At 64.7% G+C, this 57,671-nt stretch carries 48 protein-coding genes, 1 tRNA gene and 3 pseudogenes (1 of these 52 running past the window's edge); 22 read left to right on the top strand and 30 right to left on the bottom strand.

All coding sequences use genetic code 11. The annotated features are described in order from the left end of the window. Window positions 1-40, bottom strand: partial view of a putative toxin-antitoxin system toxin component, PIN family gene (locus AAV94_RS08185; protein WP_046741867.1) — the beginning only. Its footprint begins 311 nt before the window's first position; only the first 40 of its 351 coding nucleotides appear in the window; it begins with the start codon at window positions 38-40; the stop codon falls past the left edge of the window. On the opposite strand from AAV94_RS08185, the pseudogene AAV94_RS08180 reads away from it, so the two are divergent. Further along, a pseudogene (locus tag AAV94_RS08180) lies at window positions 32-1,171 on the top strand (helicase/relaxase domain-containing protein); the annotation flags it as partial. The gene AAV94_RS08185 and the pseudogene AAV94_RS08180 overlap by 9 nt on opposite strands. A 65-nt stretch (window positions 1,172-1,236) precedes the next feature. Here AAV94_RS08180 and AAV94_RS15360 read toward each other — a convergent pair. From AAV94_RS15360 to AAV94_RS08160, 5 genes and pseudogenes are all read right to left on the bottom strand, one after another. Continuing rightward, window positions 1,237-1,395: a hypothetical protein gene (locus tag AAV94_RS15360; RefSeq protein ID WP_407927309.1), complete on the bottom strand. Its 159-nt coding sequence runs from the start codon at window positions 1,393-1,395 to the stop codon at window positions 1,237-1,239. Window positions 1,396-1,538: 143 nt separating this feature from the next. Then, window positions 1,539-1,823: pseudogene (locus tag AAV94_RS15355) on the bottom strand (class I SAM-dependent methyltransferase); the annotation flags it as partial. Between the two features lie 83 nt (window positions 1,824-1,906). Continuing rightward, window positions 1,907-2,830, bottom strand: a complete 924-nt coding sequence (locus tag AAV94_RS08170; RefSeq protein WP_046741837.1) for an NAD(P)/FAD-dependent oxidoreductase — start codon at window positions 2,828-2,830, stop codon at window positions 1,907-1,909. Next, on the bottom strand, window positions 2,827-3,276 hold the full coding sequence (locus AAV94_RS08165) for an Rrf2 family transcriptional regulator (RefSeq protein ID WP_032972743.1): 450 nt from the start codon (window positions 3,274-3,276) through the stop codon (window positions 2,827-2,829). The genes AAV94_RS08170 and AAV94_RS08165 overlap by 4 nt, the downstream gene beginning before the upstream one ends. Window positions 3,277-3,396: 120 nt before the next feature. Beyond that, window positions 3,397-3,696, bottom strand: coding sequence for a helix-turn-helix domain-containing protein (locus AAV94_RS08160; protein ID WP_046741836.1), 300 nt, complete (start codon window positions 3,694-3,696; stop codon window positions 3,397-3,399). Window positions 3,697-3,800: 104 nt separating this feature from the next. Between AAV94_RS08160 and AAV94_RS08155 the strand changes: the two genes are divergently transcribed. Further along, window positions 3,801-4,424 carry a LysR family substrate-binding domain-containing protein gene (locus AAV94_RS08155; protein WP_046741835.1) on the top strand — a complete coding sequence of 208 codons (624 nt, stop codon included), beginning with the start codon at window positions 3,801-3,803 and terminating at the stop codon, window positions 4,422-4,424. Window positions 4,425-4,451: 27 nt separating this feature from the next. Here the strand turns inward: AAV94_RS08155 and AAV94_RS08150 are convergent, their stop codons facing one another. Further along, a complete protein-coding gene (locus tag AAV94_RS08150) occupies window positions 4,452-6,377 on the bottom strand; it encodes a tyrosine-type recombinase/integrase (protein ID WP_046741834.1) in 1,926 nt (641 codons plus the stop codon). A gap of 238 nt (window positions 6,378-6,615) precedes the next feature. Continuing rightward, window positions 6,616-6,689 (bottom strand) — tRNA-Gly (locus AAV94_RS08145). Window positions 6,690-6,916: 227 nt separating this feature from the next. On the opposite strand from AAV94_RS08145, the gene alaS reads away from it, so the two are divergent. Further along, on the top strand, window positions 6,917-9,541 hold the full coding sequence (gene alaS / locus AAV94_RS08140; protein WP_046741833.1) for an alanine--tRNA ligase: 2,625 nt from the start codon (window positions 6,917-6,919) through the stop codon (window positions 9,539-9,541). 123 nt (window positions 9,542-9,664) lie between these two features. Here the strand turns inward: alaS and AAV94_RS08135 are convergent, their stop codons facing one another. From AAV94_RS08135 to AAV94_RS08125, 3 genes are all read right to left on the bottom strand, one after another. Continuing rightward, the gene (locus AAV94_RS08135) at window positions 9,665-9,958 is read right to left on the bottom strand and encodes a DUF5666 domain-containing protein (RefSeq protein WP_046741832.1); all 294 of its coding nucleotides are present in this window, start codon (window positions 9,956-9,958) and stop codon (window positions 9,665-9,667) included. A 66-nt stretch (window positions 9,959-10,024) separates the two neighbouring features. Further along, complete coding sequence (locus AAV94_RS08130) at window positions 10,025-10,300, bottom strand: DUF5666 domain-containing protein (protein WP_046741831.1); 276 nt, start codon at window positions 10,298-10,300, stop codon at window positions 10,025-10,027. 162 nt (window positions 10,301-10,462) lie between these two features. Beyond that, window positions 10,463-11,131: an ABC transporter ATP-binding protein gene (locus tag AAV94_RS08125; protein WP_231731306.1), complete on the bottom strand. Its 669-nt coding sequence runs from the start codon at window positions 11,129-11,131 to the stop codon at window positions 10,463-10,465. 27 nt (window positions 11,132-11,158) lie between these two features. On the opposite strand from AAV94_RS08125, the gene AAV94_RS08120 reads away from it, so the two are divergent. From AAV94_RS08120 to infA, 3 genes are all read left to right on the top strand, one after another. After that, window positions 11,159-11,842: an arylesterase gene (locus AAV94_RS08120; protein WP_084824824.1), complete on the top strand. Its 684-nt coding sequence runs from the start codon at window positions 11,159-11,161 to the stop codon at window positions 11,840-11,842. Then, entirely contained in the window at window positions 11,839-13,779 is a 1,941-nt protein-coding gene (locus AAV94_RS08115) for a chorismate-binding protein (protein ID WP_046741829.1), read from the top strand. The genes AAV94_RS08120 and AAV94_RS08115 overlap by 4 nt, the downstream gene beginning before the upstream one ends. A 530-nt stretch (window positions 13,780-14,309) precedes the next feature. Next, a complete protein-coding gene (gene infA / locus AAV94_RS08110) occupies window positions 14,310-14,579 on the top strand; it encodes a translation initiation factor IF-1 (protein WP_046741865.1) in 270 nt (89 codons plus the stop codon). A gap of 20 nt (window positions 14,580-14,599) precedes the next feature. Here the strand turns inward: infA and AAV94_RS08105 are convergent, their stop codons facing one another. From AAV94_RS08105 to rutA, 7 genes are all read right to left on the bottom strand, one after another. Next, the gene (locus AAV94_RS08105; RefSeq protein WP_052754974.1) at window positions 14,600-17,203 is read right to left on the bottom strand and encodes a phosphatidylglycerol lysyltransferase domain-containing protein; all 2,604 of its coding nucleotides are present in this window, start codon (window positions 17,201-17,203) and stop codon (window positions 14,600-14,602) included. A 105-nt stretch (window positions 17,204-17,308) separates the two neighbouring features. Continuing rightward, on the bottom strand, window positions 17,309-18,331 hold the full coding sequence (locus AAV94_RS08100; RefSeq protein WP_046741828.1) for an LLM class flavin-dependent oxidoreductase: 1,023 nt from the start codon (window positions 18,329-18,331) through the stop codon (window positions 17,309-17,311). Between the two features lie 251 nt (window positions 18,332-18,582). Further along, on the bottom strand, window positions 18,583-19,146 hold the full coding sequence (rutF, locus tag AAV94_RS08095; RefSeq protein ID WP_046741863.1) for an NADH-dependent FMN reductase RutF: 564 nt from the start codon (window positions 19,144-19,146) through the stop codon (window positions 18,583-18,585). A gap of 67 nt (window positions 19,147-19,213) precedes the next feature. Next, complete coding sequence (rutD, locus tag AAV94_RS08090; RefSeq protein ID WP_046741827.1) at window positions 19,214-20,005, bottom strand: pyrimidine utilization protein D; 792 nt, start codon at window positions 20,003-20,005, stop codon at window positions 19,214-19,216. Continuing rightward, a complete protein-coding gene (gene rutC, locus AAV94_RS08085; protein ID WP_046741826.1) occupies window positions 20,005-20,397 on the bottom strand; it encodes a pyrimidine utilization protein C in 393 nt (130 codons plus the stop codon). The genes rutD and rutC overlap by 1 nt, the downstream gene beginning before the upstream one ends. After that, a complete protein-coding gene (rutB, locus tag AAV94_RS08080) occupies window positions 20,390-21,178 on the bottom strand; it encodes a pyrimidine utilization protein B (RefSeq protein ID WP_269430771.1) in 789 nt (262 codons plus the stop codon). Before rutB ends, rutC begins: the two co-directional genes overlap by 8 nt. Window positions 21,179-21,190: 12 nt before the next feature. After that, window positions 21,191-22,309, bottom strand: coding sequence for a pyrimidine utilization protein A (rutA, locus tag AAV94_RS08075; RefSeq protein ID WP_046741825.1), 1,119 nt, complete (start codon window positions 22,307-22,309; stop codon window positions 21,191-21,193). A 274-nt stretch (window positions 22,310-22,583) separates the two neighbouring features. Between rutA and rutR the strand changes: the two genes are divergently transcribed. The 5 genes from rutR to AAV94_RS08050 all read left to right on the top strand — a co-directional run bounded on the left by rutR (window position 22,584) and on the right by AAV94_RS08050 (window position 27,639). Next, window positions 22,584-23,336: an HTH-type transcriptional regulator RutR gene (rutR, locus tag AAV94_RS08070; RefSeq protein WP_084824830.1), complete on the top strand. Its 753-nt coding sequence runs from the start codon at window positions 22,584-22,586 to the stop codon at window positions 23,334-23,336. 356 nt (window positions 23,337-23,692) lie between these two features. Continuing rightward, window positions 23,693-24,535 (top strand): ABC transporter ATP-binding protein, encoded by an 843-nt coding sequence (locus AAV94_RS08065; protein ID WP_084824823.1) that lies wholly within the window; start codon window positions 23,693-23,695, stop codon window positions 24,533-24,535. Between the two features lie 11 nt (window positions 24,536-24,546). Then, on the top strand, window positions 24,547-25,551 hold the full coding sequence (locus AAV94_RS08060) for an ABC transporter permease (protein ID WP_084824829.1): 1,005 nt from the start codon (window positions 24,547-24,549) through the stop codon (window positions 25,549-25,551). After that, entirely contained in the window at window positions 25,548-26,570 is a 1,023-nt protein-coding gene (locus AAV94_RS08055; RefSeq protein ID WP_084824822.1) for an ABC transporter permease, read from the top strand. Before AAV94_RS08060 ends, AAV94_RS08055 begins: the two co-directional genes overlap by 4 nt. 43 nt (window positions 26,571-26,613) lie before the next feature. Further along, window positions 26,614-27,639 carry an ABC transporter substrate-binding protein gene (locus AAV94_RS08050; RefSeq protein ID WP_084824821.1) on the top strand — a complete coding sequence of 342 codons (1,026 nt, stop codon included), beginning with the start codon at window positions 26,614-26,616 and terminating at the stop codon, window positions 27,637-27,639. Between the two features lie 45 nt (window positions 27,640-27,684). On the opposite strand, the gene tldD is transcribed toward AAV94_RS08050, so the two are convergent. Next, window positions 27,685-29,211: a metalloprotease TldD gene (gene tldD, locus AAV94_RS08045; RefSeq protein ID WP_084824820.1), complete on the bottom strand. Its 1,527-nt coding sequence runs from the start codon at window positions 29,209-29,211 to the stop codon at window positions 27,685-27,687. A 295-nt stretch (window positions 29,212-29,506) separates the two neighbouring features. On the opposite strand from tldD, the gene argB reads away from it, so the two are divergent. Both argB and rpoH read left to right on the top strand, forming a co-directional pair. Beyond that, entirely contained in the window at window positions 29,507-30,397 is an 891-nt protein-coding gene (gene argB, locus AAV94_RS08040; protein WP_046741823.1) for an acetylglutamate kinase, read from the top strand. A 168-nt stretch (window positions 30,398-30,565) separates the two neighbouring features. Beyond that, entirely contained in the window at window positions 30,566-31,516 is a 951-nt protein-coding gene (gene rpoH / locus AAV94_RS08035) for an RNA polymerase sigma factor RpoH (RefSeq protein WP_046741822.1), read from the top strand. A 71-nt stretch (window positions 31,517-31,587) separates the two neighbouring features. Here the strand turns inward: rpoH and AAV94_RS08030 are convergent, their stop codons facing one another. The 4 genes from AAV94_RS08030 to AAV94_RS08015 form a co-directional block, all read right to left on the bottom strand. Continuing rightward, the gene (locus tag AAV94_RS08030) at window positions 31,588-32,232 is read right to left on the bottom strand and encodes an SCO family protein (protein WP_046741821.1); all 645 of its coding nucleotides are present in this window, start codon (window positions 32,230-32,232) and stop codon (window positions 31,588-31,590) included. Next, window positions 32,229-33,143, bottom strand: coding sequence for a heme o synthase (gene cyoE, locus AAV94_RS08025; RefSeq protein WP_046741820.1), 915 nt, complete (start codon window positions 33,141-33,143; stop codon window positions 32,229-32,231). The genes AAV94_RS08030 and cyoE overlap by 4 nt, the downstream gene beginning before the upstream one ends. Then, on the bottom strand, window positions 33,140-34,387 hold the full coding sequence (locus AAV94_RS08020; RefSeq protein ID WP_084824819.1) for a COX15/CtaA family protein: 1,248 nt from the start codon (window positions 34,385-34,387) through the stop codon (window positions 33,140-33,142). Before AAV94_RS08020 ends, cyoE begins: the two co-directional genes overlap by 4 nt. A 315-nt stretch (window positions 34,388-34,702) precedes the next feature. Further along, the gene (locus AAV94_RS08015) at window positions 34,703-35,626 is read right to left on the bottom strand and encodes a methyltransferase domain-containing protein (protein ID WP_046741819.1); all 924 of its coding nucleotides are present in this window, start codon (window positions 35,624-35,626) and stop codon (window positions 34,703-34,705) included. Between the two features lie 418 nt (window positions 35,627-36,044). On the opposite strand from AAV94_RS08015, the gene AAV94_RS08010 reads away from it, so the two are divergent. After that, complete coding sequence (locus AAV94_RS08010; RefSeq protein WP_231731311.1) at window positions 36,045-36,572, top strand: ComF family protein; 528 nt, start codon at window positions 36,045-36,047, stop codon at window positions 36,570-36,572. A 49-nt stretch (window positions 36,573-36,621) separates the two neighbouring features. Here the strand turns inward: AAV94_RS08010 and minE are convergent, their stop codons facing one another. The 7 genes from minE to AAV94_RS07975 form a co-directional block, all read right to left on the bottom strand. Next, window positions 36,622-36,897, bottom strand: a complete 276-nt coding sequence (gene minE, locus AAV94_RS08005) for a cell division topological specificity factor MinE (RefSeq protein ID WP_046741817.1) — start codon at window positions 36,895-36,897, stop codon at window positions 36,622-36,624. Between the two features lie 5 nt (window positions 36,898-36,902). Next, window positions 36,903-37,718 carry a septum site-determining protein MinD gene (gene minD, locus AAV94_RS08000; protein WP_046741816.1) on the bottom strand — a complete coding sequence of 272 codons (816 nt, stop codon included), beginning with the start codon at window positions 37,716-37,718 and terminating at the stop codon, window positions 36,903-36,905. Window positions 37,719-37,861: 143 nt separating this feature from the next. Next, window positions 37,862-38,632 carry a septum site-determining protein MinC gene (minC, locus tag AAV94_RS07995; protein WP_046741815.1) on the bottom strand — a complete coding sequence of 257 codons (771 nt, stop codon included), beginning with the start codon at window positions 38,630-38,632 and terminating at the stop codon, window positions 37,862-37,864. A gap of 120 nt (window positions 38,633-38,752) precedes the next feature. Further along, the gene (gene pyrF, locus AAV94_RS07990; RefSeq protein ID WP_046741814.1) at window positions 38,753-39,586 is read right to left on the bottom strand and encodes an orotidine-5'-phosphate decarboxylase; all 834 of its coding nucleotides are present in this window, start codon (window positions 39,584-39,586) and stop codon (window positions 38,753-38,755) included. A gap of 56 nt (window positions 39,587-39,642) precedes the next feature. Continuing rightward, entirely contained in the window at window positions 39,643-41,847 is a 2,205-nt protein-coding gene (recD, locus tag AAV94_RS07985; RefSeq protein ID WP_197408038.1) for an exodeoxyribonuclease V subunit alpha, read from the bottom strand. Between the two features lie 19 nt (window positions 41,848-41,866). After that, window positions 41,867-45,661 carry an exodeoxyribonuclease V subunit beta gene (recB, locus tag AAV94_RS07980; protein WP_052754972.1) on the bottom strand — a complete coding sequence of 1,265 codons (3,795 nt, stop codon included), beginning with the start codon at window positions 45,659-45,661 and terminating at the stop codon, window positions 41,867-41,869. Between the two features lie 30 nt (window positions 45,662-45,691). After that, complete coding sequence (locus AAV94_RS07975) at window positions 45,692-46,246, bottom strand: hypothetical protein (RefSeq protein WP_052754971.1); 555 nt, start codon at window positions 46,244-46,246, stop codon at window positions 45,692-45,694. Between the two features lie 146 nt (window positions 46,247-46,392). Here AAV94_RS07975 and guaB point away from each other — a divergent pair, with 146 nt between their 5' ends. The 8 genes and pseudogenes from guaB to AAV94_RS07930 form a co-directional block, all read left to right on the top strand. Further along, on the top strand, window positions 46,393-47,862 hold the full coding sequence (gene guaB, locus AAV94_RS07970; protein ID WP_046741812.1) for an IMP dehydrogenase: 1,470 nt from the start codon (window positions 46,393-46,395) through the stop codon (window positions 47,860-47,862). After that, window positions 47,862-48,155, top strand: a complete 294-nt coding sequence (locus AAV94_RS07965; protein WP_156454377.1) for a hypothetical protein — start codon at window positions 47,862-47,864, stop codon at window positions 48,153-48,155. The genes guaB and AAV94_RS07965 overlap by 1 nt, the downstream gene beginning before the upstream one ends. Before the next feature lie 60 nt (window positions 48,156-48,215). Next, window positions 48,216-49,832 (top strand): glutamine-hydrolyzing GMP synthase, encoded by a 1,617-nt coding sequence (gene guaA / locus AAV94_RS07960; protein ID WP_046741810.1) that lies wholly within the window; start codon window positions 48,216-48,218, stop codon window positions 49,830-49,832. Between the two features lie 788 nt (window positions 49,833-50,620). After that, entirely contained in the window at window positions 50,621-51,496 is an 876-nt protein-coding gene (gene repC, locus AAV94_RS07950; protein ID WP_046741809.1) for a replication protein C, IncQ-type, read from the top strand. Between the two features lie 937 nt (window positions 51,497-52,433). Continuing rightward, entirely contained in the window at window positions 52,434-52,754 is a 321-nt protein-coding gene (locus tag AAV94_RS07945) for a HigA family addiction module antitoxin (protein WP_046741808.1), read from the top strand. Next, a complete protein-coding gene (locus AAV94_RS07940; protein ID WP_046741807.1) occupies window positions 52,751-54,553 on the top strand; it encodes a site-specific DNA-methyltransferase in 1,803 nt (600 codons plus the stop codon). The genes AAV94_RS07945 and AAV94_RS07940 overlap by 4 nt, the downstream gene beginning before the upstream one ends. A gap of 4 nt (window positions 54,554-54,557) precedes the next feature. After that, entirely contained in the window at window positions 54,558-57,149 is a 2,592-nt protein-coding gene (locus AAV94_RS07935) for a DEAD/DEAH box helicase (RefSeq protein WP_046741806.1), read from the top strand. Between the two features lie 98 nt (window positions 57,150-57,247). Then, window positions 57,248-57,671, top strand: a pseudogene (locus AAV94_RS07930) (IS5 family transposase); the annotation flags it as partial.

Here is a 57,671-nt window from a genome sequence, read left to right as displayed (position 1 = left end):
GCAGATGCTGTTGCTGCCAGGCATGGCGTAGTACGAGCATGCCGGCACGCTGGGCGAGCTGGTCGTCAAGGCCGACCAGGCATCGGTGGCCCTGGCGCTCGGCGGTGATCCGGCCAGGGCCATGGCGGCGCCGAAGCATGCGCTGCAGCGCAAGCTGCTGGATGGCCTGCGCTACCTGCTGCGCGAGGAGTTCAAGCTGAACCAGCCCGGCGGCCCATCGGATGGATGGCTGACCCAGGACGCACTCTGGCTCGTCAGCAAGACGGTCAGCGACAAGTTGCGCGCGCATCTCCTGTCGCAGGGCATCGAAGGCAATCCATCGAACAACACCGCCGTCTTCACGGTGCTCCAGGACCATGGCATCGTGCAGCCCGCCCCGGATGGGAAGGCGATCTGGCGGGCGACCGTCACGAGCGGCACCGGCTGGTCGCACAGCTTTACCTTCCTGCGCCTGTCGCCGGCCTTGATCTGGGAGTCGGGCGAGCGTCCCGCACCGTTCGCCGGCACGGTCACGACGGAAGAGCCCCTCCCTGGCGATGAGGCAGCGCCGGGCTCCGACGGCATCCCGGCCACCTCACCGCCCCCTGGGGTGGCGGATTGCCCGGCCGGGCCCGCGGACCCGGTCTCCGATCTGCTGTCGATGCTCGATGCGTCCGACGCAGCCACCGCCGGTGCATCGTCCGCCAGCGCGGAACCGCCGTCGCTATCCACCACAGCAACTGCGTCTTTGCCCCATTTGACGCCAACCAGTCCTGCCACCATGCCGGATCCCGCGAAGGCCATGCCGTCCGGGGAAGCCTTCATCGCCTGGCTCAAGCAAGGCATCGAGTCGCGCAAGCTCATCATCAACGACGCGAAGGCACTGGTGCATACCGTCGATGGCACGGCGTATCTGGTCAGCCCCGGCGTCTTCCAGCGCTACGTGCAGGAACATCCGGAGATCCAGGCGCTGGCCCGACAGGACGATCTGCACGACTGGCAATGGGTGCAGAAGCGCTTCGAGAAGCTGGGGCTGCACCGCAAACAGGGCAGCGGCCTGAACATCTGGACCTGCGAGGTCACCGGACCGCGCAAATCGCGGCGGTTGCACGGCTATCTGTTGGCGGCGCCTTCGGCATTGTTCGCGGAAGTCCCGCCGGACAACCCCTACCTGTCCCTGGCGCACGGCTAGGAGCCTCCTCGCTACACACGGACAGCGCACCTGCCGACCCTATGTCTTGCATCGTCGATACCCCCTCATGCTCGATGGGCGACCCAACCCTTGAAGGTGAACGCGCAATAGAAAAGGTCGATGTCCGTGAATCCAGCCTCGCGGAGCAAATCGACATCCTGCACGGGCGAAAGCACGGGCAGCCGTTCCTTGATCGCCGCGATGCTGCCTTCGGCTTGACGCACGGGTACGCCGGAAGTAGCCGCGAACACCGCATTGCGCGAGAGCCATCTGTCCCGACCGGGATCTTCGCCGGGAAAGTGTGATGCGCGACGACAAGGGGCGCACCGGGTTTGAGTCGCAGGTGCATCTGCTGCAGCGTCTTCAGGCGCTCGGTTGGCGGCAGGAAATGCAATGTCAGTAGGCAGGCCGCGCCATCGAAGGGCCCCTTGGGGGCGCTGTCGATATAGCCCTCATGCAAGCGCACGTGAGGCGCCATCGGGCCCAGGATCGTGCGGGCGAGTTCGAGCATCTCTGCGGAGGGATCAACGCCGTCGAACTGCCAGCCGGGCTGCATCTCGGCGAGGGCCTTCAGTTCCAGCCCGCCGCCGGCGCCGAGCACCAGAATGCGCGCGTCTGAAGGCGCGCATTCGGCCAGTAGCACGCACGCCATCCGGTGCACGTCGCGAAGGCCCGGTACGATCCTTGCGGTTCTCTCCGCATAGCCCGATACAGCCGCCGGGTCGGAGAACGACGTCATAGAGCGCGGCTTTCCGCTTGCGCTGGCTCGATCGTCTCGGGCCAAAGCAGTGATCGGTGAATCTGGGCGCCGGTCATGGCACCGTTGCCCACGGCCAGCGACACCGAATGCAGTGCCCGCGCGACATCGCCGCAGGCAAATACGCCAGGCACCGATGTCTTGCTCTCGGCATCGGTGCGGATCTGGATGCCCATGGGCGTTTCTTCCAGTGCACAGCCGATTGTCTCGGCCAAAGGGCTGGAGGGGGTGGTTCGCGTTGCAACAAACAGGCCCGCAAAGCTCAGTCGCCTTCCATCCACCATCGTCACGTCGGCATGTCCCTCGATCCTGTCGATGCGGGCCTCGTCGATGACCACGCCTCGGCGTTCCAAAGTGGACCTGATTTCCTCGTTGAGTTCCAATGCACCGTTGACGAGCAAGGTGACATCCCCCCAATCCGTCAGCAGCTCAGCCTGATGGATGGACATCGGGCTGGCACCGACGATGCCGATGCGTCCCTGTCCAAGTTCATGGCCATGGCAGTACGGGCAGTGAAAAACCGTCTTCCCCCAGCGTTGCGCGAGTCCGTCGATGGCTGGAAGCTGGTCGGTCACCCCCGTCGCCAATAGAATGCGTCGCCCCAGGTGCGACTCGCCATCGGCCGTCGTGACGGTGAATTCGTCCGCCTGCCCGGCGACCGCTTCCACCCGACCTTCAAGCCAGGTCAGCGTTGGATAGGCCTCGAGCTGGCGGCGTGCGTTTGCAGCGATTTCACCTGGCGGCACACCATCCTGGCCGAGAAATCCGTGTGAATGGCTGGCGAAGCGGTTGCGCCGCTGGCCCGCATCGATCACCAGCACTGACCTGCGTGCGCGCACCAGTTGCAGGGTCGCGGCCATGCCTGAGTAGCTTCCGCCGACGACGATCACGTCGTGATTCATGATTTATTCCTTGAGTGTCGTAAGGCCGCATGCCGGCGTGCGAAGTCAGAGGCCAGATCGGCAAGGGTGATTTCCGAAAACCGCGTGAGCAGCAGCGCCTCGGCTTCGGCAAACGTGCCTTCGAGTGCCGCATTGACCGTCTGCTCGACCAGACACTCCGGTGTCTCGTTGCGGTTGCCGATGGCAAACGTCGCCGGCTCTCCCAGGGCTTCGTGCAACTGACGCAGGGTGACGCTGCCAAGGTCGGCGTGGATACGCCATCCTCCTGCGTGGCCTCGTTCGGAGGTGACGATTCCCGCTTGCCGCAGGTATCCCATCGTGCGTCGAACGACGACCGGGTTGGTTCCCAGGCACAGCGCCAAGGTTTCCGAGGTAACGGGTCCATCCTGCTCGGCCATGTGCAGCAGCGCATGCAGGACAGACGAGAGGCGGCTGTCTCTTTTCATGAAACAAATGATGTTACGAAAAAGGCCGCGTGTCAAATGCGAGGTGGCAATGAACACCTGGCAAGTCACAGCCTTGACGTACAAGAACGTTGTTGACACCTCACCGCCACGACGGCATGGCTATTCGGTGCCGCTCTCTTCCTCGGACAGTTGCGCCTCGGTCGCGGCCATCAGCGTCGCGGCCGAGCACCCCAGCCCCTTCGCGATCCGCAGGATCAACACCAGCGTGGGCATGTGCTCGCCGCGCTCGATCTTGCCCATGTGCGACCGGGCGATGCCCGCCTGTTCCGCGAGCACCTCCTGGGCAAGCCCCTGCGCAGTCCGTGCCTCGCGCACGGCAACGCCGAAAGCGCGCGCTGGCTCGCTTTCATAGGTTCTTGTCCCTGCGGGTCTCCCGCGTTGCACCGATCGCTTCTGCATCAACAGAAGCGTCACGCGCAAAGCGAATCTAAACCACGTTAAACTTATCTCATCGACCGGTCGCGCCCGGTTTTTTCCAGTGTCGGCGTTGTGCAGGTGACACGATGATCGCTCCCGATCCCTTGAACATTGCCCTGTCGGACTGCCTGGCCTATCCCCGGTTGTCGGTGCCGATGGCGGAACATCGCCGGCGCCATCCGGACAACCCGATTCGTCTTCACGAACAGCGCCTGGAGGATCAGCATCGAGGACTGCTCGCGGGGGCTTTCGAGGCAGGCCTCTGCCAGTCGCCCGCAGCACCGGAAGGCATCGATGTCCGCCCCGTCTGGCAAGACGCGCTGGCATTGGCCGTGTCGGCCCACCACCCCTTGCTGGCGTTCGCGTCAGTGTCCCTGGAGCAGGCCGCCGACAACCCGTGGATCGCCCTGGATGCCCGCGACTTTGTGGGCTACTGCGGGCAGATCGACACGCTGCTGACGGCGGCCGGCGTCTTCCCCTTGGACGTCACGACGGCCACCTCGTTCGGGTTGATGATGACCTTGGTGGCCGCCGGCTACGGTGTCTGCCTGGCACCCGCCGCCCGCATCGAGGGCCATCGTGCCCTTGGCGTTGTCCAGCGTCCCTTGCAAGAGGGCGCGCTGACGCTCACCACATACTTCCTGAGCCGTCGAAATACGGACAGCACCCGCCTGGAGCAGTTCTTCCAAGCGCTCCAGGCAAGCGCCTGACCGAACCTCGGCGCGACCCTGGCTTGATCAATCTCCGGCCGTCGCTTCGGCGGCATCGGCAGCGACGGCTTCGCGCACCAGCCGCTGCACGCCTTGCCGGACCTGCTCAGGGAACTCGGTCGTCACGACTGGCTCGCTCGCCTGCATGCACTGTGCGGCCACCAACCGCGCGGCAAGGTGCAGGTTCGTTGGGTTGACGGCTTCGATGGCCGGCCGTGTCCCGAGAGCCTCGTACGAGCGCAGGAGTGCGTGGTAGATGTCCCAGGTGTCGACGCCCCGTGGCAGTTGCTTCAGGACAGACTGGACCAGCCTGCGCTTGAGCGGATCGAGCTGCCAGTCTGGCACGCGCTGCCCGCGGTGCCCCATGTGGATCGACAGCAGGTTGCCGGCCTGGATCTCGTAGGTGATCCAGCGGCGCGACTTGCCCGCGAGCTTGGCGTAGTCCGCCACCGAGAGGTTGTGCGGCGCCTCGAAGGTCTCCAGCACTTGCTGGCGTTCGCGCTGCACCTCCGACAGGCGCGGCCGCGCGTACTCGGGCATGCGCACGGCCGACAGCCGCTGTACCGATGCCGGCGCTTCGGATTGGTTGGACGTCGGCGCGGTCACGATCAGCTGCGGCGCGGTGAGGTCGACCACCGGCGGCTGCACGGCCGCCTGGCCGGCGATGGTCGGCAGACCCTGGAGCGTGATGGTCAGATGCCGGCTGGCAACCTCGGCCTGATTCTGCTCGAACAGGTCCAGGCGATCGGCCCAGTCCTGCATCATGACGCGACGCTGCTCGACGTATTCGGCATGGTTGTAGGTCGCGCTGATCCTGTCCGGGTCGGCATGCGAGAGCTGGGCGTCCACCCATTTCTTCGGGTACCCGAGTTCGTTCAGCGCCGTCGAGATCGTTGCCCGGATGCCATGCCCCGTGAGTTGGTCCTCGTAGCCCATGCGCTTGAGCGCGGCGTTGAGCGTGTTCTCGCTGATCGGGTTCTTCAGGCACCAGTCGCCGGGGATGAGATAAACCTGGGCCGGCTTGAAGTTGTCGAGCAGGTGGCGAACGATCTCCTGCGCCTGCACCGACAGCGGCACGATGTAGGGCGGGATGTCGATCAGGCGCTTGCGCTTCTTCCTGGTGAGCAGCTTGCGCTGCTTGAGCCTGGCCACCGGGATGATCCACAGGCCCCGGTCGAGGTCGAACTGATCGGGCGTGGCGAAGCGAAGCTCGCCGGTACGCACACCGGTGAGCATCAGCAGCCGCAAACCCAACTGCGTGTTCAGGCGTCCGCGGTACTTGCGCAGCGTCTGCAACATGGCCGGCAGTTCGTGCATGCGCAGGAACGGGTTGTGTTCGACCGGCGGCAACGGCAGTGCGACCACTTCCAGGTCCCTGGACGGGTTCTCGCCCATGTTGGGAATCGCCACCGTGGCGTACGTGAACAACTGGGTGAACCAGGTCCGCAGCTTCTCGGCCACCGACAGCGAGCCGCGCTTTTCCACCTTGCCGATGATGTCCAGCAGGTGCGCGCGGGTAATCTCGTAGATGGTCAGGTGCCGCAGCGACGAGAACACGTCTTTCTTGAAGACGCGCCCGATCTGTTCCAGGCTGGTCTGCCGTCCTTCCTCCAGCGAGAGCCGGCGATGGGCCAGCCATTGCTCGTAGACGGCCATGAAGGTGTGCTCGCCGGCCAGGACGATCGCATGCCGCTTGCGCTTGCGTTCGCTGTGGGGATTGACGCCCTTGGCGAGCAGCGAGCGGGCTTCATCGCGAAGCGCACGGGCGTCCTTCAGGGAGAGCGCCGGGTAGTTGCCGAGGGTGATGCGCTCGCGCTTGCCAAACCACGAATAGCGGAAGTGCCAGGCCTTGGTGCCGATGGCGGAAACGTAGAGATAGAGGCCGTCGAAGTCGGCCAGTGCGTATGGCTTGCCGGTGGACTTGGCCTGCCGGGCCATGAGGTCTGAAAGCATGATCCCAACTCCATGAAAGCGAGTTGAGTGCCATGTTCCCCATCGAGCCCCGGCTCCCCCAGCAACAATGCGGCAAGGGAAGCTCGCGCATTGTTTGGGCCACTTTTTGTACCAGTTTGGACCGGCTGTCAGTGGATTTCGCTGGACGTCACTGGATCGAAGATTTTGAAAAAATCGAATCGTGACAATGACTTGCAACCCTCCATGGACATCCTTGGAACACCCTGGAAAGTTGAAGTGGAGCGGGTGAAGGGAATCGAACCCTCGTCGTAAGCTTGGGAAGCTTCTGCTCTACCATTGAGCTACACCCGCAGATTGACGCGCTTGCTGTTGACAGCTGGCGCAAGGGGCGCCGCAGCAAGGCAGGAGCGCATTATATAGGCGCGCTTGCAGTCCCGTGGGCTGGCGACGGCACGCCAGCTGCGGCGCAAAACTATAATGGCCTGTTGCATGCAAGCATGCTTGGCCCGCAGCGGCGCTTTGCGTCATGGCTTGCCTGCGCGACCTTGTTGCCTAGATGGGCCCGCGAACCTCACACCATGACCACTCCCCGCTTTACCGTTGCTGAAATCCGCCAGAGCTTTCTGGACTTCTTTGCCGCACGCGGCCACACCGTGGTGCCGTCCAGTTCGCTGGTGCCGGCCAACGATCCGACCTTGATGTTCACCAATTCGGGTATGGTGCAATTCAAGGACGTGTTTCTCGGCACGGACAAGCGCCCCTACGTGCGCGCCACATCGGTGCAGACCTGCCTGCGCGCAGGCGGCAAGCACAATGACCTGGAGAACGTAGGCTACACCGCGCGCCACCACACGTTCTTCGAGATGCTGGGCAACTGGTCGTTTGGCGACTACTTCAAGCGTGAGTCCATCCACTGGGGCTGGGAGCTGCTGACACAAGTTTTCTTGCTGCCGCCGGAAAAGCTGCTGGCGACCGTCTACCACGAGGATGACGAGGCCTACGACATCTGGACCAAAGAAATCGGCCTGCCGCCCGAGCGTGTCATCCGCATCGGCGACAACAAGGGCGGCAAGTACAAGAGCGACAACTTCTGGATGATGGCCGACACGGGCCCATGCGGGCCTTGCTCGGAGGTGTTCTACGACCACGGGCCGCACATCCCTGGCGGGCCTCCCGGCAGCCCCGACGAGGATGGCGACCGCTTCATCGAGATCTGGAACCACGTGTTCATGCAGTTCGACATGCAGCCCGATGGCTCGGTCAAGCCATTGCCGGCACCCTGCGTCGATACCGGCATGGGGCTGGAGCGCGTGGCTGCCATTTTGCAGGGCGTGCACAGCAACTACGAGATTGACCTGTTTGCCGCGCTGATTCAGGCTGCCGCGCGCGAGACCAATTCCACCGAGCTGGACAGCCCCTCGCTCAAGGTGATTGCCGATCACATCCGCGCCACCGCCTTTCTGGTGGCTGACGGCGTGCTGCCCTCCAATGAGGGGCGCGGCTACGTGCAGCGGCGCATCATCCGCCGCGCCATTCGCCATGGCTACAAACTGGGCCAGAAAACGCCGTTCTTTCACAAGCTTGTGGACGATCTGGTGGTGCAGATGGGCGCGGCCTACCCCAAGCTCAAGGAGCAGCAGGCGCACATCACCGAGGTGCTCAGGCTGGAGGAAGAGCGGTTCTTCGAGACGCTGGCCAACGGCATGCACATCCTCGACAGCGCACTGGCCGATGGCAGCCAGGTGCTACCGGGGGACGTGGCCTTCAAGCTGCACGACACCTACGGCTTCCCCCTCGACCTGACGCAGGACGTCTGCCGCGAGCGCGGCGTCAGTGTTGACGAGGCGGGCTTTGATGCAGCCATGCAGCATCAGAAATCCACCGCCCGTGCCGCCGGCAAGTTCAAGATGGAACGTGGCCTGCAGTACGACGGCCTGCCCACCACCTTCACCGGCTACGACAGCTTGCAGGAGGACGCGAAGGTGCTCGCCCTGTATGCCGATGGCGAGCCCGTGCAGACACTCACGGCCGGCCAGAGCGGCGTGGTGGTACTGGACGTCACGCCGTTCTACGCCGAGTCCGGCGGACAGGTTGGCGACCGCGGCACAATCCGCAGCGAAGTGGCCGTCTTCGATGTGCAGGACACGCAGAAAATCAAGGCCGACGTATTCGGCCACCATGGCGTGCTGCAAACCGGCACGCTGCGCGTAGGCGAGCGCATACGCGCGCAGGTCAATGCCGAGCTGCGCACCGCCACAACGCGCAACCACAGCGTCACCCACCTGCTGCACAAGGCCCTGCGCGAGACACTGGGCGAGCATGTCCAGCAAAAGGGCTCGCTGGTCGATGAGGACAAGACGCGCTTTGACTTCGTGCAGCCCAGCCCCATCTCGCAGGAGCAGTTGCACCGCATCGAGCAGCTGGTCAACGCGGAGATCATCGCCGATGCGCCCACGCAGATTCGCGTGATGGACATCGAAGCCGCCAAGCAGACTGGCGCCATGATGCTGTTTGGCGAAAAGTATGGGGAAACCGTGCGCGTGGTCGACATCGGCAGCTCGCGCGAACTGTGCGGCGGCACGCACGTCAATCGGACGGGGGAAATCGGCCTGTTCAAGCTGGTGGCCGAAAGCGGGGTGGCCGCGGGAATTCGCCGCGTCGAAGCCATCACCGGTCCCAAGGCGGTGCGCTATATACAGCAACTTGAGGCCACTGTGACCCAGGCCGCGCGCACGCTCAAGAGCACCCCTTCCGAACTGCAGACCCGGCTGGAAGCCCAGCTGGAACATGCCAGGGCGCTGGAAAAGGAAATTGCCGCGCTCAAAGGCAAGCTTGCCTCCAGCCAGGGCGATGATCTCGCCGCACAGGCTTCCGACATTAACGGCATCAAGGTGCTGGCTGCCAAGCTCGAAGGTGCCGATGCGAAGACCTTGCGCGAGACGGTGGACAAGCTCAAGGACAAGCTCGGCAGCGCCGCCATCGTGCTGGCCGCTGTTGATGGCGACAAAGTCCAGCTGGCAGCTGGCGTGACCCGAGATCGCACCAGCACGCTGAAGGCCGGCGAGCTCGTCAACTTCGTCGCCACGCAACTGGGCGGCAAGGGCGGCGGCAAGCCCGATATGGCCATGGCCGGCGGCAACAACCCTGCCGCACTGCCGCAGGCACTGGCATCGGTGCAGGCGTGGGTGGCTGAACGCAGCTAAGAATCTGTTTACGGCCCGCATGCACTGCGGGCAAAACAAAGACCACTGAAGCAGTGGTCTTTTTCACGATGAGGCGGTGCACCGCACACGCCGTCTGGCGCGCACAAGGAAACGGCAGCTGCGTCAATTCTCCAGGCTGATCTTCGTTGCCGTATAGACGTTGGAGCCAGAGCGGTCGAACTCCACACTGACCTTCTGGCCCTGCCGGATGTCTTCGAAAGACTTCAGCGGCTCGATGTACACCGTCCCGGCGCCGGTCTGGAAGGTGATGCCCGCCACGACCAGTGTCTTGTTGCTGTGGTTGGCCACGTCCACGCGGCCTTTGAGGGTCTCGGCAAACGAACTGGTCGTCGCGCACGCAGCCAGCGCCACCGTGGCCAATGCAGCCAGCGAGCCCTTGCGCATCAATGTCATCATGGAATGCCTGCCTTGGTAAAAACCATAGTCACGAATAAGCGCGCACAGTGCCAAGCAGCAGCGCCATCAGTCTTCCTGCGCAACCGCCGTCGCCACGTAGCGCGCACCATCGCGCGAAAACTCAATGGTAACGCGCTCACCGGGCTGAATGGCCCGAAGGTCGGAATAGCCGCTGAAGCGCGTCTGCGCCGTGGTCTGGAAAGTGATGCCATTGAGGCGGATCGTGCCGCTGCCCGCATCCACCGCCTCCACACGGCCCTTGAGCGACTCGGCCCAGGTACTGCCGGCCACGGCCACCAAGGCGGCCAGGGCAGCAACAACAAGCGTGTGCACAATACGCATGGTGGGTATCCTCTAGTGAGTGAATGAATGCGAAGCGCCGCTGCTATCGCAATCTGACGCATTGTAGGGTTTGGAGTCCAGCGATGCGTGGCTGGTTCCCAACTCGGACGTGAAGCTGTGCAAAGTTGCCTGCCACTGCCAAGCCGACTGCCCCCACGCGCACTACGGAGTCACTTCAGCCACTCGGCCCGCTTCAATGCGCACCTGCATGGCGCAACGTGCGGCCAACGCCCGGTCATGGGTGACCATGATGAGGGTAGTACCCAGCTCGGCATTGAGTTGCAGCATCAGCTCCATCACTGCCTGACCAGTAGCAAAGTCGAGGCTGCCCGTGGGTTCGTCGGCGAACAGCACCTGTGGCTGCACAACAAACGCCCGCGCCAGTGCCACGCGCTGCTGCTCGCCCCCGGAGAGCACTTTGGGGTACTGGTGCAACCGCGCTGACAGGCCCACACGCTGCAGCATTTCGGCAGCCAGCTGGCGTGCGTTGCGTCGGCCCGCAAGCTCCAGAGGCAGCATCACATTCTCCAGCGCCGTCAAGCTCGCCAGCAGCTGGAAGTTCTGAAACACAAAGCCGGTCCTTGCCGCGCGCAGGGCGGCACGGCGGTCCTCATCCAGCGCGAACAAATCCTCCCTGGCCAACCGTACCGTGCCCTGGGTGGGCGTATCCAGCCCCGCGAGGATGGACAGCAGCGTGCTCTTGCCCGAGCCGGAGGCACCAACGATGGCCGCCGTCTGCCGCGCCGGGAAAACCAGATTGACATCGTGCAGAATCTGCAGCGTGCCGGTCGAATCCGTCACCGACTTGCCCAGTCCCTCCGTGATAATCATGGCCTCTGCCTGCGGAGCCACATCGTGATGCGTATCTTTCATTCTCTGGACTTTAGCGCCCGCCGGATGCTGTTTGCGTGCGGGGGGTTATTGCTGGCCACTGCGCTGTGCCTGCTGCCGATGCGGCAGGTGCAGGCGCAGCCGGGCGCAGGCGCTGCACGCATGCTGATCGTCGGCGACTCCATCAGTGCCGAATACGGCCTGGCGCGCGGACAGGGCTGGGTGGCCCTGTTGGCCGAGCGCCTGCGCCAGCAGGGCCACGCCATTGAGGTCATCAACGCCAGCATCAGCGGCGAAACCACTGCCGGTGGCCGCAGCCGGCTGCCGGCTCTGCTCAAGGCGCACCAGCCAGCGTACATCATCATCGAACTGGGCGGCAACGACGCGCTGCGCGGCCTGCCGCTGACCAGCACGCGCGAAAACCTGGAGGCCATGGTTGAAGCCGCACAGGCAGCAAGTGCCCATGTGCTGCTGCTGGGCATGCAGGTGCCACCCAACTACGGCGCACAGTACAGCCGTGATTTCGCTCAAGTGTTCGAGGACGTCGCGCAACTACCCGGCGTCGCACTGGTGCCGTTCATGCTGGAGGCCATTGCGGATCCGGCCGATCTGCAGCGCTACTTCCAGCCTGACCGCATCCATCCCAATGCATCCGCACAGCCGCTCATCCTTGAGACAGTCTGGCCAGCCATTGAGGCAATGCTGCAGTGACACATCCGGCTTTCGCGCTGCTGGACGACCACCACGCGCCCGCCGAACGGGCCGCCAGCAGACTCTACACCCGCTGGCAGGGCCAGCTCTGCTGTGACGATGCTACGCAACTCGATGAGTGGCAGGCGCGCCTGCATGCCGCACTCGCACAGGGCCTGCACGCCGTCCTGCTGGCCGACTACGAATGGGGCTTGAGCTTGCACGGCCTGACAGCGGCCACGCCCCAGGGCGACGCCACGCGGCCGCAGCTGCGCGCCGAACTGTTTGAACAACAACAGCTGCTGCGTCAGGCGCAGGTGAGTGCCTGGCTGAACGCGCAGTGCCCGCCACAGCACGATCAGGCCGACGCAGGCCTGCTCGGATGGCGCCCCGGCATCTCCCAGCAACAGCACGCCGCGCAGCTGGCGGAGATACACGCGGCCATCGCGCGGGGCGACACCTACCAGGTCAACCACACCTTTGCCTTTGAGGGGCGTGCTTGGGGCTCGCCCATCGCGCTCTATCGCAGCTTGCGCAGCCGCCAGCGCGCGGAGTTCGGCGCCTTGCTGCACCTGCCCCATGCAAGCGCGCACGCGCAGTGGGTGCTGTCGCTCTCGCCCGAGCTATTTGTGCAGGTCAAGGGCCGGCGCATCACTGCACGACCGATGAAGGGCACGGCCCCGGCTGGCCACACGCCGCAGCAAATGCAGGCCAGCTGCGACTGGCTGCGCAGCGATGCCAAGAATCGCGCCGAGAATGTCATGATCGTCGACCTGCTGCGCAACGACTTGGGCCGCGTGGCGCGCACCGGCAGCGTCCATGTCCCGCAGCTGTTTGCGGTGCAGCGCAACGACGGCGTGCTCAGCATGACCAGCACCATCGAGGCCGAGCTGCGCGAGGGCGTGGATCTGGCTGACGTGCTGCGCGCCACCTTCCCGTGCGGCTCCATTACCGGAGCGCCCAAACGCAAGACCATGGCGCTGATTGCGCAGATCGAGGGGCACGGCAGCAGTGCAGCGGATGCGCGGCCCTATCACCGCGGCCTTTACACCGGCGCCATTGGCTGGGCTGCCTTGAGCGCGCATGACCATGACACACGTGGCGACCCTCAAAAACCAACGCTCGACTACTGCCTGTCCGTGCCCATTCGCACACTGTTTCTCGATCAGCCAGAGCGGCCGGATCAGCCGCGGCGCGCCAGGCTGCCGGTCGGTGCCGGCATCACATGGGATAGCCGCGCCGAGGACGAATGGCGCGAGTGCCATCTCAAGGCCCGCTTCGCCCAGCATGCCATGGCCGGCTTTGCCCTATTCGAGACCATGCTGCTGCCAGCAGGCGCCGCACTTCCTGCCCATTGGCACCGCCACTGCGCGCGGCTGACGGCCAGCGCGCAGGAACTGGGTTTCTGCCACGCGCTGCTAAGCAGCTGGGAGGAGGCCGTGCAGGCCTACATCGCCCGGCACCACGCTGAGCGTACCTCGCGACCCGCCTGGCGCTTGCGCATGGCGCTGCAGCAAGACGGCACGCTGGCGCTGACGCACGCCGTGCTCGATCCCTTGCCGCATGGTCCCGTTTCCCTCACCATTGCGCCGAGCCCCAGCCGGGTGCCCGCCTGGTTGCGCCGTCACAAGACGACACTACGCGCCGACTACGACGCGGCACTGCGGCAGGCCATGGCGCAGGGCGCCTTCGACGCATTGTTCTTCAACGAAGCAGGCTTTTTGACCGAGGGCGCGCGCAGCAATGTGTTCGTGCGCATGGAGGATGGTCCAGATGCGCCGTGGCTGACGCCGCCGCTGTCCGACGGCGTGCTGCCTGGCGTGATGCGCAGCGTGTTGCTCGATGACCCCGCATGGCCCACGCGCGAGCAGCAGCTGCGCCTGGAGGACCTGCGGGCAGCTCGTGCCATCCTCGTTACCAACAGCCTGCGGGGCGCACTGCCAGCACGACTGCTGTGAAGCGCCCTGAAAGTGCCGCCCCCAGTCCACGCAGTGCCTGGTCACCATCTTTTCCTACGTCCCGCACTGCAACGCAGGCAATACGCAGGCGGATTTCACAGACCGTGCCCAGGTGTTAGAATGCTGCGTTTCCCGCGCAACGCCCCCATTTTCGTTCTCAGCTTCTGCCTGGCAGGAGTGATTGCACGACCTGCTGCGTAACCAGCGTTTTGAGGGGCCGCCCGGCGCAAGCTCCAAGCCTTTTTCCCCGTATCCGAGGCCATGGCCACCGACTGGCCTTGGGTTCGACATCCGTGAAGGCCAGGCGCCCGCATCGGATGAATGCCTTGCGTCCCTAAAGCCCGCCACATCCCCTTGCGCTGTTGACCAACGCTTCTCTGGCGCCCAAGGGGTTGCACCCGGCGCTCGCGCGGCTTTCCAGGGTCTGCCCTGCCGACAGACCTGTTTCAGGCAGCCGTGCCAACGCCCGGCTGCTGCCACGCATCGCCAAAGAATGCGTGCGCTTTCCAATTGCAGAGGACACCACATACATGGCAAAAGAAGAACTGATTGAAATGGGCGGAAAGATCGACGAAGTCCTGCCCGATGCGCGCTACCGCGTCACGCTCGACAACGGTCACGAACTGATTGCCTACACCGGCGGCAAGATGCGCAAGCACCGCATCCGCATTCTCGCGGGCGACAAGGTCACGCTGGAAATGTCGCCCTATGACCTGACGAAGGGCCGCATCACGTTCCGTCACCTGGAGCCACGCGCCGGCGGCGCGCCACGCCCACAACATCGCGGCAACCGGCGCTAAAGCGCCTTGCCCGCAGGCGTTCACGCACGCTTGCGGCGCACTACTGGTGCGAGGTCCGCCAGCACCAGCCAGCCGGACACACTGTCCTGCGCCGCGAGCTCGCGCGGCTGCCGCACCTGTATCCAGTCAGCTGGCAACTGGGCGGGATCGAGCTGATAGAACAGCTCGCCATGGTGCAGCACTTCGCGCGCCGTGCGCTGCCAGTTCGAAGACGCTTCGTCGCCCTCCTCGGCCTGGCATGGCAGCAGGCCCAGATCAAGCGCCCTGCACCCTAAATGCGACAGCTGCGGCAGCAGGCCGTGCAGCAACTGCAAGGTCCGGGCGGAGGCCGCATCGGCCCCCGGCAGGCTGCGTACCAGGGTCAATGCCGCCTGCCACGGCTGTGGCGATGCCTGTGCTGGCGCATCGGCAATATCGGCATACAGCGTTGCAAATGCCACGACCTGTCCCTGTTCACGCAGCACGGCAACCAGACTCTCGCGCAGATGTGCCGCATCCAGCGGAGCCGGGCTCAGCCGCCTGCGCGTGGCAGCCACTGCCTGCGTCCACTGCCTGGAGATGGACTGCAACTGCGCCAGCAGCGACGCATCGCTTGCCTCCACCGCATCGCCATGCAGCAGTTCGACGGTCACGCCGGACGGCAGCGACGCGGGCTGCCGAGGCGCTGCCGGCCCGCCCAGATCGAGCACCAGCGCCTGCCCCACGGTACGCAACTGCAGACCAGCGTCCAGCAATAAATCAGGCCGTGCCGACGGGCGCTGGAAAAAGGCCGGTCGCATCCGATCGCTGCGCGCCGTGTCGATGAACGCGCGCAGCGCATCGGGCCAGGCATCCTGCACACCCTCCGGATCGCGCAGCACCACCCAGCTGCGACCGAAAACCCGGTAATGCAAACAAACCTGGCCGTCCGGCGCATGGAACACCCGCGTCGCAGCCCGGCGCCAGTCCAAGCCGCTATCCGCCGACTCCGGGGCGCGTTCGACGACCTGCCCGGATGCCGTCCGCGGCGGCCTGCGCAGCAGCTGCCAACTGCCCCACACCAGCGCGGCAATGGCGACCAGCATGCCGGCGCGCAAGCCGCGCGGAGCCTGCGGATCCAGCGCGAACTGCCACCATTGCGCGTGGCTCCAGGCTTCGTGCTCCAGTGTGAAGTAAACGATCCAGCCGGTCGCTGCCAGCGTCGCGGCAATGGCCACCAGCCAGCCGTATTCGAACCGCATGGCCACCAGCGACGAATGCCGATTGAAGGCTCCCCGCGACAGCAGCAGCAGCCCCAACAGCGCGCCCAACAGACTCAGCTCCACCCAGTGAAATCCCTTGGGCAGGGTCATCCAGAATGCGATGCCGGCCACCATCAGTGCCAGCCACCAGGCGGCATCCAGCCGGTAAACAATGCCGCGCGCCAACACCAGTAGCAGCAGGCCGCAGATACTGCCGATCAGGTGCGACGCCTCGATCATGAATTCCGGCACATGCAGCGCGCGCAGCCCCTCGGCCCCCTGACTGGCCGGAATCGCTCCCGATACCAGCAGCACGACTCCGGCGGTGAATGTCAATGTCCCCAGCAGCAGCGGTGCCACCCAGGCCAGGCCCTGCGCAATGCCCAGACTGGTCGGATGGCGCCGCGCCACCTCCGCGCCACGTCCGGAGCGACTGGCCACGCGCAGCCACAGCGCGTAGCCGCCCATCAACATCGAGGCTGCCACCAGGGGCAGCAAGTAATAAACCACGCGATACAGCACGAGCGCGGCAGCCAGCGAGGACGCCGACAGCGCACCGCCCAGTCCCGTGAGCATCACCACCTCGAAAACCCCCAGTCCGCCCGGCACGTGGCTGATGACCCCGGCAGCCAGCGCCAGCATGAAGAAGGTGAAAAACGTCCACCATGACAGATCACCTCCCGGAAGCAGAAACCAGAGCGTCAGCGCAGCAAACAGCGTGTCCGCCCCGGTGATGAGCAGTTGCCTGAGCGCCAACGGCAAGGACGGCAGTGCCAGCTGCAGGCTTCCCCAGCGCAACACCTTGCCACGTGCGCATGCGACCAGCAACAGCACGGCCACTGCGAGCACGGCCAGCGCCCCCCCCCGCAGCAAGTCGGCCGGCAGCCACGCCAACGCGGCCACGGCCTGCGCCTCCATCAGCACGGCCACCGCTGCATACAGCGTCAGCCCGGCGGTAAAGGCCACGGCATTGAAGGCAATCAGGCGCGTGACCTGCATCGGCGTCAGCCCCCATTGGGTGAACATGCGCATGCGCACGGCGCCTCCCGCCAACACCCCCAGGCCCACGGTGTTGGTCAGGGTATAAGCCATGAAGGAAGTTACACCGACGGCCGTGCATGGCAAGCGCCCTTGCAGGCGCAGGTAGCGCAGCGCCGAAAAATCGTAGCCCGTCAGCACCAGATAGCTCGCCGCCGAGGCCGCCACGGCCAACCACAACGCCTCCTGCGGCGTGCGTGCCATGTAGTGCAGCACGCGCTGGTAGTCCACCTCGCCCAACGCGTGGTGCAGGGCATACACCACCAGCAGCACTATGCCAAGCGTCAGGACTACGGAGGCCAGGCGCCGCAGCCAGGGCTGGCGATGGCCCGTTGTCAGGCGGGTCAGAAGCGAGTCAGGAGCCATTGGCGCACTACCATCGGAAGAAAGACAAGCGCAGGCGTGCCCCTCTCCGCGCACCTGCCATCATCGGCTAAACAAACAGCCAATGATAGTGCCGCTGCCGGCGCGTCAACCCGCAGCAGGCCGGCAGGCCGCCAGCGCCTGCCGGGTGATCTCCAGCGAGCGCAGCCGATCATCCAACGTGTAGAAATCGCTGACCACCATCAGCTCATCGGGCTGTGTGGCATCGATGACGGCCTGCAGGCCACGCTGCACCGCGGCGGGGCCGCCGATGGCGGCGATGGCCAGAAAATCACGGATGGCCTGACGCGCAGCCGGATCCAACGCCTCCATGAATCCAGGCACCGGTGGCTGCAGCAGGGCACGCTGGTTGGTCAGGATGCCGAAGATGCGCTGATAGGTGCTGCTGGCGAGAAACTCGGCCTGCTCGTCGAAGTCCGCAGCGATGACCGGCACGCCGACGATGACATAGGGCTTGTCCAGCGTCCGGGACGGCTGGAACAATTCACGATACAGGCGCAGCGCCTGGTGCAGAAAGCGCGGCGCAAAGTGCGAGGCAAAGGCGTACGGCAGTCCCAGCTGCGCGGCCAGCTGCGCCGAAAACAGACTGGAGCCCAGCAGCCAGATCGGCACGTGGCTGCCTGCGCCGGGCGTGGCGACCAGCTGCTGGCCCGGCTGCGGATCATCCAGCAGCATCAACAGCTCCTGCACCTCGCGCGGAAAATCATCTTCCGTCTCGCGCCGCCCGCGTCGCAGCGCGCGCATGGTCGGCTGATCGGTGCCAGGCGCGCGGCCCAGACCGAGGTCGATGCGGCCCGGGTAGAGCGCCTCCAGGGTGCCAAAAGCCTCAGCCACTACCAATGGCGCATGGTTGGGCAGCATGATGCCCCCTGCGCCGACGCGGATGTGCTGCGTCTTGCCTGCCACATGGCCGATCAGCACGGCTGTGGCCGAGCTCGCAATGCCGGGCATATTGTGGTGCTCGGCCAGCCAGACGCGCGCGAAGTCCAGTCGCTCGACATGCTGGGCCGTGCGCACTGCGGCGTCGATGGCGCCGGCAATGGACTGTCCCTGCCGAACCGAGACGAGGTCCAGCAGCGACAGCTGAGGAAGTGTAGAAATGGATGCCATGCAAGTACCTCCAATGCGAAGCCTCGTCTGCCGCCCTTGCCGGACCACGCGCGGGAGGAGCGGCGCACAGGTGCTTCATGCAAAGCATGCCATTCAATCAGAAAGCCGCAAAGACTGCAGCGCGTCGCGCAGGTTGCCACGCCGGGCACGCTGGCGGTAGGCGACACAACAAAGGCGCTGGCGCGCGCGATGGACGCGCCAACTCCGGCGCCCGCGCGAACAAGGCGGCGCCGGAGCTGTCAGTGCACCATTCAGTTGTGGCCGGTCACCGCCACATCGTGGTACTGGCGGCCACAGTAGATCAGTCCCTCTGCCACGTCCGCCTGCGTGACGGCCAATACCTGGCAGAACAGCACGTCGTGTGTGCCAACGGGCTGTACCTGCGCAATGCGGCATTCAAAGGCCACCACCGCATCCGCAAGCACCGGCGCGCCGCTGACGCCCTCGCGCCAGTTGGCTGCAGCGAAACGCTGCGCCATCGGCGTTTTGCCGCCAAACAGGTTGGACAGATCGCGCTGGTCACTGCCCAGCGTGTTCACACACAGCACATGGTTGCGATGGAAGGCCTCGTACACCGAAGCACTGCGGTTGAGGCAGACCAGCAAGGTAGGCGGCGTGTCGGTGACGCTACAGACTGCCGAGGCGGTAAAGCCGGCCTTGCCGGCCGGCCCATCGGTGGTGATGACGTGCACCGCGGCGGCCACACGCGCCATGCCGTCGCGAAACTGCTGCGCGCTTGGCGGCGCGATTTCAGAAGTCGGCCAGGCCTCTGGCGGCACCTCGGGCCATGACGGGAAAGGGGATAGGCTAAGCATGGACTTCTTCTCCAGCAACATCTGCCAATGCATCACACTGAATCAGTGCGCACCACAATCGACGGGCCTACTGCCGATCCAGAAACTGCAGCAGCCGGGCGTTGAAGGCCTGGGGCCCGGTCACGCTGTGCGCATGGCCGCCATGCGGCACCACGTCCAGCTCCGCATGGGGCAGCCGCTGCTGCAGGCGCTGCGAACGCGTCCAGGGCACCAGCACGTCGTCGGCAGCGGCCATCAGCAGCACTGGCGCGGCAATGGCGCCCAGATGCTCTTCGACGTCGAAGGCCTGCAGGGCGGCAATGCGCGCGCGCATGTTGGCTTCACCCGGGAAGTGGGCGGCGGCGTGGGCAACTTCCGCCTGCACCTGCTCATGGTGGGCCTCGGCCCAGTCGGCGGGATAGAGGAAGATCGGCTGCGCCTCGACATAAGCCTGCACACCGCATGCGTCCAGCAGCGCAAGCCGCGCCGCAAAGCAGCGCGCCGAATGGACATTGGGGCTGGCCCAGGCGTTGACCAAAACCAGGCTGGCCACGCGCTGCGGCGCATCCAGCGCCAGTTGCAGCCCGACCAGCCCGCCCAGGGCGTGGCCTGCGAAATGGCAGCGTTCAGTCTGCGTGGCATCGAGGATTTCCAGCACATCCGCCGCCATGTGCGCAATGGAGTAGGGCTGGGGTAGCGCGCGCGGGCTGCGCCCGGTGCCGCGCTGGTCATAGGCGATGGCACGGTAACCGGCTTGCAGCAGTGCCTCCAGCTGCGGCTTCCAGAACCCGGCAGCGCCGCCCAGACCGGACGACAGCAGCACCGTCTTGCCATTGGCGGGCGCCAGCGGCGCATGCACGTCGAAAATGAGATCGGTCATCAGGCAGCCTTCCCGATGTGGGCGATGGTGGCAATTTCCACCAGCGCATCGGGCTTGACCAGGCCACACTGGATGCAAAAGCGTGCGGGCTTGTCGCCGGGGAAATACTCGGCGTAGACCTGGTTGATCGCCGCGTAGTTGGCCCAGTCGGTGATGAAAATGGAGTTGAACGTCACATCCGACATCGTTCCGCCTGCGGCCTCGATCACGCCCTTGATGGTTTCCAGCACGTGGCGCGTCTGCGCGGCGGGGTCGCCGACATGCACGACGTTGTTGTCCTTGTCAAAGGGCAGCGTGCCCGAGACGTAGACGACGCCATCGGCCAGGGTGCCGGGCACGTAAGGGGCCAGCGGCACGCCGGAACCCGGTGGGATGATGACTTGTTTAGGCATGGTGCAGTTCTCCTGAAACGTTGGTCGCGCAAGTAGTGGAAGGGGGCTGGCCCAGCGCGGTGCAGAATGCATCGACGGTGCTGACCCAGCCAAAGAACGTCTCGACGTTGTAGACCGTCGCCGCCTGGATGGCTGGCCCGCCGAGCTCGTGGGTGGCGTCCTCCAGCAGCAGGCTGAAGTACTCCAGATGGAAGGCATCGCGCAGGCTGGACTCGACGCAGACGTTGGTGGCAATGCCGGTAAAGACAAGATTGCGGATGCCGCGCGCGCGCAGGCTGCTATCGAGCGTGCTGTTGAAGAAGCCGCTGTAGCGCGTCTTGGGCACCACGATGTCGCCCGCGGTCGGCTGCAATGTATCGACCAGCGCGTAATCCCAGCCACCCTTGGCCAGGAAGCGCCCCTGCAGATCGGGCTTGGCACGCATGGTCTTGAGCGCGTTGGACTTGTGCCAGTTCGGCGAGCCGGGGCCGCCAGCCTCGACGTAACCGGCATCCCAGCCGTTCTGCAGGAATACCACCAGCACGCCAGCGGCACGCGCGGCCTCGATGGCCCGCTGGATGTGCCCGATGGTGCCCTGCGCGCCGGAAATGTCGAAGCCGGCCTGATCCACATAGCCGCCCAGCGACGCATAGGCGTTCTGCATGTCTACCACGATCAGCGCGGTGTCGGTGGCACGGATGCGCAGCGGCTCGGGGCGCGCGGACACGATCAGCGCAGGATGGGCGGGATCGTCGGGAAGTCCGGCGGGCACCGACGAAGTCATGGTCTTGTTCTTGCGCATGGCTGAAACCTTTCAGGCGAACTGGCGTGCGGCGGCATCGGCCACCTGCGACGGCACTGGCGTATCCGCGTCGATGCGGGCCCTCATCAATGGCTGGATGCGCTCGCCGAAATTGCGCACACCAGCCACGAAGTCGTCAAAGGTCAGCATCACGCCTTCGGTGCCCGGTACCTCGGCCATCTCGTCGAGCATCCGCGCCACGCTCGCGTAGGAGCCCACCAGCGTGGCCATGTTGATGTTGACCGCAGAGGTCGGATCGGCCATGTGGCGGACGTTGGTATCCGCACCTGACTTGGTATCGGCTGCGCCCTGCGCGCCGAGCCACTGGATGGCCTCCTCATCCGCGCCGGCTTTGTAGTGCTCCCAGCGTGCGCGCGCCTCCTCGTCGGTGTCGGCGGCAATCACCATGGTCAGCACGAACACCCCTACCTTGCGGCCGGTTTCCGCCGTGGCCTTGAGCAGCTTCTCGGCCTGCGGCGCAAAGGCCTTGGGCGTGTTGATGCCCTTGCCGAAGATGAAGTTGTGGTTTGCGTACTTGGCCGAGAACGCCACGCCTGCATCGCTGGAGCCGGCACAGATGATCTCCATCGGCTTGCTGGGCAACGGCTTGACCCGGCAGTCGTCCATCGTAAAGTACTGCCCCTTGAAGTCGGACTGGCCGGTCTCCCAGAGATCGCGCAGGATCTGCACATACTCTGTCAGATACTGGTAACGCGTGGCAAAGAATTCATCACCCGGCCACATGCCCATCTGAGAATACTCCGGCCGCTGCCAGCCGGTGACCAGATTGACACCGAAGCGGCCATTGGAGATGGAGTCGATGGTCACCGCCATGCGCGCAACAATCGCTGGTGGCATCACCAGCGACGCCGCGGTGCCAAAAAGCTTGATCTTGCTGGTCACCGCCGCCAGGCCAGCCATCAGCGTAAAGGATTCCAGGTTGTAGTCCCAGAACTCCGTCTTGCCACCAAAACCGCGCAGCTTGATCATGGACAGCGCAAAATCCATGCCGTAGTGCTCGGCGGACTGCACGATTTCCTTGTTCAGGGCAAACGTGGGTTTGTACTGGGGCGCGTTTTCCGACAACAGCCAGCCGTTGTTGCCGATGGGGATGAAGACTCCGACTTTCATGGCGATGCTCCGTTGCAAAAGGGACGAACTGCAGGCTTTTCAGACTCCTCAAGCAGGTTTGATGCCAAGCCACATAGGCCTTTCAATTCATACAGTTACGCATCACCTGGGGTGATTTCAGACCATTTGCTCCAAATTGGAGCATTTGCGCAGTAATACGTCTGCCATGCTGGTGCGGACACGCACCATCTCTGACGCTGCAGCGGGGCCGCTTCGCTCCTGCATGAAAATAGGCCGCAGCGCATTTCTTTTTCCCAAGCAGCAGGAGCATCCCATGAGCGAGCCAGCGCCACTGCGCACCGTCACGGCCAGGCCATCCCCCACACGCAAGACCGCCGCGCCCCGCGCCGCCAGAGTGGCGGACGCAGCGGCGTCTGCCCTCCCTGCCGCGCGTGAGCGCGCCCGCGCCGCCAGCCAGCAACGCCGCCAGCGCAAGATGGAAGAAAAGCGCGGCAGCATCCTCGCTGCCGCGCTGACCCTGTTCTCGCGCTATGGCATGCACGGCGTCAGCCTGGATGCGGTGGCGGAACTGGCCGACGTCTCCAAGACCAACCTGCTCTACTACTTCCCCAACAAGGAAGCGCTGTACCTGTCCGTGCTGCGCAATCTGCTGACGCAATGGCTGCAGCCGCTGCATGCGCTGAGTGCCGAGCAGGCGCCGCGCGAGGCGCTATCGCGCTACATCCGCACCAAGCTCGCCGCCTCGCGCGACGCCCCCGAGGCATCCCGCCTGTTCTGCCTGGAAGTAATCCAGGGCGCACCGCTGCTCAAAAGCACGCTGGAGGGCGAGCTGCGCGAGCTGGTCGAGCGCAAGCGTGCGGTCATCCACGCCTGGATTGAACAAGGCGTGCTGCGGCCCATTGCGCCGCATCACCTGATCTTCTCGCTGTGGGCCATGACGCAGCATTACGCCGACTTCTCGGTGCAGGTGCAGTCGATCTGCGGCAAGGGCCTGGAGGACCCTGCATTCTTCGAGGAAACGGCTGCCAGCATCGAGCAGCTGGTATTGGCAGGGGTTCTGCCGTGATGGCCAGCGCCGGGCGGCGCACGCGCTGACCACCACAGATGGGGACCACCATCAACTGGCCCGGTGTCGCGGCTCGGGTCCCGATGTCGCCGCGCTGCAGCCGCGCATGCACCACGACAATCCCGGCTGCGGTGCAAATGCTCCTTTTTGGAGCAAATGGTCCATCAGAACCTGTTTAGGTTCTAAGCCTGCCACAGGCTTTCCCTACGCCACGCTGTCAGCAGGAGTGCGAAAGCCGTCTCTCCCATGCGGCAACCCTCGCACGGTATGCCCGTTGCCCGGTGAATCGGCCCGTTCCCTTCGGATGGCATGCATGTTGCTTCGGAGCACGCCATCCGATTCAGCAGGGAAGGCCCATGCATTCCGCATCAGCACTTGCACCCAGCGCCCCGATGGGGCTGCCAGCGTCGCCTGCCAGGCACGCCGATCTGAGCATCGACGTGCGCGACCTGTCGCTGGTGTACCCCAGCAGCGATGGTCCGGTCACTGCGCTGGCGCATGTGGACCTGCAGATACGCCGCGGTGATTTCGTCTCCTTTATCGGCCCGTCGGGCTGCGGCAAGACCACCTTGCTGCGCGCCATTGCCGATCTGGAGCAGCCGACATCCGGACAACTGCTGGTCAATGGCGTCACGCCCCGGCAGGCGCGGCTGCGGCGTGACTACGGCTTCGTCTTCCAGGCACCGGCGCTGTACCCATGGCGCACCATCGCACGCAATGTGGAGCTGCCGCTGGAGGTCTTCGGCATGCCCAGGTGGGAGCGCCAGCAGCGCTCGGCGCACTACCTGGCACAGGTCAACCTGGCCGGATTCGAGCGCAAGTACCCCTGGCAGCTCTCTGGTGGCATGCAGCAGCGCGCCTCGATTGCCCGCGCCCTGAGTTTTGAGCCGGCGCTGCTGCTGATGGACGAGCCCTTCGGGGCGCTCGACGAGATCGTGCGCGACCAGCTCAACGAGCAGTTGCTGCAGCTGTGGCGCAGCACCGGCAAGACCGTCGTGTTTGTCACCCACTCCATTTCCGAGGCGGTGTTTCTGTCCTCGCGCATCGTCGTGATGTCGCCACGCCCGGGGCGCATCATCGACGTCATCGACTCCGATCTGCCGCGCGAGCGCGGCTTCGACGTGCGCGAAACGCCGCAATTCATCCAGCTCGCACAGCGCGTGCGGGAAGGCTTGCGTCAGGCGAGCATGCTGCAATGAACGGTCGCTCCATGGCATTGCCGCAAGGCTCCTCCCCGCCTGGCGCTACGGCTGCCGCGCCGCCGCCAGATGCGTGCCGCCAGACCCTGCTGCGGCGCTGGTGGCAGCGCTCACGCGCCGCCCCGGTAGCCATTCTGGTCGCGCTGGCGTTACTGCTCTGGTATGCCGCGGCGCTGCCCATGAACCGTGTGCTGACGGCCAACCTGCTGACCGAGCACGCCAGCCTGACCGAGCGCGCCAGGGTCAGCTGGTCGTTGCAGCGGCCCATCCTGCCGGCGCCCCATCAGGTGGTGCAGACCTTCCACAGGGAAGTCTTTGCCACGCCCCTGTGGCGCGCCGCTCCGGGCCAAGCGGATGCGCGCATGCTCAACCCGCGCAATCTGGTCACCCATGTGCTGGTGACCGCCAGCGCCGCCCTGACAGGCTTTGCCATCGGCACGCTGATCGGCATCGCACTGGCCGTGGCCATCGTCCACGTGCGCGTGCTGCGCCTGTCGCTGATGCCGTGGCTGGTGGCCTCGCAGGCCGTGCCGATTCTGGCCGTGGCTCCCATCGTCATCGTCATCATGGGCGCGCTGGGCCTGACCGGCCTGCTGCCCAAGGCCCTGATCTCCGCCTATCTGTGCTTTTTCCCCATCACCATCGGCATGGTCAAGGGGCTGCAGTCGCCCGAGCGGCTGCAGCTGGAGCTACTAAGCACCTATAGCGCTACTCGCCGGGAGGTCTTCTGGCTGCTGCGGCTGCCCGCTGCCATGCCCATGCTGTGGGCCAGCTGCAAGGTTGCGATGGCCATCAGCCTGGTGGGCGCCATCATCGCCGAGCTGCCCACCGGCGCCACCGCCGGAATTGGCGCCCGGCTGCTCAGTGGCAGCTACTACGGGCAGACGCTGCAGATCTGGTCCGCCCTGCTGGCCGCAGGCATTACGGCGGCCCTGCTGGTCGGCGCCGTCGACGTGCTGGCGTGGCTGAGTAGCCGCCTGCTGGGTCAATCACCTACGACAAGGAGACAGCCATGACCGCCGTGCTGCGCGCCCAGCAGGCCGCGCCTGTCTCTGCGCAGGGCCTGAAAACAGGCGCACACGCCACACGCTTGGCCGTGCTGACCATGGCATGGTCGATAGCGGCGGCCATTACGCTCTGGCTGGCGCATCGCGCTGGCTTTGGCAACGCCTCCACCGCCTTGCGGCTGGCCGGTGCGCTGGTACTGGCTGGCGGCAGCGTACTGCTGCAGTACGCCTGTCAACGCTATGCGCCTGCCGGCGACGGGCCCGAACCGCACGGCCTGCGGCTGCTCATGGCAACGGGGTTGGGCCTGCTGATGCTCTATGCCGCGGAGTTCGCATGCGTGGCGCTGGGCATTCCAGCCATCCTGCTGCCCGCGCCCTCGCAGGTCGTGCAGGCGCTTTGGGCCCAGCGCCAGCTGCTGGCGGCCGATGCGATGCAGACCATCGTGCGCGCCATGCTGCCGGGCTGGCTGCTGGGCAGCGCATTGGCGATCGTCACTGCGGTTCTGTGCGATCGCTTTTCCTTCCTGCGCCGTGGACTGCTGCCACTGGGCCACTTCATCGCGGCATTGCCCATCGTCGGGCTGGCGCCCATTTTCGTGATGTGGTTTGGCTTTGACTGGCCCTCGAAGGCGGCGATTGCGCTGGTGGTCACGTTCTTTCCGGTACTGATCAACACCGCCGCCGGCCTTCAACAGGCGGGGGCGATGGAGCGTGACCTGATGCACGCGTATGCGGCATCACCCATGCAGACGCTGCGCTGGCTGACCCTGCCTGCAGCATTGCCCTTTATCTTCAACGGGCTGCGCATCACCGTGCCACTGGCCCTGATCGGCGCCATCGTGGCCGAGTTCTTCGGCACGCCCATCGTCGGCATGGGTTTTCGCATGTCGGTGTCGCTGGGCCAGATGGCGATGCCGATGGTCTGGGCCGAAATCGTCGTCGCCGCGGTGATCGCCATGGCGCTGGTGGCACTGCTGGTCGCGCTGGAGCGCCGCCTGACATTCTGGCACCCGTCGCTGCGGACCTGAGTTCTCTCCACCCTCCCCCTTCCCGTTTCACAAGGAGTTCGCCATGAATACCCTCGCCCTGCCCGCTCTTGCCTCTCGCCTGACGCGCTCCGCCCTGGCGGCGGGAGTGCTGGCCGCCTGCCAGCTAGCGGCACATGCCACCGAACCTGTAACGGTGCAGCTGCGCTGGGTCGCGCAGGCGCAGTTCGCCGGCTACTATGTGGCGCAGGCCAAGGGCTATTACCGTGCGCTGGATCTGGATGTGACGATCAAGCCGGGCGGGCCGGATACCTCGGTGGCACAGGTGCTCGCTGGCGGCGGCGCGGACCTGATCGTCGATTGGATGCCCACCGCACTGGCTGCGCGCGAGCGTGGCGTGCCGCTGGTCAACGTTGCACAAAGCTTCGCCCGCTCCGGCATGCAAATGACCTGCCGCGCCGACTCCGGCGTGCGCTCGCCCGCAGACCTCAAGGGCAAGACGGTGGGCGTCTGGTATTCCGGCAGCGAATACCCGTTCCTGGCCTGGATGGCCAAGCTTGGCCTGGAAGTGGGCGCTGATGACGGTGTCAAGGTGCTCAAGCAGGGCTACAACGTCGATCCGCTGCTGCAAAAGCAGGCCGACTGCATCTCCACCATGTCCTACAACGAATACTGGCAGGTCATCGACGGCGGCCTCACCCCCGAGCAGCTGGTGGTGTTCTCCTATGCCGACCAGGGCGTCTCCACCCTGGAAGATGGCCTGTACGCGATGGAGGCCAAGCTGCAGGACCCGGCCTACGTCGAACGTCTGGGCAAGTTTGTCGCGGCCACCAACAAGGGTTGGAAGTACGCCATCGAGAATCCCGACGAAGCCGTCGACATCATCCTGGATGCAGACGCCTCCGGCGCGCAGACCGCCGAGCACCAGCGGCGCATGCTGGTCGAAGTGGGCAAGCTGATCGATCTGAGCACAGGCGGCGCCCTGGCCGAAGCGGATTACCAGCGCACGGTTGACATCCTGCTCTCGGGCGGCTCCACGCCGGTCATCACCAAGGCTCCAGAAGGCGCATGGACGTCTGTGGTCACTGATGCGGCCCAGAAGTACCAGTGACGGACACGGTCGACAGCGGCCCGCGCTGAAGCAGCCGCTGCGAGATCAGACCGTCCCGCCCACGGTTAGCCCCTCGATGCGGAAGGTGGGCTGCCCCACGCCGACCGGCACGCTCTGCCCTTCCTTGCCACATACGCCCACGCCCGTATCGAGCTGCGGGTCATTGCCGATCATGCTGACATGCTTGAGCGCCTCCGGACCGTTGCCCACCAGCGTCGCGCCCTTGACCGGGTACAGCAGCTTGCCCTTTTCCACCCACCAGGCCTGGCTGGCAGAAAACACGAACTTGCCGGAGGTGATGTCCACCTGACCGCCACCGAAGTTGGTGGCGTAGATCCCGCGTTCGATACTGGCGATGACCTCGGCGGGCTCGTACTGTCCCCCCAGCATGTAGGTGTTGGTCATGCGCGGCATGGGAATGTGCGCATAGCTCTCGCGTCGGCCATTGCCGGTAGGTGCCGTCTTCATCAGGCGCGCATTCATCGCATCCTGGATGTAGCCAACCAAGATTCCGTCCTCGATCAGCACGTTGCGCTGCGTAGCATGGCCCTCGTCGTCGATGTTGAGCGAGCCGCGGCGGCCCGCCAGGGTGCCGTCATCCAGCACGGTCACGCCCTTGGCCGCCACGCGTTCGCCAATACGGCCGCTGAAGGCACTGGCGCCCTTGCGGTTGAAGTCCCCTTCCAGGCCGTGGCCGACCGCTTCGTGCAACAGCACCCCAGGCCAGCCAGGCCCGAGCACCACGGTCATTTCGCCGGCCGGCGCCGGGCGCGATTCAAGATTGATCAGCGCGTTCTGGACCGCATCCTCGACGTACTGCGTAATCCGTGCATCGTCGAAATAGGCCAGTCCAAAGCGCCCGCCTCCACCGGCCGTGCCGACCTCGCGCCGGCCTGCCTGCTGGGCGATCACCGTCACGGACAGCCGCACCAGCGGACGCACGTCCGCTGCCAGCGTGCCGTCCGCGCGCGTCACCAGGACCACGTCCCACTCGCTGGCAAGCCCGGCCATGACCTGCACGATGCGCGGATCGCGCGCCCGCGCCAGCTTTTCCACCCTACCCAACAAGGCCACCTTGGCAGCACTGTCCAGTGTCTCGATCGGATCAAGCGCGGGATAGAGCGCGCGGCCTGGCGCCACTCTGCGGGCCCCAACCTTGGCACGTCCACCCCGCGCAGTGCCATTGCCAATGGCCCGCACGGTCGCTGCGGCATCCATCAGTGCAGCCTGCGAAATATCGTCGGAGTACGCAAAGGCGGTCTTCTCGCCGGAAACCGCTCGCACGCCAAAACCCTGGTCGACGCTGTATGAACCTGTCTTGACGATGCCTTCCTCCAGGCTCCACCCCTCATGGCGGGTGTACTGGAAATACAGGTCCGCGTCGTCCACGTCACGCTTGCGAATGTGCGCCAGCGCCTGCTGCAGATGCTGCTCGCTCAGGCCAAACGGGGTCAGCAGGATGGATTGCGCCAATGCCAATCGATCAGTCGTGCTCGCAGCGGTGGCCTGCGCAGGGTCTGCGCCATCGTGCCGCAGTGTCTGCGACACATCAAGAATCAGGTTGGTAGTCATGGCGACATTGTAGAAGTGCCCCGTCCACCGCGTTTAGCATCCAGCCGATCTGCAGCGCTGGACAAACACTTTTCCAATTCACAGCATCGACTGCAAAGCGCAGTTCTACTGCCTTGACCCAGGCTTCATCAAAGCAAATAGACACCCTACCAATTAGCGCGTTCATAAAAGATGGTCAAACGACCAACAAGCGCTGGTTGTAACCCGTGTCATCGCTACCGATTCATGCACAATTGCCCATGCACAATTGCCCGCTTTGTAAAAACGCGCCTTTCAACCGCGCCTTTTTCCAGCCATGACACAACACTCCAGCATCACCCCCCAGGACAAGGCCAACATTCTTTCGCAGGCCCTGCCTTACATTCGCAAGTTCCATGGCAAGACCATGGTCATCAAATATGGTGGCAATGCCATGACCGAACCGGCGCTGCAAGCTGCGTTTGCCGAGGACGTGGTGCTGCTCAAGCTGGTGGGCATCAACCCCGTCGTGGTGCACGGTGGCGGCCCGCAGATCGAATCGGCCCTCAAGCGGCTGGGCAAGACTGGTCAGTTCATTCAGGGCATGCGCGTGACCGACGACGAGACCATGGAGGTCGTGGAATGGGTGCTGGCCGGTGAAGTGCAGCAGGACATTGTCGGTCTGATCAACCAGGCCGGTGGCAAGGCGGTCGGTCTGACCGGGCGTGATGGCGCCTTCATCCGTGCCGAAAAGCTCAAGATGGCCGACAACAAGGACCCGAACGTGCTCTATGACGTGGGCCAGGTCGGCAACATCGTCAGCATCGATCCCAGTGTGGTCAAGGCGCTGCAGGATGACGCCTTCATCCCCGTCATCAGCCCCATTGGCTACGGTGACCAGAACGAGAGCTACAACATCAATGCCGATGTGGTCGCCAGCAAGCTCGCCTCGGTCCTTAAGGCCGAAAAGCTGATGCTGCTGACCAATACGCCCGGAGTCCTGGACAAGGAGGGCAAGCTTTTGACCAATCTTTCGGCGCGCGAGATCGACAACCTGTTTGCCGATGGCACCATTTCCGGCGGCATGCTGCCCAAGATCAGTGGCGCGCTGGATGCTGCCAAAAGCGGCGTCAACTCCGTGCACATCGTCGATGGCCGGGTTCCGCATGCCATGCTGCTGGAAATTCTTACGGATACCCCCTACGGAACCATGATCCGCTCACACTGATCTACCATTGCGCTACTGCGCAGGCCGACTCGAATCGGCCTGAACGACGGTGGAACTTCTACATTAGCACTCTATCAAAGAGAGTGCTAATATCGCCAGGCAGCCACGCCGATTTGTCCTTCGCTGTTGGCCAGCCTGGCGCCATTCGCCCTGAAAGGAAATTCATCCATGAGCCAAACCACCGTACACGCACTTACTCCCGCTTCGGCGCAGTGGCCTGCGCTGCCGGCGTTGGGCAACCTGGATGCCTACATTTCCGCTGTCAACCGCATGCCCATGCTCACCGCCGAGGAAGAGCTGCGCTATGCGCGCGAACTGCGCGATCACAACAGTGTCGAGGCTGCCGGAAAGCTGGTGATGTCACACCTGCGGGTGGTCGTTGCCGTCTCCCGCCAATACTTGGGCTATGGGCTGCCGCAGGGTGATCTGATTCAGGAAGGCAACGTGGGCCTGATGAAAGCCGTGCGCCGTTTCGACCCCGAGCAAGGTGTGCGTCTGGTCAGCTATGCGCTGCACTGGATCAAGGCGGAGATCCACGAGTTCATCCTCAAGAACTGGCGCATGGTCAAGGTGGCCACGACCAAGGCGCAGCGCAAGCTGTTTTTCAACCTGCGCTCGCTCAAGGCCGACCTGAAGGCCAGTCACGCCATGACGGAGGGCGAGCAGTACCGCACCAGCCTCACTGACCGCGAGATCGACGAGGTCGCCAGTCAGCTCAACGTCAAGCGCGAGGAAGTCATCGAGATGGAAACGCGCCTGTCGGGCGGCGACGTCGTACTGGATCCGACGCCGGTTGACGAGGAACGTGAAGCGGGCCACTTCGCCCCCATTGCCTATTTGGCCGACCACACGCATGAGCCGACTGCGGTGCTGGAAGCCAAGGAACGCAATTTCCTGGCCACCGACGGCATTCAAATGGCACTGCAGACGCTGGACGAACGCAGCCGGCGCATTGTGCAGGAGCGCTGGCTCAACGTCAATGATGACGGCTCAGGCGGCATGACTCTGCACGAACTGGCCGAGGAATACGGCGTCAGCGCCGAGCGCATCCGCCAGATCGAGGTGGCTGCGATGAAGAAGATGCGCAAGGCCATGGTGCCAGCACTTGCGGCCGCCTGATCGCCAATAGCGCGCTTGCACCGCTACGCCCCGCCCTGCGGGCAGTCAGCAAGTTCCGCGCAGGGGCCTTCTCAGCTGCGCCCCAGCCGCTCGCTTTCCTCAAGCAGAGTCCGCACATCCGCCGTCAGCTGGTCGACCGGTGTGCCATAGCGCACATACAGGCGCAGTTGGCCTTGTGGGTCGAACAGATAGCCCGCCGAGGTGTGATTCATGGTGTAGCTGTCCTCGGTGGCACCCGGTACCTTCTGGTAGACCACCTTGAACTCGCGTGCCATCGCCGCCAGCTGCTCGGCGCTGCCAACCAAGGCAATGGCGCTCTCATCAAAGCTGCCCAGATACTGCCGCATGATCTCTGGGGTGTCACGCTCGGGATCCACGGTGACGAACAGCACCTGCAGCCGATCAGCGTCGGCACCGAGTTGCCTTTTCACCTCCGCCAGCTCCAGCATGGTGGTGGGACACACATCCGGGCATTGCGCGAAGCCAAAGAAAATGAAGACGGCCTTGCCGGCAAAGTCCGCGATGGTGCGCATGTTGCCGTCGGCATCCGGCATCTGCCAGTTGCGCCCATACTCGGCACCCGTGACATCAATGGCGTTAAAGCGCACAGCCGGCGCAGGCGGCGTCCTTTCCTTGCACGCAGCCAGACCTGCGGCTGCGGCACCAACAAGCGCCAGGCAGGCGGCGCGGCGTGTAAGAGCAGCGGGAAGGGTCATGCCAGTCCTCCAATTCTCAGGTAATGATCGATCAGCAATGCGGCAAACACGCCGCTCAGATGCCACAGCGACCAGCGGAACGTGCGACGCGCCAGCGCGTCGGAGTAGTCGCGCCACAGCCACCAACCGTAGTAGCAGAACACGCCGCTGAGGGCCGCTGCCACCACCAGATAGAACCAGCTGCTCATGCCATAGGCCACCGGCGCCATGCAGGCCGCAAACAGCACCAGCGTATAGAGAAAGACCTGCAAGCTGGTGTAACGCTGGCCGCGCACTACGGGCATCATCGGCAAGCCGGACTCGCGGTATTCCTCCACCTTGTAGAGCGCCAGCGCCCAGAAGTGCGGGGGCGTCCACAGGAAGATGATGAGAAACAGCAGCCACGCCTCCGGCGCGAGGCTGCCCTGCATCGCGGCCCATCCCAACACAGGGGGCATGGCGCCCGATGCGCCACCGATGACAATGTTCTGCGGCGTCAGCGGCTTAAGCACCACCGTATAGATCACCGCATACCCCACAAACGTGGCCAGCGTCAGCCACATCGTCAGCGGGTTGATCGAGTAGTACAGCAGCAGGCAGCCCGCCGAGCACAGCAGGCCCGAGAACATTAGCGCCTGCCAATCGGGCAGCTCGCCACGCGCGGTGGGGCGCCAGGCCGTGCGGCGCATGCGCGCATCAATGGCCTTCTCCACCAGACAATTGAACGCCGCCGCCGCCGAGGCCACCAGCCAGATGCCAAAACACGCCAGCAGGATCTGCCGCATCTGCGGACCGCTGGGCACCGCCGGAATGGCCAGTACCATGCCAATCAGGGCGCAGAACACGATCAACTGCACCACGCGGGGCTTGGTCAGAACCCAGAACTGCATCCAGCGGGTGCGCAGATCCATGGGCAAAGCAGCCTGCCTCATGAGGATACTCTCCTGCCTGGCCCTGCTGACCAGCGGCTATGCGTATCAACGTATCGCGACAAATTCGACTCCGTAATCAATTCGGTTGACCGACCCGACATCCGCACCCGGGTATCAGCCAGCAACTGCGTCAGCACCACCACCAGCGCTGCCGCGCCACCGGTGTGCAGAATGGCCGCCAGCAGCGGCCAGCCCAGCACGACGTTGGACAGGCCCGTGAGCAGCTGCGCTGCCACCAGTATGGCCAGCCGCTGGCCAGCGCGCCGCAGCGCCCCCCCTCGACGCCACAGCGCCACTGCCAGCCAGGCAGCACTTGCCACCACCACCAGCGCAAACAGGCGATGCACATAGTGAATCGCCACCAATGCCGGGAACTCTATCAGGTTGCCGTCGGCCTGGTGGCCCAGCTCACGCCAGAGGGTAAAGCCCTGGCGCACGTCCATCTCCGGCCACCACGCACCGTTGCAGTCAGGAAACGTCGCACAGGCAAGCACTGCATAGTTGGTGCTGACCCAGCCGCCAAGCGCGATCTGCACCAGCACGACGGCAAAGACAGCCCAGGCCAGCATCCGCAGTCCACGCCCGATGGCATGGGGCGCTGCGGCAGCCGTGATCTGCCGCCACCGCACCGCCTGCGCGCACAGCAGCGCCAGCAGCACCACGCCGCCCAGCAGATGCAGCGTCACGATGGCGGGAAACAGCTTCATCGTCACCGTCCACGCCCCGAATGCGCCCTGCAGCAGCACCCACAGCAAGGTCACCGTAGGCCACACCGGATGCAAGGGAGGCGCCTGCGCGGCCTGCTGCCGCTGACTGCGGCGCCACCGCAGCCACTGGTGCCAACCCAATACCGTCAGCACAGTCGTCAAGGCACCGACCCCGGTGGCCAGGTAGCGGTGGATCATCTCGATCCACGCCTTGCCGTGCGTGACAGGACCATCCGGCATGGCCTGTTGTGCAGCAGCAATCTCTGCATGGGCACCGACAGGGCTGGCGTTGCCGTAGCAGCCTGGCCAGTCCGGGCAGCCGAGTCCCGAATCGGTCAAGCGCGTGAACGCCCCGAACAGCACCAGATCGAAGGTCAGCACCAGCGTTGCCACGACCAAAGCATGCAGGAAGCCGCGCATGCCGCGATGGCGATTGCGCCGCCACACCCAAACAAGCGGCACCAGCGCCACCAACACTCCGACCAGCAGCAGCTCGACAAGTGGCGCCCAGTCGTACAGGGCCACCTGCGCGTTCATGCCGCGCCTCCGCCATTGACAGGATGGCGCGCCGTGCACGTCGCAAACGCCCACAGCAGCGCAGCGCCTGCCCTTACCCTTAATAGGGCAGCCACAAGGTCTTTTCGCCCATGCGATATCGTGCTATGCGTCATCCGCGCGCTCCATCCTGGCAGACAACCCGGCGCGCCAGGCACATCGTGGCCAGTCATTTTTTGATGGCGATGAAAATCGGCCAACCCGCTATTTTGCCGCAAGCGCTATCTCCGCACGAATCACAGGAACATCCGGCCGCGGCGAAGAGCGCTGGAGCCCGCAGCCAGACAATGATCGGACCTAATCCGAATCCCCGTCCTGCAGCGCGGACGGCGCCTTGGCACGGCGCAACGCAGCGCGCACATCCCCCAGCGGAATGGCCGAGTGCTGTGCCGAAGCAGCGCGCGGGCGGGCCTTGAAGGCATGGCCATAAACGATCTCGAAGGTCAACGTGATCGTCCCATCGGCCGCTGTCAGCTGCTGCAGCGCTTCACACAGCGCGCGGTGCCACCGCCTGCCTCGCAGACCAGCAAAGCGATCAACGTGAAGATTGCGCCCCAGCTCGCGCAGCTCCACCAGCACGCGTTCGGCACTGGGAAACTGCAAGCGGATATGTTCCATGTCCATGACCGGCTCGGCAAACCCGTTGGCGACCAGCATGTCGCCCAGATCGTGCATGTCGGTAAAGGCCTGCGCCGGTTCGGGCCACCGGGCCTGCGCATAAAGGCCGCGCAGTTCGATGAGGGTATCGGGCCCGAACGTCGAGAACATCACAAAGCCTTCGTCGCCCAGCCATTGGCCCCACTGCCGCATCAGCGCGGCAGGATCGGGCGCCAGATGCAGCGCCATGTTGGCCCAGACCATGTCCAGGCAGCCCGACGGTGGCGCCTCGAAATGCACCGGCCCACCACGCAGACGTCGCCAAAGCGATGGGCGCCACCGGCGCAGCGCCTCCTGCGCATGCAATGGATTGCCGTGCCACAGCCAGCACTCGGCATCGCCATAGCGCTGTGCGACCAGCGCATGCGCTGCCGCGCCGCCACGCACCGGCTCCCAATCCAGCCAGCGCCTGGGCCGCCTGACGAACCATTGCAACCGCTCCGCCATGCGGCGCCCGACCTCCTCGTGCAGCCACGGACTGCGCGCTGGCGCACGCGCCAGCCAGCATGCCAGGGCCTGGCCATCAAGCGTGGGAGGAGAGGTACCGGTAATGCCCGCTGTCATGAGGAAATCGCCTTGTACGCACCGCCACAGCCGGGCAATGCGGTCAGTCAAAAGAATCGTCAGCGGCGTCTCAAAACCTGTTCCAAGGCCACCCCGGCAACGCCGGACCGTTGCCACTGATGCACGCCGATGATAATCAGTAGTGCCAATCCGTGCGGATGCTGGCGCGGCGCTTGGACTGCGCCCAAACCCGGCACCGCCGGATCAAAGCCTTGCGTGAGAGTATGCCGCCATGTTCCACCAATTACGTCGCCTGCTGCCGTCGCAATGCCCATTCTGCAATGCCTGGCCGGTATTCGGTGCCGCAGGCGGCATCTGCGATGCATGCCGTCGCCACCTGCGCAAATTCCCACCACGCTGCCGGCATTGCGCGCTGTCGCTCACACTGGCGAACGCTCCATGCCCAGCCTGCGCCCAGATGCCCTCTCCGCTGGCACACTGTGTGGCGGCGGTGGATTATGGCTACCCATGGGAACAGGTGCTGCACCAGTTCAAGTACCAGCAGGGCCATGCCTGGGCCCATGCAATGGCCGACTGGCTGCTGCAGCACCCCGACGGTCCACCCCTGTTGCGCGCGGCAGACGCCATCCTGCCCGTGCCGCTGGCCCCGGCGCGCCTGCGCGAGCGTGGCTACAACCAAGCGTGGGAGCTGACCTGCGCCCTCACCAGGGCCTGCGGCGTTCGCCGCAAGGCCCACGCGCGGTGGCTCAGCCGCCGGGACACATCGCGGCATCAGGTCGGCAGCAGTCGGGTGCAGCGCCTGCGCAACCTGCGCGACGCCTTTGCCTGTCATGTGCAAGTGCGTGGCCAGCATATCCTGCTGGTCGATGACGTCATGACCACCGGCGCAACGCTGTTTACGCTAGCGCGCCTGCTGCAAGCACGCGGCGCAGCATCGGTGACGGCCATGGCATTTGCGCGCACGCCCCTGCCAGGCCTGAGCTGACCCACACGCAAGGCCAGTGGCACCTGCACTGCGCAGTGCTATGCCAACCTCAGCGACTGTTGCGCAGCTCCGCTTCAGGCAGCTCGATCTTGACTTCCAGCACTTCGAGATTGTCCTGCCTGTCCAGCGCGACCTTGATGTCCTGCGGGTCAATCTGGATGTACTTGGAGATCACCTGTACCAGATCCTTTTGCAGATCGGCCAGGAACTCGGGCTTGCGCGTCGTGCGGTCACTGCGCTCGTGCGCGAGGATGATTTGCAGACGCTCCTTGGCGACCGAAGCGGTCTTCTTCTTGCCGCCAAAGAGGAGATCGATCAGGGCCATGGCGGTTACCTCCCGCCGAAGATGCGTTTGAGAAAGCCCGCCTTCTGGGCTTCGATGAACCGCAGGGGGCGCTCCTCGCCGAGAAAGCGCGCCACCACGTCGAGATAAGCCTCGGACACGTCCGAACCCTTGATGTGCACGGCAGGCACCCCCTGGTTGGACGCCTGCAGCACCGACTCGGACTCCGGAATCACGCCGATGAGCGGAATACGCAGAATGTCCTGGATGTCATCGAGCGAAAGCATCTGCCCGCCCTCCACCCGATTGGGGTTGTAGCGCGTGATCAACAGATGTTCCTTGACCGGATCACGCCCGTCGATGGCGCGCTGGGTCTTGGAAGCCAGCATGCCCAGAATGCGGTCCGAATCGCGCACCGAGGAGACTTCCGGGTTGGTCACAACAATGGCCTCATCGGCAAACCGCATCGCCAGAAGGGCCCCACTTTCGATACCCGCTGGCGAGTCGCAGACGATGAATTCGAAATCCATCGCCACCAGATCGTCGAGCACCTTCTTCACGCCATCTTCCGTGAGCGCATCCTTGTCGCGCGTCTGCGACGCAGCCAGGATGTAGAGGTTCTCCAGCTGCTTGTCCTTGATCAGGGCTTGATGCAGGTTGGCTTCGCCCTGAATGACGTTGATCAGGTCGTACACCACGCGCCGCTCGGCCCCCATGATCAGGTCCAGATTGCGCAGGCCCACGTCGAAATCGATGACGGCGGTCTTGTGGCCACGCATGGCCAGTCCCGAGGAAATGCTGGCACTGGTGGTGGTTTTGCCAACCCCGCCCTTACCCGAGGTCACAACGATGATTTTCGCCATTCAGTTCATCCTGTCAGAAATGAGTATTTTTTGTTCGGGCCCTTCGTCCCACACGCAGCGCCTGACGCTATTGTGCCGATTCGCCCAACCGGCAGCAATGTACCAGCTGTGCCGAGCGTACCAAGCTGTAACCGGCTGTCCTGTCAGTGCGCAGCCAATGGTTCGATGACCAGGCGCTCGCCCTCAAGGCGAATCTGCGCCGGACGGCTCGCGACTTCCTTGGGGAAATCCGTCTCACCAGTGCGATAAATGCCAGCCACCGAAAGCAGTTGCGCCTCCAGGCACTGCGTGAAAATGCGCGCCTGCACATCCCCACGCGCGCCGGCAATGGCCCGCCCCCGCAGTGGGGCATAGACGTGCACGTTGCCATCGGCAATCACCTCGGCACCGAAGTTGACGGCCGTCGTGACGATCAGGTCGGCGCCACGCGCATACACCTGCTGGCCCGAGCGCAGCGGCTTGTCGATCAGCACCGTCTTGGCTGCAGGCGCCTCGCGCACCACTTCGACCTCGCGCACCACCTCGCGAATCTCCACGCTCGGCGCAGCTGGCGCCGCCGCGCGCACGGGCGCGGCCTCCGGCGCCACCGACAGGCCCGCCGCACGCGCGAACTCGGTCTGCACGGCACTGCCGCCACGCACCGCCACGGGAATGGTCTTGAGTCCGCGCAGGGTGCCGATCAGCCCGGTGAAGTCAATGGCGGCGGGGTCCTCCCGCACTGCCGACAGGTCGATGAGCACGGGGTCGTTGTCGAAAAAGTCCGGCTCGTTCACGAACCGCTCGGCCAGCGCCTGGCGCACCGCATAGGTGTCGGTGGTGCGCAGCAGCAGCGCCACCACGGGCAGGGAGGCGCTCTTGAGCTCGAACGGCGCTTTGCCGTTCACGGAAGTCGGGGCATTGGGTTCGGCAGCCATGCGCGTAGGATCAATCCGGCAGAAATGTCATTGCAATGGATCAGGCCGCGCACACGTCTTGCATCTTGCGTGACCGCGCCTGGACAAATGGCGCCCAAGTGTACCTCTGCCGGCATTGCATCAGTGTGCCGCAGGCAGGGCTGCGTTGAGCTGCGCGCGGGTGCGCAAAGCCTCTTGCCGCGCCGCCGCCGCAAAGTCGCTGCTGGCGCTGGCGTACAGGATGGCGCGTGACGAATTGATGACCGCCGTGCCGCAGCCGGCGTAGCCGGCGCGTACGGTGGCCTGCGCATCGCCCCCTTGCGCGCCCACGCCAGGAATCAGCAGCGGCAGGCGCGGTGCGCGCGCCCGGACCGCTGCAATCTCGTCCGGGCGCGTGGCGCCCACCACCAGACCGAGCTGCCCATTGGTGTTCCATGGCCCTTGCGCCATCTCTGCGACATGCTCGAACAGACGTGGCTGGCCCGGCAGAGCCGCCAGTGGCTGTGCCTGCAGATCGTCGCCACCGGGGTTGGAGGTGCGACACAGCAGAAACGCCCCCTTGCCCTTATAGGCCAGATAGGGCTGCAGCGAATCAAACCCCATGAAGGGCGAGAGCGTCACCGCGTCCGCTCCATAGCGCTCGAACGCCTCACGCGCATACTGCTGCGCGGTGGAGCCAATGTCGCCTCGCTTGGCATCAAGGATCACGGGAACCTGGGGTGCAACGTCGCGGATGTGGGCGATCAAACGCTCCAGCTGGTCCTCGGCACGCTGCGCCGCAAAGTAGGCAATCTGCGGCTTGAACGCGCAGACCAGATCCGCCGTGGCCTCCACGATCGCTGCGCAGAAATCAAAAATGCGCGATGCGTCGCCGCGCCAGGGCTCGGGCAGGCGGGTCGGATCGGGATCCAGCCCCACGCACAGCAGAGAATCGTTGGCGCGGGCGGCCCGCGCAAGCATGTCGGTGAAAAGCATGGGCGCAGATTGTGGCACAGCGCTGCCGCGAGCCAGCGAGCGCCTTGCGCGCAGCGTCAGCGCAACCGCTCAGCCACCTCTGCTGCGGGCTGCAGCGCCAGCTGCTCGGCCAGTCCGCTGGCTCGGCGGGTGCGCTGCGCCATCGCCTGCTGCCACATGCCTGGCTCCGGCGCGAGGTAGCTGAAGTGCCGCCTGGCGCGCGTCAGCCCGGTGTAGAGCAGCTCGCGCGTGAGCAGGGGACTGGCCTGTGCCGGCAGGCACAGCAAAACGTGCTCGAACTCCGAGCCCTGACTTTTGTGCACGGTCATCGCGAAGGCGGTCTCCACATGCTGCAGCCGACTGACGGACACGGAGCGGCTCGCGCCTGCTTGCGCCCCCGGCTGCGGGAAGTACACGCGCAAGCGCTGGCGATCCTGCGCGCTGGGCAGCGCCACGCCCACATCGCCATTAAAGACGCCCAGGCTGGCGTCGTTGCGCACCACCATCACCACCCGACCCGCGAACCAGCCACTGGCGCGCACCGGCACGCCCTGCGCGCGCAGGGCCTGCAGCACCAGCGCGTTCATGCCATCCACGCCCCAGTCGCCGGCACGGGTGGCACACAGGATGCGAAAGCGCGCCAGCGCGGCCAGCACTGCCTGCACCCAGCCGTCGTGGGCAGCCAGCCATGCTGCGTCTGCAGCACCTGCCCCCGGCCAGCGGGGCGGTCGCGCCAGCAAGGCCATCAACGGCGCATAGCCATCCGCAGCTGTAGCGCCGGCATCTGCCGCGCCCGCGCTGACGATACGGCGCGCATCCGCCAGTGTCGCCCCCTCCTTCCAGAATACCTCGCGCTCGGCGGCAGGGGTTTCGGCCAGCGCACGCAGGATGCCCTGCATGGCTGCGTCGTCGCCCTGCCGCACCGCCGCGGCCAGCGCGCCGATGGGGCCGCCAAAGCGCCGGCTCTCGCGCAGCATCACCGTTGCCTGGGCCAGCGGCGGGGGCGCATCGGCCTGCTGCCAGTGCGCAGGCAGCTGTTCACGCGTTGCCGCTGCAACGTAGGCGGCGGTAGCGGGCGCATAGCGGCCTGCCTCGGCCTGGGCACAGACATCGCCCAGCACCGCACCGGCCTCGACCGAGTCCAGCTGGTCCTTGTCACCAAGCAGCACCAGATGCGCCTGCGGCGGCAATGCGGCCAGCAGTGCCGCCATCATCTGCAGATCGACCATGGACGCCTCGTCCACCACCAACCAGTCCACCTGCAGTGGATTGGCCGCGTCGTGCCGCAGTCGCCGCGTGCCCTGCTGCGCGCCCAGCAGTGCATGCAACGTGCGCGCGGCGGGAATGGCCGCCAGGGCCGCCTGCACACCATCCAGCGCGGTGATGGCAGGTGGCAGCGCATGCAGGGATTGCTGCAGGGATTCGCTCAACCGCGCGGCAGCCTTGCCAGTCGGCGCTGCCAGCTGGATGCGCAGCGCATGCGGCTTGGGCGCGAGCGCAAGCACCGCAGCCAGCAGTCTCGCAACCGTATACGTCTTGCCCGTACCCGGCCCGCCAGTGATGACTGCAAGGCGCTGGCGCAGGGCCAGCGCGCAGGCCACCTTCTGCCAGTTCGGTGTCTGACTCGTCTGCGAGGCGGCAGCGGGCGTCCCGCCAAAGAGCGCGTCCAGCACTGCAGCAATGCGAGACGCTGGCAACGCTGCCGTGGCAGCCTCCGCCAGCGGGGCAACACGCTGCAGCAGTCCGGTGGCAACCGTGCGTTCGTAGCGGTGGTAGCGGCGCAGATACAGCCGTACCGGCTGGCGGGTCGTCCCCTGCCCACCCCAATGCACCACCAACGGCGGCGCCTCCTCGTCGGCTGCCGTGTCGCAAGTGTCCGGTGCCAGCGGGTCATACCCCTGGACCAGCGGCGAATCCAGCACGGCCTGCCAGTCGGCTGCATCATCGGGCAGCTGGCGGCGCCACTGCACCAGCGCCTGAGCGCGCGTGCCTATCGTCAGAGGTGATGCAGCGACAGGATCTGCCGCTGCATCGCCCAGCCAGGCCTGCAGCTGCAGGTCGATCTGCTGCAGTGGCAGGCAAGCGTGGCCGCGCCCTTCCAGCGCCGCCAGCAATGCCACGACATAGGGCAGGCGCCGGTCGCAACCGGGGTCGGCACGCACGCACCACTGGGCAAGCGCCACGTCCAGCCAGCGCAGCCAGCCCGCCTCCGCCCACTCGCACAGCTGCACCACGGCAGCATGATGCCGATCTGCAATTGCCAGGAGGAATGGGTTATGCACAGGCAATTCTCCCGCAGCTTCAGGCCGTCTGGCCCAGCACCGCATCCAGTGCCGTCAAAAGACCGGGCGGAAGCGGCACGGCCAGCAGACCCGCATTGGCATGCTCCACCCCGCGCACGAACCAGTACAGCGCGCCGCCAAGATGCTGCTGCGGCTGGTAGTGCGGCAGGCGTGCCTGCAGGTGGCGGTGCAGCGCATACAGGTAAATGGCCGCCTGCACGTCATAGCGATGCTGCAGCATTGCTGCCTGCAGCGCAGGCGCATGGTAATCATCCGCGGCCATACCCAAGCGATTGGTCTTGTAATCGAGCACCCAGTAACGCCCCTGCAGTTGCACGATCAGGTCGGCAAACCCCATCAGCAGGCCCTGCCACTGGCGCGGCGCCAGCGCGGCGCGCGGCTGTCCGGGCCACAAGTGCGCACGGCAGGCGGCATCCAGTGCCTTGGCATCGGCACCCTCCACCGGCAGCCAGAATTCCATTTCCGCCAGCGAAGCCTCAGCCTGCGGCAGCTGCCAGCGCATGGACGGACGGGTCGGATCAGCCACTGGCAGCGGCAGGCGCGCCTGCAGCAACTGGTCGACCCAGGCCACCAGGGTGGGCGCCTCTGCACCGTAGCCCGCCAGCTCGGCCATGCGCTGCACGCGTTGGCGCTGCGCCGCCGCGAGCGTCGTCGGCCAGCCTTCGCCCTGCAGCCATTCGAGCACCTTGTGCATCCAGTCGCCAAGACGCGCACCACCACGCAGGGCATGCCAGCGCTGCGCCTGCGGCGCAGGCAGGTTGGTCTCTGGTGGTTCATCGGCCGCAGGCCCTGCCTCGGGTTGCCAGATGAAGGGCTGCGCAGTCGCCACAGGCAAGGCAGCCGCGTCCTCGGTGGACTCGTGCGCGAGCGCGCCGCGCACGAGTCCGCTGAAGCTGGCAATGGCAAAGGTCTGGTCGATCCGGCCCCGATACGGATCTGCAGCAGGCAGGCGCAACGCCTCGTCATCCTGCGCAGGCTGGTGCACGGTGCAGGTGACCGGTGCGGTAGCATCGTAATGGCAGACGTGCAATGCATCGGTCGCAACGCCATCAGCGAGCGCTTGCAGGGCCGGCCACCATGCCTCATCGGCCAGCGCAGCGCCGCCACTCAACAGATAGCCCATGGCGGTGCGGTGCAGCTGATTCACGCTCGCGCTGCCTGCGCGCTTGTGCAGCGGCACGCCTACCCAGGTGGCGTACTGCGCGCGCGTGAGCGCCACATACAGCAGCCGCAGGTCTTCGCGCAGGCGGTCCTCGTCGCTCCAGCTTTGCGGCGTGGTACCGTCATCCCCGCCCTCCTCTTCGCCGGATGCGTCCTTGACAAAGCGCGCATGCGTGGCAAACGGCACCATCACGACCGGATACTGCAGCCCCTTGGCCTTGTGGATGGTGACGATCTGGATCAGCTGCGCATCGCTTTCCAGTCGCACGGTTTGCTCTTCCGCGGAGAGGCTGCCACCCTGGCCCTGCCTGGCTGCGTGGGTGTGCTGCACCAGGTAGCGGATCAGCCCCTGCTCGCCCGCATGCTCGGCGCTGGCCTGCTGCAGCAGCTCGGCCAGATGCAGCACGTTGGTGAGCTTGCGCTCGCCCCGCCCGTCGGCGGCAGCCAGCCAGCGCGCGGCCAGCCCGAGCCGGTGGATGGTCTGGCGCAGCATCGGCAACACGCCCTGGCGCTGCCACACTGCGTGCAGGTGGGCCAGCAACTCCAGTTGCGCCTCCAGCGCTGCCTCGCTTTCAACCTCCGCCTGCAACTGCGGCAGAGGCGTGGCCAGCAACGCCGTGGCAAAGGCAGTGCGCGCCAGTGGCACATTGCCGGGTTCGGCCACGGCCATCAGCCAGTGCACCAGATCGGTCGCTTCGCCGCTGGCAAAGACGGATTCGCGGTCGGACAGATACACCGCGTGCAGCCTGCGGCGACGCAGCGCGCGTTGCAGGCGCTGCGCCTGCTGGCGTTGGTAGACCAGGATGGCAATGTCACCGGGGCGCAGCGCGCGCGGTGGCTCGGCCTGGCCATCGACGGCGTCCAGCACCAGTTGCGTCGCGGGCTGCAGCCACGTGGCGATTTGCTCCGCGCACAGCTCGGCATACCAGTCCTCGGCATCGGCGCGCGACAGCGCCGGCTCCTGTGTGACCAACTGCAGCGCCGGCACCGGCTGGCCACCGGGCTGGCGCAGTACCAGAGGCAGCCCCTGCGCGCGCACCGGATGGAACGGCACCGGATCAGCCATCCCCCCCGCATCCGTTGTGCGAAAGCGAAACGCGCCGGCGCCAGCGCGCTGCTCCGCCTGCAGGAACAGGCGATTGACGCCCGCCACCATCGCCGTGGTAGAGCGGAAGTTGGTATCCAGCGCCTCATGGCGGCCTGCAGTGGCTGCGCGCGCCTGGAGATAGCTGTGGATGTCCGCGCCGCGAAAGCCGTAGATGGACTGCTTGGGATCGCCAATGAGCAGCAACAGATGCTGCGGATCGTTGCGCTCGGGCGCGTACAGCGTGCGAAACAGCGCGTACTGCGCCGGCGACGTATCCTGAAACTCGTCGATCATGGCCACCGGATACTGTGCCAGCAGCCGCGCACGCAGGGTCTGGCCATGCTGGCCGGTCAGCGCCTGCTGCACGCGCTGGAGCAGGTCGTCGAAATCCATGACCCCCTGCTGGGCCTTCAGTGCCTGCCAGCGCGCCCGCGTAACGGCCCCGGCATAGGTCACGATGGCGCCATGCACATCCGGCAGGTGGGCCAGCGCGTCCAGCAGTGCCGGCAGCTCGGCAAACGCGGTCGGCAGGTCCTGCGGCGCCAGCGGCGGCGCGTCGGCCTTGCGGGCATTGCGCAGTCCCTCGAACTGCAGGCGCGCCGTGGCGGCATCGGTCCAGCCGGCAATCTGCGGCTGTGGGTCCGTGGCCCAGCGCTGCAGGGCATCGAGCCACGGGCCGTAGGTACTCGCGCGCAGGCGCCGGCCATCCCAGTGCTTGGCCGTGGGGCCTGCCTTGTCGGTTTGCGCATCCAGCCAGCTACGCATAGCCTCCACCCGCTCCTGCCAGCCTTGCGCCAGTTCAGCAAGCCGCTGCCGGCGCGCCTGCACGGCTTGCTCGATGACCGCATGCAGTGGCTCCTGCAGCTTGGCCGTGTCCGCTGCGGGGACCTGAACGTGGCGCAACGCTGCGCTGGCATCCAGCCAGGCCTGGCCATCCGGCCACAGCGACTGCACCACCTCCAGCTGCGCTGGCGCCAGTGGCACGACGTGGTTGCGCCAGAAGTCCAGTGCCGCTGCCTGCCACAGCGCCTCGACATCGCCATCGAGCGAGAGCTCGCCCAGGCTTGCGGTCAGGCTGGCATAGCCCTGCAGCACCTTCCAGCACCACGCGTCGATGGTGTGGATGGCTGCCTCGTCCATGACCTGCGCGGCCGTCTCCAGCCGCCAGGCGGCGTGCGCGCGGGCCTCCCCCGGCGTGTAGGCCTGACGCAACTGCACGAGCAGGGCGTCATAGTCTCCCTCGCCCGCATCGCGAAAGCACGCGGCAGCTTCGGTCAAGCGCTGGCGGATGCGACTGGTCAGCTCCTGCGTGGCGGCACGGGTGAAGGTCAGCACCAGAATGTCGGTCGGTGTCAGCGGGCGGTGATAGGCGGCCCCCGGCGCATCGGCAACCTCCCCCGGCGCGGCAGCGCCATGGCCCAGCACCAGACGCAGGTACAGCGCGGCGATGGTCCAGGTCTTGCCCGTGCCGGCGCTAGCCTCGATCAGGCGGCTGCCACGCAACGGCAGGCGCAGGGGCAGCGGAGCCTCTGCGGGCTGTGTCAATGCGTCACTCGTCACGGCGCAAGCCGCGCATCAGTTGCAGTTGGCACGAATGGCCTGCTGCGCCTGTTCGCGCTCGGCCGCGCGCGTGGCATCGTCCATGAAACCGACATTGCCCTGCGCATCGACCGTGCTCACACGCCGCCCCGGCTGCAGTTGCGCCAATCGCTCCCGCGCGTTCCTGCAGTTGGCCTGGCGCGCCTGGGCATTGCGTTTCTCGATCTCCGCATTGCGCTTTTCCAGTTCGGCGCGCTGGGCGGCTTCGGCCTCCTGCGCCGCACGCTGCTGTACCTGAGCCTGCTCCTGCGCAGGCGCATCGGCCTGCGCAGGCACGGCATTGTCACCTGCTGCCTCTTCCTCGTCTTCACGCACCTGCGGTGGCGGCCCATAGGTGGCAGAAGGGACCGCCTGCGCGGCACCCCGCGGCGCCTTCAGAATCTGGTGCGGCGGCACCGTAGGCGGTGGCGGGCGATCGCTGAACACCTTGCGGCCTTCGCCATCGATCCATTGCCACTGCGCCAGCGCACTGGCCGAAAAACCGGCCAGGGCGATGGCAACCATCCAGGAAGTTGTGAGCGTGATGCGCATGATGTCTTCGAAGGAGAGCCCGTCGGGCGGTCATACGGACCAAGTGTAACCGTATGTTGTGCAAGCAAGACTGCAACAACGGTGCCCACAGGCGCAAGCCTACTCCTAGCAGAGCGGCTACAATCCGTCTTTTGGAGCAAACCCCCATGCGACTTCTTGGCAAAGCGCTGACTTTCGATGACGTGCTGCTCGTGCCTGCATTCTCGCAGGTCCTTCCCAAAGACACTTCTTTGGCCACGCAGTTTTCCCGCAACATCCGCCTGAACCTGCCGCTGGTCTCGGCCGCGATGGACACCGTGACCGAGGCGCGGCTGGCCATTGCCATCGCCCAGGAGGGCGGCATGGGCATTGTGCACAAGAACATGTCCGCGCAGGAGCAAGCGACGCAGGTGCTCAAGGTCAAGCGCCACGAATCGGGCGTGGTGCGCGACCCGGTGGTGATCTCGCCGGACCAGACCGTACGCCATGTGGTGGACCTGTCCGAAGAGCTGGGCATCTCCGGCTTTCCCGTCGTCGAGGGCCGCAAGGTGGTCGGCATCGTCACCGCCCGGGACCTGCGGTTTGAGACGCGCTTTGACTTGCCGGTGCGCGAGATCATGACGCCGCGCGAGCGCCTGATCACCGTCCCCGAAGGCACCTCCCTGCAAGACGCCAAGGTGCTGCTCAACAAGCACAAGATCGAACGGCTTGTCGTCGTCAACGCCGACGATGAAATCCGCGGCCTGATCACCGTCAAGGACATCACCAAGCAAACCACGTTCCCCAATGCTGCACGCGATGGCGACGGCCAGCTGCGCGTGGGCGCCGCGGTCGGCGTAGGTGCCGGCACGGAAGAGCGTGTCGAGGCGCTGGTCAAGGCTGGTGTGGACGCCATCGTCGTCGACACCGCGCACGGTCACAGCCGCGGCGTGATCGAGCGCGTGCGCTGGGTCAAGCAGAACTATCCGCACATTGATGTGGTCGGCGGCAACATCGCCACCGGTGAAGCCGCCAAGGCATTGCTGGATGCGGGCGCCGACGCGGTCAAGGTCGGCATCGGGCCCGGCTCGATCTGCACCACCCGCGTGGTCGCCGGCGTCGGTGTGCCGCAGATCACCGCCATCGACAACGTCGCCATGGCGCTGCAGGGTACGGGCGTGCCGCTGATCGCCGATGGTGGCGTGCGCTATAGCGGCGACATCGCCAAGGCCATTGCCGCCGGCGCGCATACGGTGATGATGGGCAGCATCTTTGCCGGTACCGAGGAAGCGCCCGGCGAGATCGTGCTCTACCAGGGCCGCAGCTACAAGAGCTACCGCGGCATGGGCTCCATCGGCGCGATGCAGCAAGGCAGTGCCGACCGCTACTTCCAGGAAGCCACCACCGGCAACGCCAACGCCGACAAGCTCGTACCGGAAGGCATTGAAGGGCGCGTGCCCTACAAGGGCTCGCTGGTGGCGATCATCTTCCAGATGGCGGGCGGCGTGCGCGCCTCCATGGGCTACTGCGGCTGCGCGACCATCGAGGAAATGCGCGAACGCGCCGAGTTTGTGCAGATCACCTCGGCAGGCTTTCGAGAAAGCCACGTGCACGATGTGCAGATCACCAAGGAAGCGCCCAACTACCGCGCCGGTTGATGCAGCCGCCGTCAGCGCTGTTTGCCGCCACGCCCGTGATGCCGCCATCCCCTGCCCACGGCTGCCGCCATCGGCGCCTTGCCATCGCAGGCTTCGTGCTGGCGCTGGCGATGCTGGCGGCATCCATCGCAGCGCTGGCCTACACCTTCGCAAGCGGCGGCACCAGGCAATGGCCGGCGATTGCCTGGCAGGTTTGCCAGCTGCTTGCCATCCTGAGTTTCGTCTTTGGCCTGTGGCACCTCAAGAAGCACCGCGAGCGCTACCGGCCTGAGCTGTTCAACGATCCCGACTGAAGCCCCGCCTGCCTGCCGCCCAGCGCGCGCAGGCTGCGTGCCGATCCCGCCCGAGGTCCCATGCTCCACGACACCATCCTCATTCTCGACTTTGGCTCCCAGGTCACCCAGCTGATCGCCAGACGTGTGCGCGAAGCGCATGTGTACTGCGAGGTGCATCCCTGCGACGTCAGCAGCGCATGGGTGCGCGAGTTCGCCGCCAGTGGCAGGCTCAAGGGCATCATCCTCTCGGGCAGCCATGCCAGTGTTTATGAAGTCGACGACAAGGCGCCGGATGCCGTGTTCGAGCTGGGCGTGCCCGTACTGGGCATTTGCTACGGCATGCAGACCATGGCCCAGCAGCTGGGCGGCCAGGTCTCCGGCGGTGACAAGCGCGAGTTCGGCTACGCCGAAGTGCGTGCGCACGGCCATACGCGGCTGCTGCAGGGCATCGAGGACTTCCGCACCGCCGAAGGCCACGGCATGCTCAAGGTGTGGATGAGCCACGGCGACAAGGTCACCGCGCTGCCGCCAGGCTTCAAGGTCATGGCCAGCACACCCAGCTGCCCCATCGCCGGCATGGCCGACGAGACGCGCCACTACTATGGCGTGCAGTTCCACCCGGAGGTGACGCACACGGTGCAAGGGCGCGCCATCCTCAACCGCTTCGTGCTCGATATCTGCGCGGCCAAGCCCGACTGGGTTATGGGCAACTACATCGACGAGGCCGTTGCCCGCATCCGCGAGCAGGTCGGCGATGAGGAGGTCATCCTCGGGCTGTCCGGCGGCGTGGACTCTTCCGTCGCGGCCGCACTGATCCACCGCGCCATCGGCGAGCAGCTCACCTGCGTATTCGTCGATCACGGCCTGCTGCGCAAGGATGAGGGCAAGATGGTCATCGACATGTTCGCGGGCCAGCTGCACGCCAACATCGTCGCCGTGGACGCCAGCGCGCAGTTCCTCGGGCACCTCCAGGGCGTGGCCGATCCGGAGCAAAAGCGCAAGATCATCGGCCGCGAGTTTGTCGAAGTCTTCAAGGCGCAGGCGGCCAAGCTCAAGGCGGGTGGCAACGGCCACAAGGGTGCCACCTTCCTGGCGCAAGGCACCATCTACCCGGACGTGATCGAGTCGGGCGGTGCCAAGAGCAAGAAGGCCGTGACCATCAAGAGCCACCACAACGTCGGCGGCCTGCCCGAACAGCTCGGCCTGAAACTGCTGGAGCCGCTGCGCGACCTGTTCAAGGATGAGGTGCGTGAGCTCGGCGTGGCGCTTGGTCTGCCACCGGCCATGGTCTACCGCCACCCCTTCCCCGGCCCCGGCCTGGGCGTGCGCATCCTGGGCGAGGTCAAGAAAGAGTATGCCGACCTGCTGCGCGAGGCCGATGCCATCTTCATCGAGGAGTTGCGCAACTTCCGCGACGAAGCCAGCGGCAAGAGCTGGTACGACCTGACCAGCCAAGCCTTTGCCGTGTTCCTGCCGGTGAAGTCGGTCGGCGTCATGGGCGATGGGCGCACTTATGACTACGTCGTTGCCCTGCGCGCAGTGCAGACCAGTGACTTCATGACCGCTGACTGGGCCGAACTGCCCTATGCGCTCTTGAAGAAAGTATCGTCAAGAATCATCAATGAAGTCAGGGGCATCAATAGGGTGACCTACGACGTCAGCTCCAAGCCGCCGGCAACGATCGAGTGGGAGTGATTCCACGTCCGGCAGCCGCTGGCAGGATCAGGCACCAGACACACCCAAGCCCGCGTCACTGCGGGCTTTTTTGTGCTTCCAACCTGGCACGGACTGGCAGCCTGGGGTATGGCCAAGCACGAATTTTTCATGGCATAGTCGATGGCACGAAACCGGCCCTGTGCCATGCCTAGCCGCCGATGCCATGCGCCTCGTTTCCGGGAGGTCATGGTATCGGAATCATATAACTGATTGATATAAAACGAATTTTTATCGTTCCGAGTGGGATCTCTCGGGCATGGTATTGATGGCCGGTGAAGCGTGTGCGTCACGATGGCCGTGCCATGGGTACGTCCCCGTAAGCTGTTGACTTGTAAGGTGGTCTCTTCGGTTCAAGCAGGGCGCACGACGCATGGTGTTGCAAGGGAGTCTGGAGCACCTTGCACTGGAGACGGGATCGTCCGTCTTGTTCCTGCACCACGTCAGCAAGGGCAGCGCACGTGAGGGGGCCACCGATCATCAAGGAGCCGCACGGGGCGCGTCAGCGCTCATCGACAATGCCCGGTGGTGCGGGTTCATTGCGCCCATGACTGCGGAGGAGGCCTCACGCCTTGGAAAAGAACCCAAGGGCGTGCCACCCATCGGCGAGGCGCGCCGCAAGCATTTCGTCCGTTTTGGCGTCTCCAAACAGAACTACGGGAGTGCGCCGCCGGACCGCTGGTATTCGCGGGACGGCCATGGCGTGCTCCTACCGGCAGCGTTGTCGGCTTCGGAATTGAGCGGCCGCAGAAGGGGGACGCATCGTGCACATGCCTGAGTTGACGCACGCGCGTCACGACCCGATCCATTGCCTGGCTCCAGGTCTCTTCCGCAGTCTCCAGAAGGGCGAGCGCAAGCGTGCCAAGCTGGATGTCGTCTATGACTTCGGCGACGGCAGACGGGTGGAGTTCAGCGGTCCCGAACCGCTGGGGGCGGACGATCTGCGCATCTTGCAGGGCCTGGTGGCCATGGCGGGGCCGGCTGGGTTGGTGCTTTCACCCGAGCCGCAAACGGAGGCGGGCCGGCAGCTTCGGCTGTTCCTTGAACCCAAGTGGGACGCGATCCTGAGCGACGCGCTGGTTGTCAGGGGGAGCTACCGGGCACTGGCCCGTGAAGTCGGATACGCCAGCATAGACAAGACCAAACCGATCCGCGAGTGCATCGAACGTCTCTGGAAGGTGTCGGTCATCGTGCAGGAGGGGAGGCGGCGCATGGGGTTCCGCCTGCTGTCCGAGTACGCCAGCGACGAGGACGAGGGAAAGCTCTACGTCGCGTTGAACCCGCGCCTGGCCAGTGCCGTCATGGGCGGGCAGCATGTGAGGATCAGCATGGAAGAGGTGCGGGCCCTGCGGACTGATCCTGCACGCCTCATCCACCAGCGCCTGTGTGCCTGGATCGACCCCGGGAAATGGGGCCGGGTGGAGACGGACACACTGTGTGGCTACGTCTGGCCGACGGAGACGGGCAGCACGGCTGCGGTCAAGAAGCGCCGCCACACAGCGCGGCTGGCTCTCTCTGAGCTGGCAGGCCTACGGTGGAGGCTACGAGAGTACGTGAAGGACAAGTGGGAGATCGGGCGGCCCGGCTTAAGGGCGTCACCACCAGATCCCCTTCTTAACGGTAGCCAACCCCCGTCTTTTCGGTAACCAACCCCCGTCCTAACGGTAACCGAACGTGTTGGAAAATTCATTACAGGACAAAGACTTATGTCGATTGTTCCGGCTCCATCCAAGATTATCCATAAGGATGATCCACTAAGCGCGGCCTTCGTCCGCTGCGCGGCCGAGGCCTTGCCTTCTTTCAGGGCACCAAAGGAAACAAGGGCCGGGAAGGGCATCTGTAACCTGTTGGCACCTGCGTTCAGGAGCAGCCCAACACCAGTGTTGCCATTGGCTGTCTCTGGCCCGGACGACATGACAGGCGTGTGCAGTGCCTGTGAACTGAAGGAGAGGGGAAAGCTAACGAACTGCCTTTTTCCTTTTGGTGCCAATTTCGGCTTCGGGCAGGTGCATGTTGCGCGAACATGTGCGATTCAATGCGACGAAGCGCGAACGTACGCGACGAAACGCGATGATGCGCGGAGATGTGCGATTCATCGTTGATTTCGCGCGTCGATCGCGAAAAAACGCATAAGTTCGCAGTGGCTTTGACGGCAAGATGTGTGTTGTAGGCCTACGCTGCTTTGCAGCTATGGCCTCCACCACCGCCCCTTACTCGCCTGCGGCTCGACGGCATTTTGCTCTGCGAGGCACACGGTCGCTGCCGCGACTGGCAGGCACCAAAAAGGCAAAGGCGCGGCGATGGTGGCTGGTGAGGCGAACTGGATGGCATCCACCAAACCACGGCAGAAGGTGCCGCGAAACAAGGTTTGGATCACACTCGAGGAACGGGCCGCGGTCGAAAGCCACGCGGTACAGGCTGTGCTGCATCAGAGCATGGACGGGCAGTCCCAGAGAGGTAAGGCCATACCGCCAAGAATCGTCCATGTCGCAAGAACAAGATTGGCTCTATTGTAGCCTGTGGCTTTACAGCATACAATGCTGGCTAAGTTTGGATTAGGTGAAAGACAAGCATAGGCGAGGCATGCATCAGGATAAGAGTCGGATTGATATGCCAGCGCATCCGGGCGCATACGTGAAGCACCAGGTGCTGCAACCGCTCGGCTTGTCGGTGACGGGGGCGGCGGCCGTGTTGGGTGTAACAAGGCCGGCTCTGTCAGCGCTGCTGAACGAGCGCGCGCAACTATCGCCTGAAATGGCGATCCGGATTGAAAAAGCGTTCGGCGTTTCGATGGAGACGCTGATGCGCATGCAGAACAGCTACGACATTGCGCAGGCCCGCAAGCGGGAAGCGGAAATCAAGGTCGAGCGATACACGGGAATGACGAAGAAGGGGCAGGTATGACGGAACTGGTCTTCAAGGGCAAGGAGTTTGTCTATAACCACCATTTGGCGGTGCCCTTCCGCCCGCTTGTTCCGCACCCGGAGAAAGGCATTGGCCCCGTTGCGCTGGACGGCAACCTCATCATCCAGGGCGACAATCTGCATGCGCTGAAGGCGCTGCTCCCGCTCTACGCGGGCAAGGTGGACTGCATCTTTATCGACCCGCCCTACAACACCGGCAACGAGGGCTGGTGCTACAACGACAACGTCAACGCTCCGATGATTAAGGAGTGGCTGGACTCCAACCCCATCGGCATCGAGGATGGCCTGCGCCATGACAAATGGTGCGCCATGATGTGGCCGCGCTTGCGGCTGTTGCATGAGCTTCTAGCGGATGATGGCGTTTTTTGGATGACGCTAGATGAGAACGAGATCCAGCGGGCACGGATGATGTTGGATGAAGTTTTCGGAGAAGGAAATTTCGTCGACACTGTCATATGGCATAAAAATTATGCCCCAAAGGCAACCGTTCAATATTTCTCTTCTGATCACGATTATGTTCTTGTCTACGCCAAAGATATAAATAAATGGAAGCCTAATCTGCTTCGTCGAACTGCGGATCAGGACGAGGTTTACAAGAATCCAGACAATGACCCGCGTGGTCGTTGGCGCCCCAACAATCTTGCTGCCAGAAATTATTACAGTAAGGGGACTTACTCTATTACTTGCCCGGGTGGCCGAGTTATTCCAGGGCCGCCCCCAGGCTCCTATTGGCGTATTTCGGAAGAGAAGCTTTGGGAACTCCACGAAGATGGACGAATTTGGTGGGGCGAGGATGGAAACAATGTTCCCGCACCCAAAATCTTTCTGTCTGAGGTGCGCGAGGGACGAGTGCCTCAAACTATCTGGCATTGGTCCGATGTTGGTCACACGCAAGAAGCAAAAAAGGAAATAGTTTCTATTTTTTCGGAAGAGGGAAGCGAGATATTCTTGACACCGAAACCACGAAGGCTCATTCAGCGAATTATTGAGCTTTCAAGTGGAAGTGATGCTATTTATCTCGACAGCTTCGCTGGATCCGGCACCACCGCTCATTCCGTGCTGGCCGCCAACAAGAAGGATGGCGGCAACCGCCGCTTCATCCTCGTGGAAATGGAAGACTATGCCGACCGCTTAACGGCGGAGCGCGTCCGTCGCGTCATCAACGGCTATGACTTCAAAGGCACGCAGAAGATCGAACTGCTGCGCGAGCGGTTGAATTGGCGTGCCATCGAGAAGGCGGACGCACTGGTACATAAGGTGCAGGGCATCGAAAACCTGCATGGCCACGAATACGACCGCATCAAGAAGGAAGTGAAGGATGGCGAGTTGATCGTCACCGGCGAAAAGACGGTGGCGGAACGCGCCGAAGGTCTTGGCGGCACCTTCACCTATTGCACGCTCGGTGATCCCGTCGAGCTGGATAAGGTGCTGAGCGGTGAAACCCTGCCGCCCTATGCTGGGCTTGGCGCAGCGCTGTTCCATATGGCGACCAACCATGCGCTCGATCCCGCTACCGTGCGCGAGGAGGATTTCTATCTTGGCGCGACGGAAGGCCAGCACGTCTGGCTGATTTACAAGCCTGATCTCGACTGGCTGAAGTCGCCAGAAGCTGCATTGACGCTGGCGCGGGCCAAGGCATTCGCCGCGTCTGATCCGGACAAGAAGCATCTTGTTTTCGCACCGGCACGCTTCGTGAGCCAGAAGATGCTGGCGGAACAGAACATTCCCGTGGAGTTCGTGCCGCTGCCCTTCGCGCTGTACCGGATAGATCGGAGCTGACGCCATGTTTCGCCAGCTCGACTATCAGGACCGCGTATTGTCCACGCTCGATGCCTATCTGGACCTGCTGAAGGAGAAGAAGGCGCGTGCCGACAAGGTGGCGACGCTCGCCGCGCAGGACCCGGACCTTGGCCTTGCTATTCCGGATTTCGCGAAAGAGGCTTGGGAAGCGATGAAGGCGGCGGGCAAGCTGCCTGCTTCCCGCGCCGCGATTCCGTTCTCGCCCCGCGTGGACGGTTGCGGACGCCCCGTGCCCAACGCGGTGCTGAAGGTGCCGACCGGTGGGGGCAAGACCTGGCTTGCCGTCTCTGCCGTGTCGCGGGTAATGGGTCGCTATCTCGACCGCAATACCGGTTTTGTCCTGTGGATCGTGCCGAACGAGGCGATCTACACGCAAACGCTGAAGCACCTGAAGGACCGCCAGCATCCCTACCGTCAGGCGCTCGACCGCGCGGCGGCAGGCCGCGTGAAGATCATGGAGAAAACCGACAGGCTGGATGCGCGGGACGTGGAAACGAACCTGTGCGTCATGCTGCTGATGCTGCAATCCGCGAACCGCGAGACGCAGGATTCCCTGAAGATGTTTCAGGATCGCGGCGACGTGCACGGCTTCTTCCCGCCCGAAGGCGAGCAACAGGCGCATCAGGCCGCAATCGACCGCACCCCGAACCTTTCCGCCTATACGGGCATGTTCCCGATGGTGAAGGACTCCCTCGGAAACGCCCTTCGTGTCATCCGGCCCGTGGTCGTGATGGACGAAGGCCATAGAGCCATTTCCGATCTCGCCTTCAGCACGCTCTACGGTTTCAACCCGTGTTTTGTGCTGGAACTGACGGCAACACCGCAGGACGTTCAGCCGCGTGGTGGCCGCAATCCGCGCGAAGGCCGCTACGCCAATGTGCTCGTTGAAGTGACCGGGCGCGAGCTTGATCGTGAGGAAATGATCAAGATGCCGCTCAACCTCGACCCACGGCAGGGCAACGACTGGAAGGCGACGCTCAACGCGGCGCTTGCCAAGCTCAATGCCCTCGATGCGGAGGCCCGCAAGCTCCGCGCCGATACCGGGCGCTATATTCGACCGATCATGCTGATTCAGGTCGAGCGCACGGGTGCGGACCAGCGCGAAAGCGGCCACATCCACGCCGAGGACGTGAAGGACTGGCTTCTGACGGCGGGCTTCGATCAGGCGGAAATCGCGATCAAAACCGCCCAGCAAAACGATCTGAACGATCCGGAAAATCAGGACCTGCTGTCTCCGACCAATCGGGTACGGGCGATCATCACGAAGCAGGCGCTGCAAGAAGGTTGGGATTGCCCCTTCGCCTATGTGCTGTGCAGCCTCGCGGCCAGCGCCAACCTCAAGGCGATGACACAGCTCGTTGGCCGCATTCTGCGGCAACCCGGCGCGCTCAAGACGGGCGTTGAAGCGCTCGACGAATGCCACGTCATCACGCATCACGCCGACACCGCCACGGTCGTCGGCGCGATCAAGGACGGCCTTGAACAGGACGGCCTTGGCGATCTTGTCCTGCGCGTCACCCAGGATGACAAGAGCGCATCGGGCAAGGCGACGCGGACGATCAAACGGCGTCCCGCCTTCGCCACCACGGAAATCTACCTGCCCAAGGTGATGGTGGTGGAGGACGGTGAAGCGCGCGAGCTGGATTACGAAACCGATGTGCTCGCGGCGATAGACTGGCGCGGCTTTGACCCCAAGGAAATTGCCGAGCGCATTCCCGAGAACGCACAGGCGGCGGAAAGCCAGCTTCAACGGATCAGGCTTGCCGAGGACGGCGACGAACTTTTTGTCGGTGAAACGGTCGCCGCCAGCACCGAGGTGCTGGCCTTCGATCCGGCGCATGCGGTGCGGATGATTTCCGACATCGTGCCCAACCCCTTTGTCGGGCGCGAGATTGTCGGCGCAACGCTCGCCGCCCTGCGAGCGCGGGGCTTCGATGATGCGAAGCTCGGCCTACTCGCCAGCCTCATCGTGGGGGAATTGCGCAAGGGCCTCGATGCGGCACGGAATACCCGCGCCGAAGCCCTGTTCAAGGCGGAGGTCGCGGCGGGGCGCATCCAGTTCCGCCTGCGGCTCGATGGCCGCAACTGGCGGATGCCTTTCAGCATCGAAACGACGGAACCGGAGAATGCGCGCCAGCTTCTCAACCGCGCGGGCGGGCCGCTCGAAAAGAGCCTGTTCGCTCCAGTCTATGAGAACGAGCTGAACAGCGACGAGCGGGATGTGGCTGTCTATCTCGATGGCGAAAAGACGCTCGCCTGGTGGCATCGGAATGTGGCGCGGACGCAGTACGGCATTCAGGGGTGGAAGAAGGCCAAAATCTATCCGGACTTCATCTTTGCGGTGCAGCGCCAGGGCGAGGCCAAGCGGATCACCGTGCTCGAAACCAAGGGCGATCAGCTCGACAATCTCGACACGGCCTACAAGCGTGAAGCGCTGGCGTTCCTCTCGGAACATTTCCAGTGGGACGAGGCAACGCCAGTCGGCGAACTGGAGCTGGTCAACAACGGTGAGACCGTGGAAGGTACTTTGATCCTCATGAGCGAATGGAAGGCGAAGCTGCCGGCGTATCTTTAAAGGGGGATACTGGCGGGGGCGTATGGAATTCGATCCGGCATTGTCATTCTCGGAGGCGTTGTTGCACAAACGTCCCGAGTCTGCAGGCTAGCGCACCCATGACCAAGCCCGCTGCCGCCTAATACCGCACCACCAACTGGAAAGATTACAACGCAGCCCTCAAGGCCAGAGGCTCGCTCTCGGTCTGGCTGGATCGTGCCATGCAATGGCACGGCCAGCCCACCGGTCGTCGCGGTCGATCACCGACGTTCAGCGATGCCGCCATCCAGTTCTGCCTGACCATCAAGGGGCTGTTCGGCCTGCCGTTGCGCCAAGTCATCGGTTTCGTGCAGAGCCTGATGCATCTGGCGGGCCTGGATTGGCCCGTGCCTGACTACAGCACGGTCTGCCGCCGCCAGAAAACGCTGACCGTGAACATCCCCTATCGCCCCAGTCGTGGTGGCTTGCATCTGCTGGTCGACAGCACCGGCGTGAAGATGCTGGGCGAAGGCGAATGGAAAACGAAGAAACATGGCTCGGAAT

Origin of the sequence: Lampropedia cohaerens, from assembly GCF_001005215.1 — a bacterium.
Lineage (GTDB): Bacteria > Pseudomonadota > Gammaproteobacteria > Burkholderiales > Burkholderiaceae_C > Lampropedia > Lampropedia cohaerens.
Note: the sequence above shows the minus strand (reverse complement) of the source record. Positions and strands in the feature narration are given on the sequence as shown.

Coding starts and splice junctions, on each gene's coding strand:
- AAV94_RS08170 (WP_046741837.1), bottom strand. CDS start 2,830: ATGAATCACGACGTGATCGTCGTCGGCGGAAGCTACTCAGGCATGGCC.
- AAV94_RS08165 (WP_032972743.1), bottom strand. CDS start 3,276: ATGAAAAGAGACAGCCGCCTCTCGTCTGTCCTGCATGCGCTGCTGCAC.
- AAV94_RS08160 (WP_046741836.1), bottom strand. CDS start 3,696: ATGCAGAAGCGATCGGTGCAACGCGGGAGACCCGCAGGGACAAGAACC.
- AAV94_RS08155 (WP_046741835.1), top strand. CDS start 3,801: ATGATCGCTCCCGATCCCTTGAACATTGCCCTGTCGGACTGCCTGGCC.
- AAV94_RS08150 (WP_046741834.1), bottom strand. CDS start 6,377: ATGCTTTCAGACCTCATGGCCCGGCAGGCCAAGTCCACCGGCAAGCCA.
- alaS (WP_046741833.1), top strand. CDS start 6,917: ATGACCACTCCCCGCTTTACCGTTGCTGAAATCCGCCAGAGCTTTCTG.
- AAV94_RS08135 (WP_046741832.1), bottom strand. CDS start 9,958: ATGATGACATTGATGCGCAAGGGCTCGCTGGCTGCATTGGCCACGGTG.
- AAV94_RS08130 (WP_046741831.1), bottom strand. CDS start 10,300: ATGCGTATTGTGCACACGCTTGTTGTTGCTGCCCTGGCCGCCTTGGTG.
- AAV94_RS08125 (WP_231731306.1), bottom strand. CDS start 11,131: ATGATTATCACGGAGGGACTGGGCAAGTCGGTGACGGATTCGACCGGC.
- AAV94_RS08120 (WP_084824824.1), top strand. CDS start 11,159: ATGCGTATCTTTCATTCTCTGGACTTTAGCGCCCGCCGGATGCTGTTT.
- infA (WP_046741865.1), top strand. CDS start 14,310: ATGGCAAAAGAAGAACTGATTGAAATGGGCGGAAAGATCGACGAAGTC.
- AAV94_RS08105 (WP_052754974.1), bottom strand. CDS start 17,203: ATGGCTCCTGACTCGCTTCTGACCCGCCTGACAACGGGCCATCGCCAG.
- AAV94_RS08100 (WP_046741828.1), bottom strand. CDS start 18,331: ATGGCATCCATTTCTACACTTCCTCAGCTGTCGCTGCTGGACCTCGTC.
- rutF (WP_046741863.1), bottom strand. CDS start 19,146: ATGCTTAGCCTATCCCCTTTCCCGTCATGGCCCGAGGTGCCGCCAGAG.
- rutD (WP_046741827.1), bottom strand. CDS start 20,005: ATGACCGATCTCATTTTCGACGTGCATGCGCCGCTGGCGCCCGCCAAT.
- rutC (WP_046741826.1), bottom strand. CDS start 20,397: ATGCCTAAACAAGTCATCATCCCACCGGGTTCCGGCGTGCCGCTGGCC.
- rutB (WP_269430771.1), bottom strand. CDS start 21,178: ATGCGCAAGAACAAGACCATGACTTCGTCGGTGCCCGCCGGACTTCCC.
- rutA (WP_046741825.1), bottom strand. CDS start 22,309: ATGAAAGTCGGAGTCTTCATCCCCATCGGCAACAACGGCTGGCTGTTG.
- rutR (WP_084824830.1), top strand. CDS start 22,584: ATGAGCGAGCCAGCGCCACTGCGCACCGTCACGGCCAGGCCATCCCCC.
- AAV94_RS08065 (WP_084824823.1), top strand. CDS start 23,693: ATGCATTCCGCATCAGCACTTGCACCCAGCGCCCCGATGGGGCTGCCA.
- AAV94_RS08060 (WP_084824829.1), top strand. CDS start 24,547: ATGGCATTGCCGCAAGGCTCCTCCCCGCCTGGCGCTACGGCTGCCGCG.
- AAV94_RS08055 (WP_084824822.1), top strand. CDS start 25,548: ATGACCGCCGTGCTGCGCGCCCAGCAGGCCGCGCCTGTCTCTGCGCAG.
- AAV94_RS08050 (WP_084824821.1), top strand. CDS start 26,614: ATGAATACCCTCGCCCTGCCCGCTCTTGCCTCTCGCCTGACGCGCTCC.
- tldD (WP_084824820.1), bottom strand. CDS start 29,211: ATGACTACCAACCTGATTCTTGATGTGTCGCAGACACTGCGGCACGAT.
- argB (WP_046741823.1), top strand. CDS start 29,507: ATGACACAACACTCCAGCATCACCCCCCAGGACAAGGCCAACATTCTT.
- rpoH (WP_046741822.1), top strand. CDS start 30,566: ATGAGCCAAACCACCGTACACGCACTTACTCCCGCTTCGGCGCAGTGG.
- AAV94_RS08030 (WP_046741821.1), bottom strand. CDS start 32,232: ATGACCCTTCCCGCTGCTCTTACACGCCGCGCCGCCTGCCTGGCGCTT.
- cyoE (WP_046741820.1), bottom strand. CDS start 33,143: ATGAGGCAGGCTGCTTTGCCCATGGATCTGCGCACCCGCTGGATGCAG.
- AAV94_RS08020 (WP_084824819.1), bottom strand. CDS start 34,387: ATGAACGCGCAGGTGGCCCTGTACGACTGGGCGCCACTTGTCGAGCTG.
- AAV94_RS08015 (WP_046741819.1), bottom strand. CDS start 35,626: ATGACAGCGGGCATTACCGGTACCTCTCCTCCCACGCTTGATGGCCAG.
- AAV94_RS08010 (WP_231731311.1), top strand. CDS start 36,045: ATGCCCTCTCCGCTGGCACACTGTGTGGCGGCGGTGGATTATGGCTAC.
- minE (WP_046741817.1), bottom strand. CDS start 36,897: ATGGCCCTGATCGATCTCCTCTTTGGCGGCAAGAAGAAGACCGCTTCG.
- minD (WP_046741816.1), bottom strand. CDS start 37,718: ATGGCGAAAATCATCGTTGTGACCTCGGGTAAGGGCGGGGTTGGCAAA.
- minC (WP_046741815.1), bottom strand. CDS start 38,632: ATGGCTGCCGAACCCAATGCCCCGACTTCCGTGAACGGCAAAGCGCCG.
- pyrF (WP_046741814.1), bottom strand. CDS start 39,586: ATGCTTTTCACCGACATGCTTGCGCGGGCCGCCCGCGCCAACGATTCT.
- AAV94_RS07975 (WP_052754971.1), bottom strand. CDS start 46,246: ATGCGCATCACGCTCACAACTTCCTGGATGGTTGCCATCGCCCTGGCC.
- guaB (WP_046741812.1), top strand. CDS start 46,393: ATGCGACTTCTTGGCAAAGCGCTGACTTTCGATGACGTGCTGCTCGTG.
- AAV94_RS07965 (WP_156454377.1), top strand. CDS start 47,862: ATGCAGCCGCCGTCAGCGCTGTTTGCCGCCACGCCCGTGATGCCGCCA.
- guaA (WP_046741810.1), top strand. CDS start 48,216: ATGCTCCACGACACCATCCTCATTCTCGACTTTGGCTCCCAGGTCACC.
- repC (WP_046741809.1), top strand. CDS start 50,621: ATGCCTGAGTTGACGCACGCGCGTCACGACCCGATCCATTGCCTGGCT.
- AAV94_RS07945 (WP_046741808.1), top strand. CDS start 52,434: ATGCATCAGGATAAGAGTCGGATTGATATGCCAGCGCATCCGGGCGCA.
- AAV94_RS07940 (WP_046741807.1), top strand. CDS start 52,751: ATGACGGAACTGGTCTTCAAGGGCAAGGAGTTTGTCTATAACCACCAT.
- AAV94_RS07935 (WP_046741806.1), top strand. CDS start 54,558: ATGTTTCGCCAGCTCGACTATCAGGACCGCGTATTGTCCACGCTCGAT.